A 57,671-nucleotide genomic window follows, 5' to 3' on the forward strand; every position below is an offset into this window, starting at 1 on the left:
TTTTATATTAAAAATTGAATGTGTTTTTTTAAATAGCTGATATCCGAAATAAATTAAACACGCTACAACAATATAATGAAAGTAAAAAGCATATTTAGAATGGGTGTTGCCGATGAAATTTTGAGCCATTTCGTTTGCTGGAAACTTATAAAAAGAAAGAATATAAAATAAGATAGAAAAACCACTTATTAATAATACGAACTTAGAAAATGCTTTGTTTTTTAATATTGCCGTTAAGTATAATAAAACAGCCACAAAAACAAAATGATAAACTAGTGGGAAAGATAACACTGAAAAAGTGTTTTCTAAAAACTGATCTGCTTGGTAACTGATTTCCAAAATTCCTGTGAAATAACTTACAAGAACCGCAAGAATTAAAACCAATTTTTTGTAAAAATTAATATTTAGCAGAAAAACTTTAGCAACAACTTCCTTTTCTTTTTGTAATAACCAATACGTTAAAAACATCGAAATACTTACCATAAAACCAGCAATAAATAACGGATTAAAAACTACTGATAATTCTTCGGATGAACCATAACGATCCCAATCTATTAATAAGCTAAAAAGCGTTAGAGTTTGTACAATTACGGCGCCTATTTTAAAAGAATTAATTTTCGATTTTTGTGACAACCAAAATAACAACACTGCTTCTGCAGCCCAAAATAAGGTAATATGATTTCCTTCAAATTGAATTGGTATTGTAAGTGTAACAAAAGTAAGTGCTAAGCCAATTAAGAGATATATTGCGTTTTTATCTAATCCGAATTTTTTATATAAAACAGTGGCGTAACCTAAATTATAAACCGCTAATAACAATGTGAATAATCCAGTAAGATTAGAGTCTAAATCATTTAGTATTAACATTCCCGTTCCGAAAAACACAAACGTATTCGCAACCAAAATAAGATACTCTATTGCAGAGAAAACACCTTTGTTTTTAAGGTTATTTAAAACAATAGTAATACTAAATATAAAATAAAAGATAGTAGCAAAAGTTAAGGCTCCTGTATGTGAAAATGAAGGTTCACCTATTTTTAAGGCGCACCAGCTAGTAAATAATATGGTAGTGAAAATGTACGCTAGAATAGTTGAAATCTTCCATTTTTTAAAATAAGAAATACCTAATATACCAATGTTTAAAATGGCAATATATGTGAATAATATAATGTAATTACCTTCACCAGTACTTACCATAAAAGGTGCAGCAAATCCGCCAATTAATGATAAAACAGCTAATTCTTGACGGTTGTAAGAAACAGAAACTAAACTACTAAAGGCAGTAATAACTGCCATTATACTAAAAGCAACGGTTTGGCTAAATAATTGATATTCGTTAAACGCAATATAAATAGTAAAATAAAAGATACTAATTGCTCCGGCTACTAAAACGGAGCTAAAAGAAGCATAGTTTTTCTTTAGTTTATGAGCAATAGCCATAACAAGCGAACCGCATAAAATACCAATACCTACTCTTGCAGGTTCGTTTATCCAATCTTTATCAATTGCATATTTAACGAAGAAACTAATTCCCAAAACTAAAATTAAGATTCCGAGTTTATTAATTAAGTTTTCACCGATAAATTTCTCTAAATCAGGGTTTTTCTCCTTGAATGAGTTTAACCAAGATTTTTTTGGAGTTGTTTTAACTTTTTGCTGTACAACTTGTTTTTGAGTTATAGCTGAAGTAGGTTTTTGTGGAGTGTCAACAATTGGAACTGGTTGTATTGTTTTTCCGATGCTTTTTTCGGGAACAATAGTAGTAGGTTTTACTACTTTAATCGGTTCATCCTTTACAGTTTTTTTAGCTACAACAACTGTTTCTTTTGTTTCGGAAGCTGTTCTTTTTGAAAGAATTTCATTTTGAAGAAAACGAAGTCGGTTTTTTAAATCTTCAATAGTTAAGTTTTGCTCTTTAAACTTGCTGTTTATATTTCTGTTAAGAAAATAGAAACATAAAATGAGTGTTATAAATAAAAAACCTTCCATAGAATCTTTTTTGAATTTTAATATCAAATGTAAACTTTTAAAATGATAACGATTGTTGTAATAATTAAAATGAAAAAGTAACTTTAATACATAGAGCATCTATTGGAAATCAATAGCTAAAAATAGTCACTCGATAGTTTATTTGTTAGATAATGATTTTTGTAACTCTTTATAATCGCCTAAATATAATTGACGTAAAGTTTCTACATAGGGTCTTTGATTATAATAGCCATCATTAAAATCTTTTATAGCAGCATCTAACAGCTTAGTCGCTTTTTCAATTTCACCTTGTTTTTTAAATATAAAAGCTTTGTAGTATTTTGCATCAGCGCTAAAACCGTACGAATTTTTAATAACACGATCAAAGCAAAGCTGAGCTTCTACATAGTTTTCTAATTCGAGATACGCGATACCTTTGTATAAAAAGGCAGTAACATCCACAGAACTTTCACTAAAATCTTCAATTTCTTTATCGATATATTTATCAAAATAAAAAATAGCTTTTTTATAATCGTTTAGGCCTAAATAAGCAATTCCTCGCCAACAATCTACACTTAAGCCTTGCGGAGCATCAATAAAATTAGGTGTTAAAATATCACTACTATCAAAATCGGCAATTGCTTTTTTGTAATCTCTATAAAACCATAAATATAAGTATCCACGCCAAGGAATTCGGTTTACAGAATCTAGTTTTAAAGCCTTATCATATTGCGGTTTCCATTTATTTGGCATTCCTCTTTTTAAATATGCCACGGATAATTCGTAAACTGCTTCTACATAAGTAGAATCTATTTCTATCGCTTCTGTAATTCCGTTTTGAAATGGCGTTGAACCTTGTGTGAAAAACACGGCTTTTTTATATCTTTTTTCGGCTAAAGTTCTTTTGCTTTCTTCATTTTTACAAGACAGAAAACTAATAATAAGTATAAGGCTAAGGGATAATTTGAGTAACTTTTCCATTTTCTATTCTATAAGATATGTACATGTAATAATTTTGCGGTTTGTCATCATAAGAAATAACATTCCAATTTTTTGGTTTTGAGGTAAAGGTTAATAACTCATTTACCATTTTAGAATCCAAAGATTTTTCTTTTAAATCTAAATCCATTTCAATAATTTCAAACCATCCTGCATTTCCTTCACAGTTCACTAAAAATCGATAATTTAAATAACCAGATTCTGTATAATTATTTGTGTTAAACTGCGTGTTTATTGCATCTCTAAATTGCTTTTTAGAGCCTTTGTAAGCCTTTAAACTTGCACTACTATAGGTGTGATAAATACTACCATCATTACATAGTTGGTGTTTATCGTTTAAAAGAGCTTTACTTTGATCAATGTAACCAACATAATGTTTAAAAGGTTTGTTTTCGGTATCATATGCTTGGTTAATATAAAAGTATCCGAAGAGAAGTAGTGAACCAATAAGAACTAAAATAGCAGCAAAAACTATTAAAACAATTTTTAGAATTTTCTTTTTTTCATGATTTAAAAGTAATAAAAAATCCCGTTCTAAATTTAGAACGGGATTTATATATTTTATAAAAAAGTAAGTTACTCTTTTAAGTCTAATTTTATACTTAATTCTGATAATTGCAGATCGTTTAAAGCAGCCGGAGCATCAATCATTACATCACGTCCAGAGTTGTTTTTAGGGAATGCAATAAAATCACGAATTGTTTCTTGTCCGCCTAAAATAGCAACCAACCTATCCAATCCGAAAGCTAAACCTCCGTGAGGTGGCGCACCGTATTCAAAAGCATCCATTAAGAAACCAAATTGTTCTTTAGCTTCAGCTTCCGTAAAGCCTAAATGCTTAAACATAATAGCTTGCGTTTCCTTATCATGAATACGAATAGAACCTCCACCGATTTCATTTCCGTTTAATACCAAATCATAAGCGTTTGCTTTTACATCGCCAGGATTTGTATCTAATAATGCTAACTGACCAGGTTTTGGTGACGTAAACGGGTGGTGCATTGCATGATAATTACCAGTTTCTTCGTCTAGCTCTAATAATGGGAAATCAATTACCCATAACGGAGCAAATACCTTCGGATCTCTTAAACCTAAACGCTCTGCCATTTCCATACGTAAAGCAGATAATTGCGCACGTACTTTAGTAGTGTTTCCTGATAAAATACAGATTAAATCACCAGCTTTTGCGCCAGTTTTTTCTGCCCATTTTGCTAAATCTTCTTGGTCGTAAAATTTATCTACAGATGATTTAAAAGTACCATCTTCGTTACATTTTACATACACCATTCCTAAAGCTCCCACTTGAGGACGACGTACCCAATCGATTAATTTATCTATTTCTTTTCTTGTATATTTTGCTCCTCCAGGAACAGCGATACCAACAACTAATTCAGCATCGTTAAATACTTTAAATTCTTTTTGCTGTGCAACGTCATTTAATTCGCCAAACTCCATTCCGAAACGGATGTCTGGTTTGTCATTTCCATACAAACGCATCGCGTCATCGAATAACATTCTTGGGAACTTATCTACTTCAACGTTGTTGATTTCTTTTAGTAAATGACGTGTTAACCCTTCAAAAATATTTAAAATATCTTCTTGATCTACAAAAGCCATTTCACAGTCAATTTGTGTGAATTCTGGCTGACGATCGGCACGTAAATCTTCATCTCTAAAACACTTTACAATCTGAAAGTATTTATCCATTCCACCAACCATTAATAGTTGTTTGAAGGTTTGAGGTGATTGTGGTAATGCGTAAAACTGACCTGCATTCATTCTTGAAGGCACTAAGAAATCACGTGCTCCTTCTGGAGTTGACTTGATTAAATAAGGTGTTTCAACTTCTATAAATTCTTGATCAGATAAATATTTACGTACTTCCATAGATACTTTCGATCTAAAGATCAAACTATCTTTTACAGGATTACGACGAATATCTAAGTAACGATATTTCATTCTGATATCTTCACCACCATCCGTTTTATCTTCAATAGTAAAAGGCGGAGTTTTAGCTTCGTTTAATATCTCTAAACTAGTTACTAATAATTCAACCTCACCAGTAGGAATATTTTTATTTTTTGATTCTCTTTCAATAACAGTACCGGTAACTTGAACAACAAATTCACGTCCTAAAGTTTTGGCTTTTTCCATTAAATCTTTAGAGGTACGAGCTTCGTCAAAAATTAACTGTGTAATTCCGTAACGATCACGTAAATCTACCCAAATCATAAAACCTTTATCACGAGATTTTTGTACCCAACCAGATAAGGTAACTTCAGTATTTATGTGTGAGGCTCTTAATTCGCCACAAGTTTGCGTTCTGTACATTTCTTGAATTTTAAAAGTGCAAAATTACGTAAATAAAAAGGAGGATTAAAAGTAGTTAGAATAAAAATGAATACTAAATGACTAGCTTTATAACTTTATAGTTAAATATGTTTCTCAACATAAAAAAATAGTACTTTTAAACTTCAAAAAAATATCATGTTTAAAAATATACTTTTAGTAATAGTACTTGTTGTAACTTTTGTTACTTGTAAGAAAGAAAAAGAGATTCAAGTTTTAAATTCTTCAAATTATTTTGATGTTCTTAATAAAGAATTTACAGGCGATTTAGCTTTCGAAACAACTTCTTTCGTCGAGAAATATTGGAGAGTTGTGGGTAATACAGGTTTTAATAAAAGCGTGTACAGAATTGCTGATGAGCTTGAAAAATCTGGATTTGTAAAAGAAGGTGTTGCTACGAATACTGATTTTTTAACTTACAGAATTGAAAAAAGACCACTTGAAAAACCAACATGGGAATCTGTTAATGCTGAGGTGAAAATAGTTGGTGAAGAAACTCCTTTGTTACAACATAGTACCAATAGAAACATGATTGCTTTAAATTCGCACAGCACACCCAAAGAAGGTGTTACTGCAGAAGTCGTTTATGTAAAAGATATACAGAAACTAAAAACATTAAATATAAAAGGTAAAATTGTTTTTGCAGAAACAAGCCCTAGTAGAATATTTAAGCAAGCTATTGTAGAAGGAGGAGCAGTAGGGGTGATTACTTATAGCAATCCGAAATATTTACAGCCTAAAAAAAATAAGACTTCTATTCAGTTTAGAACTATTCCTTTAAATGAAGATATAAAAGCATGGGCAATTGCAATGTCTTATGAAGCTAAAGAAAAATTGAAAGCGAAGTTATTAAAAGGTAAGGTTGTTTTAAACGTAAATGTAGAAACGAACATTTATCCATCAGAAGAATTAACAATTATTGCGGATGTAAAAGGGACGAAATCCCCTAAAGAGCGTTTAGTTTTTAGTGCGCACATACAAGAACCTGGTGCAAATGATAATGCAACAGGAGTAGGAGTGGCTTTAGAAATGGCAACTCTTACTGCAAAATTTATAAAAGAGAAGCGATTTACACCGAACAGAACATTAACTTTTTTATGGGGAGATGAAATTATTTCTACAAACCGATATGTTAAAGAAGATAGTATTAGGGCTAAAGATATAAAGTGGGGAATTTCACTTGATATGGTTGGAGAAGACACCGAAAAAACGGGAGGTACTTTTTTAATTGAAAAAATGCCAGACCCAAGTGCTATTTGGACACGCGGAAAAGACAAACATACAGAATGGGGAGGTAGAAAAATGAAATTAAGCGAAATGAAACCTCATTATTTAAATGATTTTTTAATTGATAAATTTAAAGAGCAAGGTAAACGCGCAAATTGGGTAGTTAGTACAAATCCTTTTGAAGGAGGAAGTGATCATGTTCCGTTTTTAAAGGCTGATATTCCGAGTGTTTTATTTTGGCATTTTACAGATCAGTTTTATCATACTGATAATGATAGAATAGATAAAGTATCTAAAACTACCTTAAAAAATGTAGGTGTTACTTCGTTAACATCCGCTTTTACATTATTAAATGCTGATAAAAATACTGCTAAATCAATTTTAATGAATATCGAAAAAGCGGCTATTTCTAGACTGAAAGAAGAGCAGTACCAAAGTGAAGTGGCTCTAACAAAAGGAGATTCTTTAAAAACCCAAATAGCAATAATTTCTGCATGGAATAATTGGTATGCTAAAACAGCAACAACTACAACAGATATTGTAAAAGATAGCACAGCATTTAAAAAGGAGATTAAAAAATCTCAAAAATTAATTGATTCAATGTCTTTAAAGGTTATCAAAGAGCTTGTTAAAAAGGATTCACTTATGACTTCAGAAAAATTATAATAATGACGGTAGAAAATTTTAAAAATAAATTAAGAAACACTCCGAAAGACATTAATTTTTCAGAAACGATGAGTGTTGTTGAAGAGAACTATGTTTTTACTCCATCTGCATTTAAAAATGGAGATTTACAAAATAGTAGCACCGAAAATTTAGGTTCGTGTAAAGTGTTTTCTTTTGCCTTGAAACAAGAATTAACCAAAGAAGAAACGTTGATTTGTTTTGCACAATATTATTTTAATGATGTTCTAGGGAGTCCGAATGGAAGTGATCATCAAAATATCAGAAATTTTATGAATACTGGTTTTGAGGGATTGATTTTTGAGAATGAAACGTTAATAGAGAAAGTGTAGTTTCACAACCTGATTTTCTAGAGATCTTAGTTTTTGCGATGCTAATTTCAAACAGTATAGAATCCGTCAACCTGAATTTATTTCAGGTTCTCATCCTTATATTTGTAAAAGTAATGCGATGCTGAAATAAATTCAGCATGACGTTTTTTATAGTTGATTTAGCCAGTAAAAAAATAGCATAGAAATAAATTCGTTAATAAGCCTAGCCCCGATTGTAGCATTTGTTTGAGCTCTTTTTTACTGTAAGTTTGAGTGAATTTTGAAGCATGAAAAATTTGTATCGAAAACGGCGGTGGAAAAAGCGAGTGCGAAAAGCGGGAAATAGCTTCAAAATAAAAACACCTATGGTAACTATAAATTACAATAGGTGTTTTGTTTTATATAGAAAAGAATGTTTAATCAAAAGCGCCTGACTTTAACTTTTGGAAATATAAACTTGCTGCTTTTTTAACTTTCGGAGCTAAAATAAGTGTAGAAAGTACCGTTGGAATTGCCATTAAGGCATAGGCGCTATCCATTAAATTGATAACAAAATCTAGCTTAATAATAGAAGCGATTACAATTACCAATATGTAAAAATAATTGTAATATTTTCCTGTTTTAGAGCTTGTTAAGAAGCTTAAACAACTAAAACCGTAAAATGAATAGGTAAACAGTGTTGAAAAAGCGAAAATTAACACACAAATGGTTAAAATGATACTTCCTGAATGATAAGGTAAAACCGAATCGAAAGCAGCTAAGGTCATTGAAATACCGTTACCATCAAAATTTTGCCAAACACCAGAAGCTAAAATTGCCAATGCGGTTAATGTACAAACCAATAAGGTATCTATTGCATAGCCTAACATAGCCACTAAACCTTCTCTAATTGGCTCTTTAGTTTTTGCGGTTCCGTGCATCATAGGTGCGGTTCCTAAACCTGCTTCGTTAGAAAAAGCAGCACGTTTAACTCCGGTAATTATTAAAGCTCCTAATGCACCACCTAAAACTGATTTCCCTGAAAAAGCATCGGTAAATATTAGTGAAAATATTCCAGGAACTTTATCAAACTTTAAAAGTAAAATAGTTATTACAGTTAATAAATAAACAACTACCATTATGGGAACTAATTTACCTGCTACTTTTCCTATTCGTTGGATTCCGCCAAAAATTACCATCGAAACAATTACTGCAATTGTTAATCCGATTAATAATTTAGCAGTAAATTCATTAGCTTGATTTACTTTAAAAACATCAATAATGGTTTGTGTTAGTTGATTGGCTTGAAAGGCAGGCAAAGTTCCTACTAAACCAGCAGTAGAAAAGAAAATAGCTAAAGGTTTCCATTTTTTACCCAAACCTTCGGTAATTACATACATTGGTCCTCCTTTTGCATTTCCTTCTTTATCTTCACCTCGATACATTATTGCCAAACTACAGGTGAAAAATTTGGTTGCCATACCTACAAAAGCACTTACCCACATCCAAAAAATAGCACCAGGACCACCAGTGGCTATCGCGATGGCAACACCACTAATGTTTCCCATTCCTACCGTTGCAGCAATGGCAGATGATAAGGCTTCGTAATGCGATAAATCTCCAGGAGAATCGTGTTTGTCGTATTTTCCTCTTAAAATAGCAATGGCATGCCCCATATATCTAAAAGGAACCAAGCCTGAATATACAAATAAACATAATCCGCCACCGATTAGTAATATTAATAAAGGGATTCCCCATATCCATGAAGAAAAATTGGCGACTGTATTTTGAATATCAACAAACATATGAGCGTTTTTATTTTAAGTGTAATTACTACTATTAATTTTTAAAAAAGGTATTCGATTAATTTAATAACAATGGTATAATAAAAAAGAAGTAACCTTAATTTGCACTAAGGTTACTTCTTTTTTAATTTTAGATTTACCAATCTTCTCCTTTAAATTTTCTTGATTTAGCGTAACTAATTGTGTTTTCTAAATAGTCTTCGGTATTATATTTGGGTATTGGTAGTATTGATTCTAATAAGCTTGTATCGTACTCATAAGGCTCAGAAGTTAGGTATTGGTTTAAATGCAAGCCAATAGTTTTGTAATAAATGCTTTCTAGCCTGTTTTTACCTTTTAAGAGGGCACCTCCTGTTGATGAATTTAAAATAGTGAAATTATTAAATTCCACCGCTTTTAAAATTCTTCCCATTCCTTTTACAATGTTTGTACTCTTAGAGTGCACAATGTTAAGTTGTACTATTTGTTTTTGATATACGTTGGCTATTATTTTGGCAACATAATCAACAGGAATAATATTTAAACCTGTTTTAAAGTTTGCTGCAAGTCTAATAGAAGTATTTGCCAACGGGTTTTTATAAAAAAACTTACCTAAAAGATAATAAACCATGTAGTTTGAAATAAAATAAGGAGCGCTTTTAAAAATATTACCTCCTAAAACACTAGGTCTTAATATTTGAATGGCAATATTATTTTCTTTTCCTTTTTTTAATAAATACTTTTCGGTAGTGTGTTTTGCTTCTTCGTAGAAATTACGGTATTTAGGTTTTTTTGTACTGTGATAATCATTATCAATTAACCCGCCAATATTACCAATACTAAACGCGGTACTTATATAGGTAAATTTTGTGATGTAGGAAGAAAAGGCATTAAAAACATCTTTTGTAAATTCATAAACGCCAGTAAAAATAATATCTCGTTGCGATTCATCAGTAGATAAATTTACACTTCCTGCCGAGTGAATAAAAAAATTAGTTTCTTCTTTTGATAAAAAAGTTGCAGGCTTAAAGAAAGCAACCATATCTAAAACTTTTATTTTCTGATAAATTAAATCTTTATTTTCTGAAATAAATGTTGGAGTAGCATCATTATTCAATATGTTTTGAATTCTTTGCAATGCTGATTTTCCATTTTTTTCTCTTACAGGAAGAAATATATGTTTAATATTATCTTGTTGTAATAATTCATAAAAAACCTGAGAACCTAAGGTTCCAGTTGTACCAGTAAGAATAACATTTATTTGATTTTGTTCCATTTCAATGTATAATTAATCTTTTTGATTTGTTGTGAAGAAATACAGTGTTACCTATTTACAAACAACTCCTTTTTTATTTAAAATATCAATGTCTCTAAAAAAGCCTTTTTGAATTGTACCTTCTTGAAAGATAAATGTTTTGTCATGTAAAACATTGTTTTCGAAGAAAGTAACTTGAAATTGATTGTCTAAAGCAAATAATTCTGGTTGCATTATTTCAAATTTAGAAAACGAATTAGCAGGCAATAAATCTATTTTTCTGCGGAACAATGACGTTTTTTTTGTTTCAGAAAATCCTTGAGAAACAATTACCACCATTTCTAAAGGCACTTCTTTTTTATTAATGATGTATACACACCATTCATCAGTATTATCTGTCTGGTTTTTTTCTAAAGTGATGGCAATTTCTACATTTTCAACTTTAGGTACGTGTATGTCTTTTTTCATTTTAATTAGTTTAAAAGGAAAGACGAAAGTTTTGAGCTTTCGTCTTTATATTGTTTTATTAAATTACCGATTTAAATTGCTCTAAGAAACGTTTGTCGTTTTCATAAAACATTCTAATATCAGGAATTTGATATAATAACATGGCAATACGTTCAATCCCCATTCCGAATGCATATCCAGAGTATTTGTTAGGATCGATGTTTGCGTTTTTTAATACATTAGGATCTACCATTCCGCAGCCCATAATTTCTAACCAACCGGTTCCTTTTGTAATTCTATAATCAGTTTCTGTTTCTAATCCCCAGTAAATATCTACTTCGGCACTTGGCTCTGTAAACGGAAAATAAGAAGGACGTAATCTGATTTTTGATTTACCGAACATCTCTTTTGTAAAATATAAAAGCGTTTGCTTTAAATCGGCAAAAGAAACATCAGTATCAATATATAAACCCTCTACTTGATGAAAAATACAGTGCGCACGCGCAGAAATATCTTCATTTCTAAAAACTCTTCCTGGAGAAATAGTTCTAATTGGCGGCTCGTTATTTTCCATATAACGAACTTGTACCGATGAGGTATGTGTTCTTAATAAAGTATCAGGATTTTTATCAATAAAAAAAGTATCCTGCATATCACGTGCTGGGTGATATTCTGGTAAGTTTAAGGCAGTGAAATTATGCCAGTCATCTTCAATTTCTGGTCCTTCAGAAACAGTGAATCCGATTCTATTAAAAACCTCAATAATTTGATTTTTCACTAAAGATATTGGATGACGAGAACCCAAATTTATTGGTTCTGAAGGACGTGTTAAATCTCCGTAAATACCTTTATCTTCAACAGCGTTATCTAGAGTGTCATTTAATTCGGTAACTTTACTTTCAGCAGATTTTTTTAAATTATTTAATGCCTGCCCAAAATCTTTACGCATTGCAGCATCAACATTTTTAAATTCGGCAAATAAATCTTTTAATAAACCTTTACTACCTAAATATTTTATTCTGAAAGCCTCAACTTCTTCTTTAGAAGTTGCTTGAAAAGCTTTTACATCACCAATCAGTTCTTTTACTTTATCTAACATCTTTTTTTTCGGAATAATTAAGCTGCAAATTTATGATTTTAAAATGAAAAAAGTGTAGGTTTTCCCAAGAGTTATCGTTTATTGAAATATATTAAATTAAAAGAGTGTTAAATTCTTAAAAATAAGCAAATAATTGATCTTTTTAAATTTAACAAATTGTAAATTAATTATATTTGCGGAACAAAATTGTTTAAATCATAATATAACATAATTAAAATTATGGAATCTAAAATAAATGCATTTATGGATTACGTTAAGGAACGTAATTCTAATGAACCAGAGTTTTTACAAGCTGTTCACGAAGTAGCAGAAACTGTAATTCCATTTATTGAAAACAATCCTAAGTATCAAGGAAAAAAATTGTTAGAAAGAATGGTGGAGCCAGAAAGAACTTTAATGTTTAGAGTTCCTTGGGTTGATGATAAAGGAGAAACTCAAGTAAACCGAGGATATAGAGTTGAATTTAATTCAGCTATTGGACCGTATAAAGGTGGATTGCGTTTTCATCCTTCTGTAAACTTATCAATCTTAAAGTTTTTAGGATTTGAACAAGTATTCAAAAACTCATTAACCACTTTACCTATGGGTGGAGGAAAAGGAGGTTCTGATTTTAATCCAAAAGGAAAATCTGACCGTGAGGTAATGGCTTTTTGTCAAGCTTTTATGTCTGAGTTATTCCGTCATATTGGTGCAAATACTGATGTTCCTGCGGGAGATATTGGTGTTGGAGGAAGAGAAATCGGATTTATGTTCGGTCAATATAAAAAATTACGTAACGAGTTTGTTGGTGTTTTAACAGGTAAAGGAGCATCTTGGGGTGGTTCTTTAATTAGACCAGAAGCTACAGGTTACGGGGATGTGTATTTTGCACAAAACATGTTAAAAACTAAAGGAGATTCTTTTAGTGGGAAAATAGTAGCGGTTTCAGGATCTGGAAACGTAGCGCAATATGCTACTGAAAAAGTTACTGAATTAGGTGGTAAAGTTGTTACTATGTCTGATTCATCGGGATATATTTATGATGCTGACGGAATTGATGCTGAGAAATTAGCACACGTTATGGAGATTAAAAATGTTCGTAGAGGAAGAATTAATGAGTATGTTGAGAAATATCCAAATGCAAAATTCTTTAAAGGAGAACGTCCTTGGGGAACAAAATGTGATGTAGCTTTACCTTGTGCGACTCAAAATGAGTTAAACGGTGAAGAAGCTAAAACATTATTAGCAAATGGATGTATGTGTGTTGCAGAAGGTGCAAACATGCCTTCTACACCAGAAGCAGTTGAAGCATTTTTAGAAGCTAAAATTTTATTCGCTCCAGGAAAAGCATCAAATGCTGGTGGAGTTGCAACATCTGGTTTAGAAATGAGTCAAAATTCATTACGTTATAACTGGACTAGAGAAGAGGTTGATGCAAAATTAAACCAAATTATGAATGATATTCACGCATCTTGTGTTGAATATGGAACTGATGAAAATGGTTTTGTAGATTACGTAAAAGGAGCAAATGTTGCTGGTTTCGTAAAAGTTGCTGATGCAATGTTAGATCAAGGAGTAGTGTAATTATTACTTTTTAAAATATTAAAAAACACGCTATTTATAGCGTGTTTTTTTATTTAGTACTTTCGTTAAAATTTATTGAATGTCAAGATCAAAAAGAAAAAATGTTTTTACCGTTGCTTTTTATAATGTAGAAAACTTGTTTGATACTACTAATAATCCTTTAACTGCGGATGATGATTTTACACCAGCAAGTAAACGCAAATGGAATCATGAAAAATACCGTCATAAAGTTAAAAAATTGACTTCTGTAATCAGTCAAATTGGTAAAAATAAATCTGCTTTTCCACCTGCTATTATCGGATTGGCAGAAGTTGAAAACGCTAAGGTTGTTAAAGATTTAGCAAAACATAAAAATTTATCAAAATATAACTATAATTATGTTCATTATGATTCTCCTGATGAAAGAGGAATTGATGTAGCGTTACTTTATAATAAAGACTTTTTTAAAGTGATAACTTCGGATGTGCATTCGCTACATTTAACTGATGATAAAGGTGCTGTTGATTACACAAGAGATTTGTTAGTGGTAAAAGGAAAGTTACATGGAGAGTTACTATATGTTTTAGTAAATCATTGGCCTCTAGAAGAGATGGAGATATGGAAACCAAAGATAAACGGATTAAAGCAGCAAAACACGTACATGAGGTTTTAGATACTATAAAAAAGGAAGATTCCGCGGCTAAATTTATCATTATGGGTGATTTTAATGATGATCCAATAAGTGAGAGTATTGAAGATTTTTTAGTTACTGATGATTTATACAATCCTATGAAATCGTTATTTAAAAAGGGGCAAGGAACTTTAACTTTTTACAAAGAATGGCACTTGTTTGATCAAATTATTTTTTCAAGAGATTTTTTTGATGCAGAAAAAAGTAATTTTAGCTTTTTAAAAGCGGATATTTTAAAAGAAGATTGGTTGCGTTTTTATAAAGGAAAGTTTAAAAATAGTCCTTTTAGAACCTATATTGGTCCTTGGTATCAAGGAGGATATTCAGATCATTTTCCGGTGTATCTTACTTTCGAAAAGGAATAAAAAAAACCAAAGAAATAGTTCTTCGGTTTTTTTTATATTATAAATTAATTACTGATTTAATTTGTTCTTTAAAATTTCAATATCTGTTTTAATTTTTTGAAGTTTCTTTGAGAAGTCTTTTTTTAGTAATTTACTCAATCACCTGTTTTACACTACCACATTTTAACATTGCATCGCCAAAATATGGATTTAGTACTTTTTCTTCTATACTTAACCAATATGCATCGTTATCATTATCAGCCATAGGACAAAATTGACTGTAAACCTTCTCATTTATTCCAAAGGTTTCAATAGCATTTATTAAATTAATTGACAAATACTTAAAGTGGCTTCTTTGCTCTATTATATCTGCTGTATCTGAAATTGAACTAACGGAAGATTTAATATTATTTTTTAAAGTCATCCAATTCGTATGTGCTTTTTTATCTTTTAGTAGTTTCATTTCGACTTTAGCTAAATTCTCTAAAGTATTATTTGCATCGTCTTTAATTAATGCATCTTTTAATTTTATATAGCTATTGAAAACCATTTTTAATTGTTCCTGAAACTTGACAGACACTTTAAGACGTTCATTTTCTGTGATGCTTGACATTTCCATACCAATGTGTCCTTCGTGTTCCGTCATCATTTTCCCACCACCTTTATTCATCATTGACTTTTTACCTTGTAACTGAGCAGAAGCATCTACTGTAAATGTGCCATTTGTTACAATTTGTTCTCCATTTTTAAGTCCATCAACAACTTCGTATTGTTCTCCTAATTGCCTACCAATTGTGACTTCTTTCATTTCAAAAATTGGTTCATCAGGATTTGTTTTTAAATAAACCACAGAGCGTTCTCCTGTCCACAATATTGCAGTTGCAGGAATCATTAAACTTTGTCCTTCGTTTGATAGTGTATTTTTTATACGACCTTCAACAAACATTCCTATTTTGAATTCACGCTTTTTATTATTTAATACTACTCGAAGTTTAAGGGTTCTTGTTGCTGAATTAAAGGTAGGGTCAATAAAATCTACCTTCTTTTTAAATTCTTTATTTGGATACGCAGTTGTAGTAACCGTAATATCCTGCCCTTTTTTAAATAGCTCAATTTGATTTTCATAGATATCAAACAGTGCCCAGACAGTATTTAAGTTTGTTATTTTTAATAAGGCTTGTCCTTGCTTAACATAATCGCCTTGTTCAACTAATTTTTCTGAAACAGTTCCTGAAACGGTTGCGTAAATAGGAAGGTTTTGTTTTACTTTTCCTGAGGCTTCAATTTGATTGATTTGGTTTTCTGAAATTTTCCAGAGTTTTAATTTATTGCGAACCGCTTTATATAGTGCAGGTTGCGTTTCTTTTAATGAAGAGGCTGTAATTAACTCTTGTTGTGCCGCAAATAATTCTGGTGAATAAATAGTTGCCAATAATTGGCCTTTTCTTACTTCTTCTCCTATTGAATTTACATTTAAGCGCTCTATTCTTCCTGAAAAGTAACTCGCCTGTACAACGTTTGCTTCTTCATTTTCAACAATCTTTCCTGAGAGCTTAATTGTTGCATCGTCACTTGTGTTATAACCAACAACAGACGTTTGTATATTAGCCAATGCCATTGCGTTCTTTGTTAGCTTAAACTCATTAGCATTTAATCCTTCTGCACTTGTTTCGGCAGGAATTAAATCCATACCACAAATAGGGCAATCGCCTGCTTCTGGCTGCATTATTTGCGGATGCATAGAACACGTCCACATTTGATTAGTTTTAGCTGTTTCAGAATGTTTGTGTTCAGTTTCTTCATTAGATGAATTTCCAAAAAACCACCATCCTAAAAGTAGACCAACAGCTAATATTCCAATATAAATTAATACCTTTTTCATCTTAATTAGTTTATTGATTTATTCTAAATGGAAAGCTAATTGTCACTTTTTCCCATGCAAGAGAAATAGTACCTTTGGTTTCACTAATCTTATTTACTTTATACTCTAAATGCTCTATAATTTTATCTGAAATAATTGGTGTTACTTTAAATCGTATCACATCATCCTTTTCATCATATTCATCTTTTCCGTGTTGCTCCCAATTTTTATTAATCATTATAGTCCAATCCTCCTTTGATGGAATTGTGAAAAAGCCATATTTCCCTTTTGGAAGAACTTTATCATTAATGATTAAATCCTTATTGGTTTCTATCCAAGTTGCATTATGCGCTCCTGCTTGCCATACATTATCATAACCAACCAAACCACCGAAAATAATTCGTCCTCTAACTCCTGGCGAAGAATAATCAATATGAATGTGAGTGTCACCAATCATTTTCATTGTAGATGTATGTGGGATTAACACTTTCTTCTTAGGTACTCCATTCTTATCTGATGTTGTAACATGATTATTATGTTCGTTTTTTTCTGTTTGCTTTGTTCCTCTTTTACAGCTCAAAACTGCAACTGTTAACACAAGTACTATTATTAAATTTTTCATAATTTATTTTTTAATTAATTCCAATTAGCATTAATACTGCCATTATAATCATAATAGCGTTTTCTATAAAGGTTGCTTCTGTCATTGGTAACTTCAAAGCTGTTCCTAAACAAGCGCATTGTATTGTTTTTTTGTCTAAAAGTGTTTTAATTACTCCAATAGTGGTTATTCCTAATACAACAAGCGTAACTATTAAAGCTATATTCACTTCAAACCGCATTAAAATAGTAGACCTAAAGCAATTTCTATAAAAGGGTAAATCCATCCGTATATGGGAATACGTTTTGCTAAAGGGTCATACATTTTAAAAGATTCGGGGAATCCTTTTAAATCTAACATTTTAAAGAAGCTAAATACAATATAGAATAAACCCATAAAATCAAGCATAAATTCGCTCCAGCTCCAATTTTGATAATGTAATAGTATACTTGCAACTGCTATATAAAAGATAATTAATAATAAAGGTTTTAGTTGTTGAAGCTTGCTTTTTTCTTCTTCTATACCAAAATTTGAATTTTGTTTAGAAGCGAAAACATTTTTATGCTCCTTCATTGAAATTGCATATTTAGAAGGCAATGTTTTTTGTAATGTTTTTACTTCAATATGACTACTCATTGTAATTATTGCTTCTTCCTTTTCAAGATTAATTTCAACATTAGTAACATCTTGTATGTCATTTAAACTTTTTTCGACCGATGCTTTACAACTGCCACAAGTCATTCCAGAAATTTTATAAGTATGTTTCATTTTGATAATTTTAAATTCAATAAGAATACTAACTGTAATATTAAATGTAGCAACATCCATTAAATGTTGCCACATTCTGTATTAATTAATGCTTATGCCCATTTGCATTATGTTCTTTGTTTTTTTTATAATCCATTCCGCATTTTGGACATTCACCTTCCGCATCGCTTCCGCTACCTTCACAATGCATTGGGCACACATAATCAGATGTATGTTCTTTTCCTTTCTTTTCCGACTGTTCCGTTTTAGTAGTTGAGTCCTCTTTTTTAGCATCTTTACACGATACTGTTGCTAGCATTAAAGCTAATACTAAAACTCCTAAAATTGTTTTTACTGTCTTCATTTTTAATTGATTTTATAGTTAATATTTAATTGAATTTTAATTTGTTAAATAGTTAATAATTGCTCCCTGTAAAAAGTAGGTCTTAATAGACTCGATTTGGTTAATTTGAAACTTTAATTGTAGTTCTTGAATATCGAGTACATCATTAAAACTAATCGTTCCTGTTTCGTAATTTTTTACTAAAATGGTTTCGGCATCTTTGGCTTGTTTTAAGTTTTTTGTTTGTGTATTGTAACTTATTCTCGCTGAATTACTTTTTTTAACCGCTTTATCAAGCACTGTTTCTAATTGGTTTAATTTGTCCTTCTTTTGAAAGTTTATCTCTTTTTGAAGTAACTTGTTTTGCTTTGTTTTAGACTTGTATTTATTGTTGAAAATTGGAATAGAAACGCTAACCATTGGCATTATAATGTCTTTTCCGTTATCATTAAAGTCTAGATTTGGTCTTTCTGAAACTGCGATATAATCCAATCCAATCCCAAACATAGGATTACTTTCTTTCTGATTTAATAATTCTGATTTTTCAATAGATTCGTAGAGTTTTTCATATTTTAATAGTTCAGGGTGTAGTGCTAAATTTTCTGAATTGATTAGCACACTTTCAGAAGGCATTGTTAATTCAGTATCAATAGATATTACAATATTTTTTTCTCTATTTAACAACTTATTTAATACAGTTTGTTCTCCTAAATAATCTTGCTCCAAAACTTGTTTGAGGTGCTCTAATTCATTTTGTCGCATCTGTAAGCGCAATACATCTACCGCTGATGCTTTTCCAACTTCAACAGAAGTTAATGCTAACTCTTCATAGGTTTTAAGTAAGACTATGTTTTCATTTAAAACAGTCTGTTTCTCTTTCAATGCATATAAATTATAGTAGGATTGCGATATGGATGCTACCAATTTTCGTTGTGCGATAACAACATCTTCATAAACAGCATCTGCCAAAGAATTTTTATAATTCTCTCTTGCAGTTATTGAACCAAAAGAAGGTAACATTTGTTTAGCAGAAATCTTAAAACGTTGCGCTCCTGTTCGTGTTTCAGGTTCACTTACAAAATAACCAACACCTATTTGAGTGTTAGGAAGTGTATTTGCTTCGCTTACTTTTTCTTTTGCAACTTGATGTTTTAATTCGAATATTTGAATTTTAGGATTATTTGCTAATCCTTCTTTAATTAATGTTTTTAACTCTTGTGCATTAGAAACATTGAAACTTAAAACACCAAATAGTATATAAAATAGTTTCTTCATCTTAATTCTTTTTAAGTTGTATTTCTTGCTTCCAACTATATAAAACAGGAACAACAAATAAGGTTATTAATGCGATTAACATTCCGCCAAAACTTGGTATAGCCATAGGAATCATTATATCACTTCCTCGACCAGTTGAAGTTAATACAGGTAGTAATGCTAAAATGGTTGTAGCTGTTGTCATTAAGCAAGGGCGAATACGTTTTTCTCCTGCTTCTACAATCGACGCTCTAATACCTTTTTTGGTTGTAGGCTTATTCCTGTCGAATGTTTGTGTTAAGTAGGTCGCCATCACAACGCCATCATCGGTAGCAATTCCAAATAGTGCAATAAAACCAACCCAAACTGCAACACTTAAGTTAATGGTGTGCATCTGAAATAATTCTCGCAGATTTTCACCAAAGAAATTGATGTTTAAAAACCAATCTTGACCATACAACCAAATCATTATAAAACCTCCTGCAAATGCTACTCCAATACCTGTGAATACCATTAAAGAAGTTGCTACTGAACGAAATTGAAAGTAGAGGGTTAAAAAAATGATTAATAATGCTAATGGTACTACAACTGCTAACGTTTTTTCGGCTCTTATCTGATTTTCATACGTTCCTGTAAATTGGTAGTTAATTCCTTTAGGAACAGTTAATTCTCCTGAATCTATTTTTGATTGAATTAATGCTTGTGCATTTTCTATAACGCTTACTTCTGCATAATCACTCAATTTATCAAACAGTACGTAGCCAATTAAAAAAGTATCTTCACTTTTAATGACTTGCGCTCCTTGTTCATATTTAATTGTAACTAGTTCTCCTAAAGGAATCGAACCACCTTTTGCAACAGGCACATAAATATTCTTTAAGTCTGTTGGATTAGCTCTTAATTCTCTTGGGTAGCGAACACGAACGCCATAACGTTCTCTACCTTCAACAGTCTGTGTTATTTCCATTCCACCAACAGCCACCATTAAAATATCTTGTACGTCTTGTATAGAGATACCATAACGCCCAATTTTTTCTCTATCAATATCAATTAGTAAATAAGGTTTTCCAACAATTCTATCAGCAAAAACGGCTTCGATTTTAACACCTTCAACTTGCTTTAAAATAGCTTCTAATTGCACACCAAAGGCTTCAATTTGTTTTAAATCTTGACCTTTAACTTTTATTCCCATTGGCGCACGCATACCTGTTTGTAACATTACTAAACGTGTTTCAATAGGTTGTAGTTTTGGTGCAGATGTAACTCCAGGCAATTTTGTTACACGTACAATTTCATTCCAAATATCATCTGCTGATTTTATTTGTGGTCGCCAATTCCTGTAAAACTCTCCGTCGCTATCCTCTATAAGTTCTTTTACTGTTATCTCAGGTATTGTAACAGTCTTTTTAGAGTTATTTGGATTCTCTATAAATCTTCCACTTTTTAATTCAAACAAGCCTTCACTATTCACTTTGTAACGTTGCCGTTCTCCATTTTCATTCAACATATATTCAGGTTTATACTGAATCAAGTTTTCGTACATAGACAAAGGAGCAGGGTCTAATGAAGATTCTACACGACCAGCTTTACCAACAACGGTTTTAATTTCAGGAAGAGTTGCGACAGCCATATCTAATTGCTGTAAAACACGTTTATTTTCTTCAACACCTGAATGTGGCATTGATGTTGGCATTAGTAGAAATGAACCCTCATTAAGTGAAGGCATAAACTCTTTACCTGTATTTTTTAGAATTAAAAACCCACAAATAACAATCGCTGTTGGAATAGATAGAAAGAGTATTTTATTTGCTAAAGCCCAATTTAAAATACGTGTATAATATCTTCTAAATAATGTGAAAATACCTAAAAGCCCAAAACAAATAATAGCCACAAAAAAGAGATTCCAAAATATATTTTTATCAACTCCTAAAGGTCGCCAATATTCGGCTAAAAGGAATATAATTGCTAAAGTAGAAATAATGATATCAATATAGTTTGCTTGCTTTTCTATAACCTTATCTTGCGATTTTAAAATAGATGAAATTCCGAAAGCAATCAAAATAAATCCAAGCCAATATCCATAAATTAGTGCTGTTATTCCCAATAGAATTAAAAGACTATTGATAATTAATCTTGATACCTTTTTAATGCTTCTTTTTTGAAATAAAAAGGATGCAAAAGGAGGAATTAAAAATAAGGCAACAATAATAGAAGCTGTTAAAGCAAAGGTCTTTGTGAATGCTAAAGGTCTAAATAATTTCCCTTCTGCACCAATCATAGTAAATACAGGAACAAAACTAATTATTGTTGTTAGTACAGCAGTTATAATTGCTCCTGAAACTTCTGTTGTTGCATTATAAACAACATCATTAATAGGTAGTTTTTCTTTGTTTTCTTCTAAATGTCTAATAATGTTTTCGGAGAGAATAACGCCAACATCAACCATAGTTCCAATGGCAATTGCAATTCCTGATAGTGCCACAATATTAGCATCTACTCCAAAGAGTTTCATTGCTATAAAAACCATTAAAACAGCAACAGGAAGTAAGCTTGAAATGAGAATGGAAGCACGAAGGTTAAACATCATAATAATGATAACTAATATGGTAATTAGTATTTCTAATGTTAATGCTTCTTTGAGTGTTCCTAATGTTTCTTTAATAAGTTCTGACCTGTCATAAAAAGGCACTATAGTAAGTTGCGATGTTCGACCATCTTTCAATACTTTTGAAGGTAACCCTGCGCTTAATTCATTTATTTTAGATTTTACATTATTAATTACCTCTAAAGGATTTGCTCCATATCTTGCTACAACAACTCCACCAACAACTTCTGCACCTTCTTTGTCTAAAATTCCTCTCCTTGCTTTTGGTGCAAGTGTAACTTTTGCAATGTCTTTTATCTTAATTGCTGTAAAGTCTTCAGCAGTAACAACCGCATTTTCGATGTCAGAAATGGACTTTATATAACCCAAACCTCTTACTAAGTATTCGGCTTGATTTATCTCAATAGTTTGCGCTCCAATATCTTTGTTACTTTCCTTAACTGCTTTTACAATTTGATTTAAACCAATATTGTATTGTCGCATTAACTCTGGATTAACATCAATCTGATATTCTTGCACAAAACCACCTATTGAAGCTACTTCTGAAACACCACTTGCAGATGAAAGCGCATATTTAACGTAATAATCTTGTACACTTCGTATTTCGTGTAAATCCCAACCGCCTGTTACATTTCCTTGCTCATCCCTACCTTCAATAGTATACCAATATATTTGCCCTAATCCTGTAGCATCTGAACCTAACGATGGATTAACCTCTTCAGGTAGTAAATTACTTGGTAGCGAATTTAACTTTTCGAGTATTCGACTTCTGCTCCAATAAAAATCTACATCTTCATCAAAAATGATATAGATACTTGAAAAGCCAAACATAGATGAGCTACGAATAGTTTTAACTCCTGAAATTCCAAGTAATGATGTTGTTAGTGGGTAGGTAATTTGGTCTTCAATATCTTGTGGCGAACGACCATCCCATTTAGTAAATACGATTTGTTGATTTTCACCTATATCAGGAATAGCATCTACTGCAACAGGATTACTTGGTAAAAAGCCTGTTTCCCAATTAAAAGGTGCGTGTACAATTCCCCATCCTACAAACAGCGTAAGTAGTAGAACTGCAACGAGTTTATTTTCTATTAAAAATTTGATGCTTTTATTTAGCATTGATTTATTTTTTAAACAGTTAGACATTGGTATCTGTGAGAATACCGAATACAAGAAATCACCCTTATAACATTTCAGTTATAGGACAATACAGTCTATTGTTTAAAAATTAAATTAAATATGTTTCGTCAAGTTTGTATAATTCCCTGACGACCAAAGGAGGAGCATAATCTCTGTAAGAGTTAATATCTTCATCCGCATCTTTAAAAAGGTTGATGTAGGTATAGATAAATGAAGCTACAAATTGTTGCTGTTCAAAAGAAAGTGTTTCAAAAGATAATTTTAATTCATTCTGACTATCAATAACGGTCTGTTTATCATTACAACAATTCTTCTTAGTGATTGAACAATCTTTAGTTTGTGATTCTTGCATTTCCATTCCGCAAGTTTTTGCTTTTTGAAATATTTCAGTATCTACTAAAGTTCCTCCACAGTAATGCATATCAATAGTAAATGACATCGTAGAGAGTAGCACTACTAAAGCCATTGATATTGAGATTGTTTTATGGAGTATTTGTTTAATCATTGTTACAAAGATATGAAATTTCACAGTAATGCATATCAATAGTAAATGACATAGTAGAAAGTAACACTACTAAAGTCATTGAGATTATTTTATGAAGTACTTGCTTAACCATTGTTACTAAGATATGAAATTAATAAAGTCTTAAATAATAAATTAAAACAGATTGGTACTGAAAAAAAATGGTTTGATAATTTCTCTGAGCATATCAAAAATCAAAATGATATTACCGACGAGATGAAAAAGGAGTTTCTGAAGGTTGTTGTAGACTCTATAACCGTGAACTATGACAAGGAGAATAAATTACACCTTTTGAATATAAACTTTAAAATCCCTCTTGTTCTTGAAAATAAAAAGGGCTCCAAAAGTGGAACCCTTATATCTATTTTACCTGTAAAAAGAGGTCGTAAAAAGGCAAATCAAAGTGCCCCCATTCGTGACTACTCTACCGTAACAGATTTTGCTAAGTTTCTAGGTTGATCTACATTTTTTTCTAATAATACCGCAATATGATACGATAATAACTGAAAAGGAATTGTAGTTAATAACGGCGTAAAAGCTTCTTCAGTATCCGGAATTTCAATAACGTGATCTGCAATTTCTTTTACAGTAGTATCACCTTCAGTAACGATAGCAATAATTTTACCACTTCTTGATTTAATTTCCTGAATATTACTTACTACTTTTTCGTAATGACCCTTACTTGTCGCAATTACAAAAATTGGCATGTTTTCATCAATTAAAGCAATTGGTCCGTGCTTCATTTCAGCAGCAGGATATCCCTCTGCATGAATATATGAAATTTCTTTTAACTTTAAAGCGCCTTCTAGAGCAACAGGAAAGTTAAATCCTCTACCTAAATACAAGCAATTTTTAGCATCTTTATAAACTTTTGCAATTTCTTTAATTTGTGCATCAGCTTGTAGTAATTTCTCTATTTGAGAAGGAATTTGCTGCATCGTTTGTAAATATGTATTTACTGCAGATGTAGATAAAGTTCCTTTTGCTTTCGCTAATTTTAATGCAATTAACGAAAGTACTGTTATTTGCGTAGTAAATGCTTTTGTTGATGCAACACCAATTTCAGAGTCTGCATGTGTATATGCACCTGCATGAGTTTCTCTAGCGATAGAAGAACCCACAACGTTACAAATACCAAAAACAAATGCGCCTTTAGATTTTGCTAATTTAATAGCTGCTAAAGTATCAGCAGTTTCTCCAGATTGAGAAATTGCAATTACGACATCGTTTTCGTTAATAATCGGATTTCTATATCTGAACTCAGAAGCATATTCAACTTCAACAGGAATGCGAGCCATATCTTCAAAAAGATATTCACCTACTAATCCAGCATGCCATGAAGTACCACAAGCAATAATAATAATTCTATTTGCATTTGTGAATTTTGATATATTGTCATCAACACCAGCCATACGAATTATGCCTTCATCAGGAAGCATTCTTCCTCTGTAAGTATCTATAATAGCTTTAGGTTGTTCGTAAATTTCTTTTAACATAAAGTGATCATATCCACCTTTTTCAATCTGCTCTAAGCTTAATTGAAGTTTTTGAATGTTAGCATCAATTTCTTTGTCACCTTGAATTTTATGAACTCTAATTTCTTTATTCTTTTTGATGATGGCTAATTCACCATCTTCTAAATAAATAGCATCTTTTGTATATTCGATAAAAGGAGAGGCATCAGAAGCTACGAAAAATTCTTCGTTATCTTTTCCAATACCAATGGCAATTGGACTTCCTAAACGGGCAACAATTAGCTCATCTGGTTTTGTTTTGTCAAAAACCGCAATTGCATAAGCTCCAATAACACTCGTAAGTGCTAATTGTACAGCTTTACCCAGTTTGCAACCTTCATTTTTTTTAACTTCCTCAATTAAGTTTATTAAAACCTCAGTATCGGTATCACTTTTAAAAGAGTACCCTCTTGATATTAATTCTTTTTTTAATGTATCATAGTTCTCAATGATTCCATTATGAACAATAACTAAATCACCAGATTCAGAAAGATGAGGGTGAGAATTTACATTATTAGGTATTCCATGAGTTGCCCAACGAGTATGTCCAATTCCGATAGTTCCTTTTTTTCTTTTTTCATCGTTATTAGTGATGACTTCTAAATCTGCAACTTTTCCTTTAGTTTTAGATAAATGTATGCTTTGTCCGTCATACATCATGATTCCAGAACTATCATATCCTCTATATTCTAAACGTTTCAGTCCGTTTATCACGATTGGATAAGCATCTCTATTACCTATATAGCCAGTTATTCCACACATAGTAAAATCTTATTTTTCTTTAGAATATGATATTTTTAAAACAGCCCTTCTAGTTCCGTTTGCAGCTTCATCACCATCTTGTAATGTTACCCCTCTAGGATTCCAATTGTATGAACTAACAGATGCCGAATTTGTCGGCGTATCAGTAGTGTTATATACTTTTAAAATTAATGGATCAATGGTTGCTTCTTCACTCTGTGTTAATAAATTTGAGAGATAATCAGTAATTCTAAAAGAATATTTTTCAGGCGTAGTATCAGATGACTCTAAAGAACCACCAAAACTTGCTGCTTCAGTATAAGCATCTGAAATATGTGTAGGGGATACTCCTCCACTTCCATTATCTTTATTCTGATAAAGAAATAACTTTTGGGGTATTGTATTATTATCGGTGTTAATTGTTTGATTAACATAAAAAGACAAAGTAGCATCATTAACCAACCAATCATTATCTCTTAATTCTTGAAGCTTTGTATTATCTAAAATTGTTACTTTAGCCATAGTTCCCGCAGTTCCTTGAATAGTAAAGTTATTAGCAGGAGCCGCAACAGTAGGCGCTGTCATTTTATACATACTATTTCTTATACCCGATAAAGGAAAAGAATAAGTTCTAGGTAAAGTGTCTTTTAAGGCTAAAACAGCTTGTCCAGCTTCTTTTTCGAAAGTAGTAATGGTATAGTGAAAATCAAGGCTAGCAGAAGTATTAACTCCTAATAAACTAAGAGGAACCATAGCTCCGTTACTACCTTCAGCTTTAACAATTAAACCTCTAAAATGAGCATTGAAAGATTCTAAATCAGAAAACTCTCCTCCCTCAAATTTATCCCAAAAAAGACTCTCCATTTCTGTTTTTTCTAAAGGGATAGTTAAAAAAGGGGCTTTATTTGCCAATTTAACTGTATCTTGATAAGTATTCCCGTTGCTAATATTTCTAGTTAATATTAACATGGTATCTATCGCACTAGGCTTAAATGTGAATCCAGCATTTTCGCTTAATAAACCATCTTCAATATAAGAATGATTAGATTGAAAGCTATTTGAATTTGCAGGATTATTAGGATCTAATGTGTTTAGATAAGTTCCGTTTTTAAAAACCTTTAATGAAGTAGCAATATTTGGATCTCCTAAAACAGAGTCTAATCTAAATTTAGGTTTTCCATCACTTTCTTTTCCAATACTCGTTGCTGTATATGGCAACTTAAGTACTACTTTGTCAAGTACAAAAATAGAATCTAAATCTCCATCTTCAGTAGCTGGTTTTACATCTTGAATTTTTAAATCAGTAGGTAAAGACAATTGACTAACAAAAGATGCTTCAATCGTTTTGTAATTGTCACCTTTAGATACACCTAGCCAATATTCTCCGAGTGTTCCGATACTAATATTATCTGCTCTAACTGAATTATATAAAGGGTTTGCATTCAAGTCGGATATGTCAATTTGTTCAATTTCTACATCAATTAATACTTCACCTGTTTCAAATTTTGTGTTATTTACAACTCCGTTTCCTACGTTGTTAAAATCTTTTTCACATGATATTATAGCTGCAAAACATAGCATACTAATACCTAAAACACCAATTTTTCTAATCATTTATATTGTTATTATTCGCTTAATTCTAAAACGTTTTCTTTATAAAATTGTAAATATGCCTCAGTTAGTACTTCTTCTGATTGAAATTCTAAAATTTTAGTACTTTTTTCATCAATAAAAGCATTAATTTCATCAGGCAATACTTCACTACCTTTTACAATAGCATCTGAGTTTTCAATAGCACTCTTTAAGATGTTAATTTGATTTGGTGTAGCTACAGTTGCTATTTTTGACTCATCAATTTTGTCAAAACGCACTTTTTTTGCTAATTCCCCATTCAATTCCCCTTCAAAATTATTATTATAAATCGAAGTTACAATCTTACTTTCGGTAAACAATGGTTCCTCCTTATAAAATTCTCTTAAATATAAAGGAAGTAAAGAAGCCATCCATCCATGAACGTGGATAATATCTGGTGCCCAGTTTAGTTTTTTAACAGTTTCTACAACGCCTTTCGCAAAGAAAATCATGCGTTCGTCGTTGTCGCTAAACATTTTGTCATCTTCATCAGAATAAACCGCTTTACGCTTAAAATACTCTTCGTTGTCAATGAAATACACTTGCATCCTTTCTTTAGGAATTGAAGCTACTTTAATAATTAAAGGCATATCCATGTCGTTAATTATTAAGTTCATACCAGATAAACGAATAACTTCATGTAATTGATGTCTTCGTTCGTTGATTACCCCATAACGAGGCATGAAAATACGGGTTTGAACTCCTTTAGAATGTGCGTTTTTAGCAACATTAAATGCAGTAGATGATAATTCTGTTTCTGGTAAATAAGGTGTTACCTCCGATGAAACATATAATATTCTCTTATCCTTCATTAAGTCTGTCTATTTTATTGAAGACGCAAAAATAAGAAAATTTATGCTAAAATGGTGTTAAATTGCTAATTTTGCATGTATTCCAACTATTATAGAATGAAAGTTTATAAATCTAAATCAGAATTAAAAGAATTCTTATCAGATATAAAAAATGCTAATAAGTCAATTGGATTCATTCCTACAATGGGGGCCTTGCATCAAGGTCATTTGTCGCTTGTTAAAGAGTCAAAGAAAAAAAATGATATTACAGTAGTAAGCATTTTTGTAAACCCAACGCAATTCGATAAGAAAGAAGACCTAGTAAAGTACCCTAAAACACTTGATAACGATGTTCAGCTTTTAGAAAGCGTTGTTTGCGATGTTTTATTTTTTCCTTCTGTAAAAGAAATATATAGTGAAAACATTGTGTCAGAACGTTTTAATTTTGATGGATTAGAACATCAAATGGAAGGTGAATTTAGAGATGGTCATTTCGACGGAGTGGGAACTATCGTAAAAACATTGTTCGAAATTGTGGAACCTGATGTTGCTTACTTCGGGAAAAAAGATTTTCAACAGTTACAAATCATCAAAAAGATGGTTGAAAAACATGCACTTTCGGTAAAGATAAAAGGATGTGATATTTACCGTGAAAAAGATGGTTTAGCAATGAGCTCACGCAATGCGAGATTAACAAAAGAACATCGAGAATTGGTTCCTTTTATTTATAAAACATTAAAAAAAGCAAAGAAAAAATTTATCACTAAAAACGGAAGTGAAGTTAGTGAGTGGGTAAAAAAACAGTTTAAAAAACAACCGTTGTTAGAACTTGAATATTTTACGATTGCCAATGAAAAAACTTTAAAAACCATCGATAAAAAAGAGTCTGAACATAAATATCGGGCATTTATTGCAGTTTTTGCAGGAGAAATTAGATTGATAGATAATATCCGTTTAAAATAAAATCATTCAAAAACAACCCATTAATCATTAAAAAACTATTTTTGCACTATGTTAGTACAAGTAGTAAAATCTAAAATCCACCGCGTAAAAGTTACGGGTGCCGATTTAAATTATATAGGAAGCATTACCATTGATGAAGATTTAATGGATGCCGCAGGAATTATTGAAGGAGAACGTGTTCAGATTGTGAATAACAATAATGGCGAACGTTTAGAAACATATGCAATTCCTGGCCAAGAAATAGTGGGGAAATAACCTTAAATGGTGCCGCTGCCAGAAAAGTAGCAAAAGGAGATGTGTTAATACTTATCGTATACGCTTTTATGGAATTAGAAGAAGCTAAAAACTTTAAACCTTCTTTAGTTTTTCCTAACGAAGAAGATAATACCCTTACATAATTTTGAATATTAAAAAAACATTAAAAATTATATTACCTCTCGTTTTGGGAGGTTTTTTGGTTTGGTACTCTTTGTCAAAAGTGTCTATAGCAACTTTACTAGATTATTTTAAAGAGGCAAATTATTGGTGGATAGCTTTAGGATTATTCTTCGGAATTTTAAGTCACTTGTCTAGAGCATATCGTTGGAAGTTTTTACTGGAGCCAATGGGTTATAAGCCAGATTTTGGTAATAGCACCATGGCGGTTTTAGTAGCGTATTTAGTTAATTATGCAGTGCCAAGAGCAGGAGAGGTTTCTCGTGCTGCAGTTATGACTAATTACGAGAATATTCCGTTTGAAAAAGGCTTCGGAACTATTGTAGCCGAAAGAATGGCAGATTTAATTATGATGTTAAGCATCATTGCCATTACGTTATTTGTACAGTTCGATTTTATATATGAATTATTAACAAAGAATTTTAATCCACTAAAAATAGTAGCAATATTAGCAGCTCTTATTGTAGCCGGATTTATCTTTTTGAGATATGTAAAAAAAGCGACATCAGGAATTGGTCTAAAAATAAAAAACTTTATCTCAGGTTTAGTTGAAGGTGTCATGAGCATATTTAAAATGAAAAATAAATGGGCGTTTATTTTTCATACCGTATTTATTTGGGCAATGTATGTGTTAATGTTCTGGGCAACAATACCCGCAATTAATGGTTTAAATGTTCCTTTAGGAGGTGTTTTAATTGGTTTTATTGCAGGCGGATTTAGTATTGCAGCAACCAACGGAGGTATCGGTTTATATCCGGTAGCTGTTGCAGGTGCCTTAGCTTTATTTGGTATTGCAGAAGAACCAGCAACCGCTTTTGGTTGGATTATGTGGACAGCCCAAACGGCGATGATTATTGTCTTTGGCGGATTAGCATTTTTATTCTTACCTATCTATAATAAAAATAAAAAGTAATAGGGCGTTCCCTTGCAGGTCGCGCTTTCGCTACTCGCTTTTTTTGAAAAAACAAAAAAGAGCTCAAACATGCCGCTCAATCGCTAACGCAGTTTCTTTATAAACTTTAGTTATAAGCTATTTTTGTTCGGCTGTGTTTAAGAAGCTGTTTTCGTAATTATAAAAATCATACTACCGTGTCATGCTGAATTTATTTCAGCATCGCATAACTCTGGTAAATTAAAAACTGAAATGAATTCAATTTTAGGAATTCACTTTTTTTTAGAATAAAATTTATACAGACGTTAAAAATAATCAATAGCATTAAATATTACTTTGTAACTTTGATACTTTATAAACGTTACAACTAAACTTAAATGGCTAAAACCAAAACTACTTTTTTCTGTCAAAACTGCGGAGCGCAACATGCGCAATGGGCAGGACAATGCAATACTTGTAAAGAATGGAATACCATTGTTGAAGAGGTAATTCAGAAAGAAGAAAAAAGAAGTTGGAAAAGCCCTGAGAGTACCAAAAAAAGAGTTGCTACACCTTTAAGAGTACAAGATATTCAGTTAAATCAAGAAGAACGTGTTGAAACAAAAAATAACGAATTAGACACTGTTTTAGGTGGCGGAATTGTAAAAGGTGCTGTTGTTTTATTAGGTGGTGAACCCGGAATTGGTAAATCGACCTTGTTGTTACAAATCGCTTTAAAAATCCCGCAAAAAGTATTGTATGTTTCGGGTGAAGAAAGTCAGTCGCAAATTAAAATGCGTGCCGAGCGTTTAGAAGCTACAAATTCTAATTGCTTAATACTTACCGAAACAAATACACAGCAAATTTTTAAAAATATAGAAGAAGTTAAGCCAGATGTTTTGGTAATTGACTCTATCCAAACCTTACATACTAATTCTATTGAAGCTTCACCGGGAAGTATTTCTCAAATCCGTGAAACATCCGCAGAACTGATAAAATTCGCCAAAGAAACTTCAACTCCGGTATTATTAATTGGTCACATTAATAAAGAAGGACACATTGCAGGACCTAAAATTTTAGAACACATGGTAGATGTAGTTTTACAATTTGAAGGCGACAGAAATCATACCTATAGAATATTACGTTCTCAGAAAAACCGATTTGGTTCTACTGCCGAACTCGGAATTTACGAAATGCTATCTACCGGATTACGAGAAGTATCTAATCCGTCTGAAATATTAATTTCAAAAAAAGATGCCGATTTAAGCGGAACCGCAATTGCATCAACTTTAGAGGGTATTCGTCCTTTAATGATCGAAATTCAGGCGTTGGTTTCTACCGCAGTTTACGGTACACCACAACGTTCTACAACTGGCTATAACTTAAAAAGATTGCACATGATTTTAGCTGTTCTAGAAAAAAGAGCAGGTTTTAAGTTAGGTGCAAAAGATGTGTTTTTAAATGTTACGGGCGGAATTCATGTAGACGATCCAGCGATAGATTTAGCCGTTGTTGCAGCCATTTTATCATCGAATCAAGATTTAGCGATTAATCCGAATGTTTGTTTTGCTGCCGAAGTTGGTTTGGCAGGAGAAATACGACCGGTTTCTAAAATTGATCAGCGTATTTTAGAAGCTGAAAAACTAGGATATAAAACATTAGTAGCATCGAAATACAATAAAATATCTTCTAAAAACCACGGTATAAAACTCGTTTTAGTTGGTAAAATAGAAGAGGCTTTTGCTACGTTGTTTGCTTAGGTTTATTTGTAAAGTGTTTGATTTAAATTTTTTTAGATGGAAGTATTGAAAGGGAATAAACGAGCGATTACTTTTAATAAATAGTTTTTAATTTGCTAAAGTATTAATCTCTCTTAAATATATCCAACACATAGTTTATATATGATAACATTGATATCATCTTTAAAGAATTAATTAATGTTCCATAGTCAACATCTTTACCGTGAATTATTTCGTGCCTATTCAACCTAATGGGATACTTATGTAGTTCCTTTTCCCATCCATTTATGACACCTTTTTTCTTAATTGGTGAGATCAAAAAGTCTAAGTATTCTTTATTTAAATTGTCTAGATTTAAATTTATTTCAGGTAAATTCTTTTTGTTTTTGAAAAATTTTGAATCATATTCATCATCACATATTCCATCAATTAATGTTATTGTCAAACAAATAGATGAATGGTATAAACCTCTTCTATGTGCATAAAAAGCTTCAGATATAATTGACTTCCTATTAGGGTATTTTAATATTAATTTTTGTTCTATTTTATCAATCTTACAACTATAATGTTTTGAGAAATAACTGTCTAGTTTCTCAGGGAAATTCCCGTATATATATTTTAAAGACAAATTAACATCAATACTTGATTCATAAGAGAAATCATCAGCATACCATCCATATGCAGCTATTTTATTAATTATTAATCCAACTTTTTTAGTATTAAGATGGCCAAGTTTATTAACAATAAGCTCTGTTTTTTCTCTATTGTAATAGTTAGTTCTTTTCTTAGATTCTTGTTCAATGAGCAATTCAGAAAAAGACTTAAGTAAAGAATTATAATTATCACTAAATTTATCTTTATCCATCATTCATTAAATATTTTGCAAACTTAATTATATAAAGATTCTTGATTTTTTTATCAGCTTTAGCTAAGTTATCAGAAAACAAGTTAAAAATAAAATTAAGTATTTCAAAGCTGTAAAGACTAGTCTTCCTTCTTTTTCTTTTTGCCAAAAAGTCTATTAAAAAAACCTTTAATTCCTTTTTGTCTGTAAGCAGGGCATTTTATTGATTCGTAAACATCTTCCGGAATATCAAAATTGGTTAGGTATTTTTTACTTAGTTCGGCGTCTTTCTCTATTTCTTTAATAATATTGGCAACAATAGGTAAGGCCAGTGACGAACCTGAACCTTTTCCGCTTTTGAAATGTATCGTATTTGTTGAGGTTCCTACCCAAGTACCAAAAACAATATTGGGGGTGTAGGCAAGAAACCAAGCATCGGTATAATTTTGCGCAGTACCTGTTTTAGCAGCAAGTTGACTTTTAATTTTATAAGTGTTTCTAATTTTAGCTCCCGTGCCTTGGTCAACAGCTTTTTGTAAAATGGCTGTTAGTGTCTCAGTAGTTTCTTTTTTAAAGACTTCTTCGGTTTTTTGCTCTTTACTTTCATAAATAATAGCACCTTCTTTATCGGTAATTTTAGTAATCATGTAAAAGTCGTTCATGGCACCATTATTAGCAAAGCTACCGTAGGCTTTTGCTATTTCAGACAATGATAAATCTAAGGTTCCTAAAGCAATAGACGGAGCGTTATTAGTAACCTTCGGAAATTGTAGTTTTTCACACGAATTGATTAGCAATTCTTTTTCGAGTTTAAAATAAAGAGCGATAGTTGGTAAATTCATAGAATGGATTAGAGAATTCCATAACGCAACTTTACTCTTGGGTGTTGAGCTATAATCGGCATTTTGAGGTTTCCAATTATTAAATTCGGGATATGTTTTTTCTTCGTTGTCAAAATAGTCGCAAGGCGAAATGCCATTTTCTATGGCTGTAGCATATAAAATTGGTTTAAAAGCAGAAGCTATTTGACGATGCGATAAAACCATATCAAAAGGAAGTATTTTAAAATTGTTTCCACCTACCCAACTGATAACTGCTCCGTTTTTAGGATTTGTAACCAATACAGCCGCATTAAGCATTTTTGCATAATGCCATAAACTATCAATTTTAGTACCTTTTATTGTTTTAGTACTGTCCCAATCAAACAACTTAAAGGTTTTGTTTTGTTTGTCTTTTTTAGAAGAAAAACGATTCTTTTTTAACCAGTTATTTTTTAAAATATTCGATTGCAGTTCTTTATCTAATTCCTTTTGTTTTGCTATTAGTTGTTCTTTTGCCGCTTTTTCGGCAATTTTTTGAATACTGTAATTTAACGTGGTATATATTTTTAAACCGTCGGCTTCTAAATTGTGTTTTATATTTCTTGTTTCATTAATGCTATCTATTATTTTAACAGCTTTTTTCTTTACTTGATAAGAAAAATACCCAGCAGTTGTTTTTAAATCAAGGTTTTTATAGCTTAGTGTAAGTGGTAATTTTTGTAAACTATCCGTAGTTTTGGTATTTAAATACTGTTCGTTTTTCATAAGCTGTAGCACAATATTTCTTCTGCTTAAAGCATTTTTAGGATGCAACCTTGGGTTGTAATAAGTGTTTGCTTTTAACATACCAACTAACACCGCAGATTCTTCGGCATTTAATTCATTTGCCTTTTTATTAAAAAATCGATTAGCGGCAGATTCTATTCCGAAAATATTTTCACCAAAAGGAACCGAATTAAAATACAATTGAAGTATCTCGTTTTTAGAATATAAATTTTCCATTCTGCTAGCAATAATAAGTTCTTTAATCTTATTTATGGGCATGCTTAAAAATCCGTGATACTTTCGTCCGTATAAGTTTTTAATTAATTGTTGTGTAATGGTGCTTCCACCACCACCAGAAGCATCTTGCATTAAAATACTTTTAAATAGCACTCTTGCATAGCTCTGACCATCGTAACCATTATGAGTATAAAAACGTTTGTCTTCCGTAGCAATTAAAGCTTCTTTTAAATGATTTGGTATTTGTGATATGTTGATGTTGGTTCGATTTTCTGTAAAAATTTTACCGATAATTACATCATCCGAAGAATATATTAAAGAGGCTTCTTCATTTATTATTGATGATAATTTTTCGTTGTTAGGTAAAGCGCCAAACACTTCAAAATACACCAAAGAGAATAGTAGTATTATTGATAGAAATATTATACTAACCAAACCCGTTACATATTTTAATAAACGGATTAAAGTTTTCTTTTCAGTAAGCTGATGGTGTGTTTTTTTAAGTGTTTTCATTGTGCTTTAAAACGGAATCTGTATGGTAAAATTGTAGCGTTTTTACTACGCTGTTATAGTTTTTTAAAAGTGTTTCTGTAGGCAAGTCACTAAAGTCAATGATTTATACTTTATTAGTGTCAATTTTACTTTTTTTCTACTCGTAAAATTTTCTCCATTTTACGACCTTTTGCTAATTCATCAATAAGTTTTTCCATGCGCCTGCACTGTTTATATAAATCAAACTCACTCTCTATTTCTTCAATTCGATAACCGCAAACTACTCCTTTAATCATATAAGCATTGGGATGGATTTTTGCGTTCTTAAAAAACGTTCTAAATGTTACCTTCTCTTCGATGAGTGATTGCAATTTAGTTTCGTTAAAGCCAGTAAACCATTCTATTACTTGATGAAACTCTTCTTTTGTTCTACCATTTTTTTCTAATCTATTCCAGTAAAGGGGATAAATAGATGCAAATATCATATTAGCAACTTTTTCATTTTTTTCAGTTGTAACTTTCATTTTTTGTGATTTTGGGTTGGTGCTAATTATATTGATTTTTAATTCTTAATGTTAAGAATTAAGCGAAGTTATCAGAAAAGTAACTTAAAAACAAACAAAAAACCCTCACAATATGTAAGGGTTTCATTCTTTATTATAGTATGTGATTAACAACATCCACCACCATCATAATGAAAGGTAGATTCTGAGAAGAAAATATCATCTCTGCCTAAAGCTTTTAAAGCTGCTGCTGTTTTATCGCAAATAGCTAATGGCTGATTTTTCAACAAGGTATGTCCTAATCCGTCATCAAAATAATCTTCGTCACCGTAGTAGATGGCTGCTTTTCCTGTAAAAACGCAAGGCCATCAGCTGGCATTGGGTCTTTAATTGCGGCAACTTCAATAGATTCTATATAAATTAATTCATCTGTTGGGTAATTCTTGGGATCTAAAATTCGGTAAGGTTTACGTGCTCTAATTTCAATGGTTCCAAAACCAGCATCGGTTAAGGCTTTTACATAATTAGCAATGGTTAAACTTCCACTTAAACACAAAGCTCGTAAACGTTCATCATTACGTAATTCGTCGTTCATTTCTTGCTCGCAAGTAGGGTCGCTCATCACCAATTTTCCGTTTGGTTTTAAAACACGATACATTTCTGCAATTGCTTTTTGTAAATCGTCTTCTTTAAAAATATTGAATAAACAATTCTGCGCGGCAACATCAATCGAGTTGTCTTCCACAGGTAAATTCATGGCATCACCTTTACGTAAATCAACAAAATCACTTTTAAACCAGTCATTTTGTTCTTCAGCAATTTTAAAATTTTTGCGAGATGCTTCTAGCATTTCATCAACTACATCTAAACCAATTACGCCGCCTTTATTTCTGTTAAAATAGGCAAATTGTAATAGTTCCATCCCGCCACCAACACCAACGTATAACATTTTAGGGTTGTTAGTTAAATCGCGCGCATGAACAGTAGAACCACATCCGTAATTCATTTCTTGCATAATTTTAGGAATCTTTAATCCTGGTAATTCCCAAATTGGGTTTGTAGTACAGCATAAGCCAACATCTGGTGTTAATGCTGCTTCTTTATAAACGTTATGTGTGGTTTCTAGGTAACTCATTTTTTTCTTTAGATGAAAGAATCAAGAGGCAAGAAACAGGATGTTTTTAATATTAATCTTGGTTCTTGTATGTAAAAATCTTGGCTCTATAATTTTAAAATTAATTCTTTAAATAATGTAATCATTTTCGGTTCTGCTTTTCCGGCAACTTCAATAATTTCTTCAATATTAACAGGTTGCAAATTTTTTGGATCACATTCATCTGTTAATACTGAAACGGCTGCACAGGGCAAGTTTAGTTGTTTGGCAACAATAACTTCTGGTACAGTACTCATACCAACAGCGTCAGCTTCTAGAATTTGTAACATTCTATATTCTGCTCTTGTTTCTAATTGTGCACCAACTACACTTGCATACATGCCTTCGTGCAATTGTATGTCGTTGTCTTTTGCAATTCCTTTCAGCTGACTGTTGATTTTTTTAGAATACGGTGCTAACATATCAGCAAAAATATTTCCGAACTCGTTTGCTCCTTTAAAAGCTAATGGCGATCCGCCTTGTAAATTTAAATGATCTTCCAATAGCATTAAATCGCCTTTTTTATAAGAAAGATTGATAGCTCCGGCAGCGTTAGAAATTAATAAAGTTGAAATTCCTAAACCGTGCATGGTTCTAATTCCGTAAGTAACTTCCCAAAGGCTATACCCTTCATAAACATGAAAACGACCAGACATTACAATAACCTTTTTACCTGATAATGTTCCGTAAATTAATTTTCCTGAATGAAATTCAACCGTTGCTTGTGGAAAATGTGGAATATCTGAATATTGAATTTCTTTTTCGATAGAAATTTCATCAACTAGTTTACCCAAACCGGTACCAAGTACAATTCCGATTTCAGGATTCGTAATTCCGTTTGATTTTAAAAAATCTATTGTTTCTTGTAATTGTTGTTTCTTCATCTTTATTGTCTGGTCGAGCGCAGTCGAGACCTAATATATTATCTCTCTAAAGCTGCGCTTCTATTTTTAAATTAAAAAATATTTTAATTCTCAATAATGCTTGAGATGACGTTTATTTTAAAAATTGTTGAAAAGCTTCATGATTTTCAATGTCTTCAATAACATCTACATCATTTAACTCATCTAACAAATGTACAGTTACTTTTTGTAAATCGTTAAGGGTATCTTTTCTAACAGTTGAAGTTCCCCATTCTTTATTTTGAAAAATGTTTGGTTGTAATTTTTTCATCCCAAGTAAGTAATACCCACCATCTTCTGCAGGCTCAATCACAACATCGTTAGTGTTTAATTTAGCGAATGCTTCATTAATGTGATTTGGTGTTAAATCGTATAAATCGCTACCAACTATCATTACTTTTTCATAACCAGCATCAAAAGAATCATTGAACGCGTTTTGCATTCTAAAACCTAAATTTTCTCCTTTTTGTTGATGTTTTTGATAAATATTAGTATCCCAAATATCATTATCACGAACTTTTACCGAATAATAAACTGCTTTATCGCAAGTAAGATTTTGTGTAACTTCTTTAGTTTTGTCGAGTAGAAATTTATAAATCGTTAAGGCAGTTTTATCGCCAACAGACCTTGCTAATCGCGTTTTTGCTTTTCCTAACTCAGGATTTCTTGTAAATATTAAAAGTAAATTTTTATTCATAAACTTTAATGCCTTTTTTTAGCCAAACACTCCAATCTTTATTAAAAGCATGTACTTTTTCTGTTACTTTTTCTTCGGATGTATATACCTTGTTGTTGCTGTTTTTCCACTCAAAAATTCCGCCAAACAAATTATAAACATTTTTAAAACCTGCTTTTTGAAGTTTTTCAGCAATGTCTTCAGATCGGATTCCGAGTGAACAGTACACAACAATTGTTGCATTTTTATCCTTTAATTTAGCAGTGGTTTTACTCAAATTAAAATTATCATAACCAACGTGAATGGCATTTTTAAGATGACTTACGTTGTATTCTTTTAATTCTCTAGCGTCTAATAAAATAGTTTTATTGTCGCCTTGAGCGGGGTCGAAAGTTTTTTTTATTTTTTCGTTTAAATCATCAACAAAAACATACGAAACACTTTCTGTATTGTGTTTCTTCAATAATTTTTTCAAACTTTTTTGAGAGAAAGAATTTATTGAAATCAGTAAGAAAAAAATATAAATTTATTCATCTCGTTAAAAATAATTAGTAGCTATTTCCCGCTTTCAGCACTCGCTCTCTGCGAGGAGCTCAAACAAATGCTTCAATCGGGGCTAAACTTATTTACTAAGGTTTAAGAACTATAACAAAAATAGTCTATCATTTTAAATAGCTTAACATCTCGATTGTGCTCGATATGACAACCTCTGTTATGCAACAACACCTTGGCAACTACTTCCTGCGCCAGCAGTACAACCGTAACAATGTTGATTGATAATTATATCTCTGTTTTGTAACAATTCTTCGTTATAGTCGGAAATGTGTTTTACTTTAGAGTTTACTTTTAAGTTTAACATTTGGTTGAAATCGCAATCATATAAAAATCCATCCCAACTTACCGATAAAGTGTTGGTACACATTACGTTTTCTACTGCTGTAGGATTGTAAGCTTCTACTAAAGCATACATATAATCTTCATAATTTTCAGAAGCAATTAAATAATCTAAAAATCGACTGATTGGTAAATTTGTAATTGCAAATAAATTGTGAAAATTGATGTTAAAATCATCTTTCAACGCCTTTTTAAAGTCGTTTTCTAATGCCATTTGATCTCCAGGTAAAAATGCTCCTGAAGGATTGTAAACCAAATCGAGTTTTAAATCAGAACCTTCCATTCCGTAGCCAACTTCATTCAGCATTTGTAGCGCTTTAATAGATTTATCAAAAACACCATTACCACGTTGTTTATCAGTTTTTCCACGTGTCCAGTGCGGCATCGAAGAAACTACATGTACATTGTGTTTTTTAAAAAAGGCTGGTAAATCGTGGTATTTTTTGTTTGCTAAAATGATTGTTAAATTAGAACGAACAATAAAATCTGTAATTCCTGCTTTTGACGCTTCTTCTACAAACCATCTAAAATTCGGATTCATTTCTGGTGCGCCACCTGTTAAATCTAAAGTGTGCGCTCCTGTTTTTTTTATCACCTCTAAACATTGCTGCATGGTTTCGGTCGTCATAATTTCTTTACGATCCGGATCTGCATCAACATGGCAATGCGCACAAACTTGATTACACATATAACCTAAGTTAATCTGTAAAATTTCTAGTTTTTTAGGGCGTAGTGGAAACTGATTAGTTTCCTTTATTTTTTTAGCAAAGGTTGGCAACTCTCCGTCAGCAAAAATTCCGTTTGATAAAATTTCCAATTGACGTTGCGTATTTGCTAAATCGTTATTTCTTGCTAAAAGCGATTTTTTCATCTTAATATTTTAGAATTCTTTCAGGTCGAGTGCAGTCGAAACCTAAATATTACCTTTCAACTGTGCTCGAGGAGTCATTTTTGAAAATAATTACATTTCAAGTTTATTCACTTTGTTCATCATTTGAACTCCATGAACTAAAGTTGCACCGCTTTTTATGGCAGCACCAACATGAAGCGCTTCCATCATTTCTTCTTTGGTGATTCCACGTTCTAAGCCATCTTTTGTATACGCATCTATGCAATATGGACATTGTTCTGTATGTGCAACAGCTAAGGCGATTAAGCTTTTTTCACGAGCAGTTAAAGCGCCTTCTTCAAATACTTTTCCGTAATAATCAAAGAATTTGTTTCCAAGTTCCTCGTTCCATTCTGTTATTTTTCCGAACTTACGTAAATCGGCAGGATCGTAATATGTTTTTGACATGTGTTTCTTTAGGTTGAGGAGTAAAAATACAAATTGTTTTCAGAATTTCTGTAGCTAAAAGTAGTAATACGAGCTATTTTCCGTTTAAACTCCAATCGTATTTTAAAAAGCTGGTTTTTGCCTTTGTAGCTACTTTGATATTAGAATATTTGTTAATAAAATCTATTAGTGAACCTTTTTTGGTAAAATCACCTTTAAACCATTCGAAAATTTTTGAGAGCTGTATTTTATTAGCAGTTATCTTATTTCTGTTAGCGTCATTAATGAACTTTTTCATTAATTCGTCCGTTTTACTTTCGTAATTAACTTCTGTAAAAGCGAAATTTCCTAATTGCGGGCAAGAACCAGAAGCACAATTTACGGCTACATGAATTTTAGGGTCGTTAAATTTTTTACGTAAAATTTGATGCTCAATATAATTTAAAGTATATGTCTTGCCTCCAACTTTTGCAAACGGAATATTCCAAGCATCTTTTCCTTTCTGTTTAATATTTAAAATACTTTTTAAAGGGTAGTTGTCTAAGATTATTTTTATAGTGTAAGCATTATAGGCATTTACCCAAAAGGCTTTGGTTTTTGCTGCCGACCAATTTCTTTGAGGTGTCGTTTTGTTTAAATAGCTTAAATAAGAATCAAGTTTAGCTTCTTCTTTTTGTAGGTTTTTATAATCTACAAATCCAGTACTGTTAACATGCTTTTTTAATAAAGTATTAAAAACACTTGTTTGTCCGAAGGAGTTTATAAAAAAAGTTAAGCTTATTACTAAAAGTAGTTTGCGCATGGTTTGTTATTTTAATCTGATGCTTTAGACGTTTCTTTTATTAATAGATTACAAAGAATATTCCATTTTTTAAAAAACGAGAGTTAATGATATGATTTAGTAAAAAAGGATTGTTGTTTATTCTTTTAGATAATTTATTAGTTGATAAAAATAAACAAAGAAAAACTGTATAAAAAAAGAGGTTGTAAACTGCTATGGAAGTGTTAAAAATAAAAAAACCTTAACAAATAAATGTTAAGGTTTAGTACTGAAGGCGGGACTTGAACCCGCACGACCCAAGGGTCATTGGATTTTAAGTCCAACGTGTCTACCAATTCCACCACTTCAGCTGGTATATGTATATGTTTTTGACTGCTTTCTTAAAATAAACCTCGCTAATTAAAGCGAGGCTTAGTACTGAAGGCGGGACTTGAACCCGCACGACCCAAGGGTCATTGGATTTTAAGTCCAACGTGTCTACCAATTCCACCACTTCAGCGTGATTTGATTGTACTACAATCAAATTTGGTATATTTTTAAGAAAGTCTCAGAGCGAAAGACGGGATTTGAACCCGCGACCCCCACCTTGGCAAGGTGATGCTCTACCCCTGAGCTACTTTCGCGTAGTCAAAAATTATTTTAAAGAACGTTGCATTACTCTGAATGCGGGTGCAAATATAACACCTTTTTTTAAACCACAAAGTAGTTTTTAATTTTTTTTATATTTCGATTACTATTTTTTTTTATGGTCATTAAAGAAGAAAGAAATATCTTTGCAAAAAATAAAACTAAAAGTGGATTCTATCTCACCTATACATACTAAACCTTCTTTAAAATCAGTATTTAACGATTTTAAGCAATTAACCAAAATAGGTTTATCCATTAGTGTTGTCTTTACATCTATTACTGGTTATTTATTAGGAGCTGAAACAATTGATTATACCGTAGTTTTATTATTAGCAATAGGTGGTTATCTAATGGTAGGTGCATCTAATGCTTTTAATCAAGTTATAGAAAAAGATATCGATTCGTTAATGCAGCGTACTAAAGATCGCCCTTTGCCAGCTGGTAGAATGAGTGTAACTTTTGCATTAATAATTGCAACAATTTTTACGATTGCAGGTATTGGAATATTATATGCAATAGATCCTAAATGCGCTTTATTTGGTGCAATCTCAATATTTTTATATACAAGTGCTTATACGCCTTTAAAAGCTGTAACGCCTTTAGCTGTTTTTGTAGGTGCTATTCCTGGTGCAATTCCTTTTATGTTAGGTTGGGTTGCAGCAACAGGCGAGTTTGGTGTTGAAGCAGGTTTTTTATTTATGATTCAGTTTTTTTGGCAATTTCCACATTTTTGGGCAATAGGTTGGTTACAGTTCGAAGAGTATAATAAAGCTGGCCTTCATATGCTTCCTATGGATAAAAAAGACAAAGGAGCTATTGTACAGATAATTTTTTATACCTGTATTATGATTTTAATGTCGGTTGCTCCGGTGTTAAAAGTAACAGGTAACTTATATATTTATCCATTAACTGCTGTCATAGTTTTATTATTAGGTTTGTTAATGTTGTATTATGCTTTTCAATTATATAAATCAGAAAAAAATACTGATGCCCGAAAGTTAATGTTGGCAAGTGTTTTTTATATTACAATCGTACCCATAATTTATGTGGTAGATAAATTTTTACACTAATGAGTGAACAAACGTTACAAGAAGAATTAAAACAAGGTAAAAGAAAATCTGCAAAACCAATGTTGTGGATTTCGATGATAAGTATGGTAATGTTTTTCGCAGGATTAACAAGTGCTTATGTTATTAGTATGAACCGAGAAGATTGGGTTACTTTCGATTTACCACAGGCATTTTACATCAGTACAGTTTTAATTGTATTGAGTAGTGTTACATTAATTTTTTCTCAAAAATTATTAAAAAAAGATAATTTAAAGGCGTCATTTGGGCTTTTAGTAACCACTTTAGTGTTGGGTTTAGGCTTTGTATGGTATCAATATGTAGGTTTTAATGAATTAAAATCTGTTGGATTGTATTTTACAGGCCAGAAAGTACCGTGTCTACATCTTTTATTTTAGGAATAACATTTATGCATATTTTACACTTATTAGCGGGTGTAATTGTATTGCTAGTAGTAATTTATAATCATTTTAAAAAGAAATATTCAGCAGCGGATATGCTTGGGTTTGAGTTAGGTGGCATCTTTTGGCATTTCGTAGATGTTTTATGGATTTATCTATTTTTCTTTTTCTATTTCATAAGATGATGAAAAATGCGTAATTTTGGCGCACTGTTTTAACAAAAATTAACAAAAAGAGATTTATGGAAGCAAATAATGCTGTAAATTCTGATAAAAAAGAAACCTGGGGCGGAGGTGGTGAAAAACCATTTGGCGCTAGTTATGGTAAAATGATGATGTGGTTTTTCATCGTATCTGATGCATTAACCTTTTCGGGGTTTTTAGCAGCGTATGGTTTAACACGTTTTAAGTTTATTGATTCATGGCCAATTGCCGATGAAGTGTTTACACACTTTCCGGGATTGCATGGTGTACACGCACCGATGTATTATGTAGCGTTAATGACATTTATTTTAATTGTATCATCAGTAACAATGGTGCTGGCAGTTGATGCAGGTCATCAAATGAAACAAAAGAAAGTAGCTTGGTATATGTTTGCTACGATTATCTTCGGAATTATTTTCGTTGGATCTCAAGCATGGGAGTGGAAAAACTTTATCAACGGTTCTTATGGAGCAGTTAAAACTTCAAACAATCATATCTTACAATTCGTAAAAGATGGTCATCAAATCGCTTTAGCAGATTTTGTGCATGCAGAGAGAAAAGATGATAGAGTGCAACATACTCGTGAAAACGGAGTGTGGTTTGAAAAGGAAGAAACAATTTCTCAATATTCAGTAGCACAAATTCAAGAAGCTTTTAAAGCAGATCCTTCTTTGTTAATTAGAACAGAAAGATTAAATCCTGAAACGAAACAAAAGATAATCCTATCAAGAACAGAAAGTTTAGAGAAATTAGCTTTAGCAAAACAAGTTGTTGAAGGAGCTAATTTAGAAGTAAATGAATACGGTAATCCGATATTTGCAGATTTCTTTTTCTTTATTACAGGTTTTCATGGTTTTCACGTATTATCAGGAATCATCATTAATATCATTATATTCTTTAACGTAGTTTTAGGAACTTACGAGCGTAGAGGACATTATGAAATGGTTGAAAAAGTAGGTTTATATTGGCACTTTGTAGATTTAGTTTGGGTATTTGTATTTACCTTCTTCTACTTAGTATAATTTAAAAGCGATATTAAAAATGGGTCACGCACAGGAATCAAATAAAAAAAGAATTTGGATTGTTTTAGCAATCTTAACAATTATAACCACTGTAGAAGTAGCTTTTGGTATTGTTAAACCAGATGCAATGCATTTACATGGATGGGGAACAAGTTGGTTAAACTGGTTTTTTATTATCTTAACATTAGTAAAAGCATATTATATTGCTTGGGCATTTATGCATTTAGAGGGTGAAAAAAAATGGTTTAGAAGATCAATCGTTTGGATACTCGTCTTTTTAGTTTCTTATTTATTATTTATAGTATTGATAGAAGGAGATTATTTAAATGAAACATTAGCGCCATTAGTAAAATGGTAATCAAATAATATTTTTAAAAAAAAGGTGGTTTTAACCACCTTTTTTTGACTTTAATTTGGAATTGAAATGGGTAAAACTAAAAAGTTTATTGTCTTATTTGCACTATTTATAGTGCCTTTGTTGTTTTATGTTTTATTACAATTAGGTACACATAATTTTGGAAAACTACCAGTAGTATCTAAAAACGTTATTGATGTTTCTTTAATTGATAAGAATTTTACCTTTGATAAAAGAGTTACCGTAGTTACTTTTTTAGGAAATGATATCGACTTAGTAAAAGGAGAAGTGTATAATTTAAAAGAAAAAATTTATAAGAATTTCTCTAATTATGTAAGTTTTCAAATGATTTCTTTAGTTGATGAGAGTCAAAAAGAAGCTGTAGAAGACTTAAAAGAAATGTTAAGTGTTAATGTAGATTTAAGTAGATGGGATTTCGTTTTTGCGTCAGCTGAAGAAATGGAAGCTTTACACGAAAGTTTTAAAACGCCAAGCCCTTTAGATGCAAATTTCCGTTCACAAAAAGCATATATTATCGATAAAGAACTTAATTTAAGAAGGGGTAAATCGACAATTAATAGTTTAGAAGATAAAAATTTATTCGGATACACGATGAAATCTGTAGCAGAACTTAAAAACGATATGATTGACGACATAAGTGTTGTTTTAGTTGAGTATAAACTAGCATTGAAGAAGAATAACAGCAGTGACGACCGAAGAAAAAATAGCATTTCAAATGAAAAAAAATAAGTATTCATACGTAGGCATTTCTTTTATTATTTTATTGTTCGGTATTTATGCCGTACCAAAAATTATAAAACATTTTCAAACTGCCGATTTACATAAATTTAATAAAGTACCTGCTTTTGAGTTTGTAAATCAAGATGGAAAAACAATTAATAATGATGATTTTAAAGGTAGAGTATATGTGGTAGAGTTTTTCTTTGCTACTTGTCCCACAATTTGCCCTTTAATGAATGCAGAAATGGTTACCATTCAAAATGAATTTATGGGAAACCCTAATTTCGGAATAGCCTCTTTTTCTATCACTCCAGATATTGATACGCCAAATCAATTAAAACAATACGCACTTAAAAACGGAATTAACCATAAAAATTGGCATTTGCTAACAGGTAAATCAGAGGATGTTGTTTATGATTTATCTAATGAAGGCTTTAAACTATTTGCGGGTAAGGGTGAGGTTTCTCATGGCGGATTTGAGCATTCGGGTTTATTTGCTTTGGTTGATAAAAACGGATATATCCGTTCGCGTTACGATGAACATGGAAATCCGATCATGTACTATCGAGCATTAGATGAACATGGTTTTGGAAATCAAATTACAGAATTAAAACAAGATATTAAGTTACTTTTAAAAGAATAGTATGAACACTGAAGAAAAAAAATATAAAAAACTGATTACCATAGTTTCAGTTGTAATTCCATTAGCTGTAGCTGCTTTATTCGGAATTAAAATACCAAATGTTGAACCATTATCTTTTTTACCGCCAATTTATGCGAGTGTAAACGGATTAACAGCATTGTTATTAATAGCCGCTGTAGTAGCGATTAAAAAAGGAAACAAGAAATTACACGAACAATTAACCACTGCCGCAATTATTTGTTCAGTATTATTTTTAGTAATGTATGTGGCATATCATATGACTTCAGATTCTACAAGTTTTGGAGGGGAAGGCGTTGTAAAGTATATTTACTTATTTATTTTATTTACTCATATCGTATTATCAATAGTAGTAATACCTTTTGTATTAATAACATTTATGAGAGCACGTTTAGGTAATTTTCCTCAACATAAAAAAATAGCAAAAATTACATTTCCATTATGGTTGTATGTTGCAGTAACAGGTGTAGTTGTGTATTTAATGATATCTCCATATTATGTATAAAAAAAATATCTTATTTGTTTTATTTATTGTTTCTGTAAATGCATCTGCGCAGTGTGCTATGTGTAAAGCAGTAGTAGAAGGAGGAAACGAAACGATGGCTGAAGGTGTTAATAACGGAATTACCTATTTAATGGTGTTCCCTTATATTTTAGTAGGTGTTTTATCTTACTTTATTTATCGCCATAAAAAAATGGCTAAAAAGTAATATTTTAATTAGTGCGTTTTTTTTGTAACATATGCTGCTTTTAGTCGTCATATAAAAAAAACTAAAACAATTGTTCAGTTTCAGAACTGTAAATGTTCGAAATCAAACAGTTGAAAAATAATTAATTACGGTAATTAGCTTTAAAACAACTTGTTACTGTTTGTTTCTTTTTTGGAACATCAATTGACTAATTATAATGAACAAAAAAATATTCGTTTTGAAAACAAAATTTGTAATAGCCGCAGCTTTATTTACTACGCTAGCTGGTTTTTCTCAAAAACAATGGACACTTAAAGAATGTGTTAATCACGCATTAGAAAACAACATTACAATAAAGCAGAATATGCTTAATATTGATATTGCTGAAGCTGATGTAAAAAGTGCTAGAGGAAATAAATTACCATCTTTAAGTGGTTCTACTGGAGGTAATTTAAGATTTGGTTCTGGTTTCGATCCAGTTTCTCAAGATAGAGTTTCTACAAGTAATTTTGGTGGTTCTTTTGGTTTATCTACAGGTATTACAGTTTTTAACGGTTATAGAGTGTTAAATACTTATAAGCAGGCAAAATTAGGTGTAGAAGGAAGTAAGTTAGATTTAGAAGTGATTGAGAATGATATTGCTTTACGTGTTGTTAACTCGTATTTAAACGCTTTGTTTGCTAAAGAAAATTTACTTGTTGCAACTACGCAAGCAGCTATTAGTAAAAAGCAAATTGAACGTGCAAAAGCACAGTTTGAAGCAGGAGCAGTTCCTAAAAGTGATTTGTTAAATGTGCAATCTACAGCATCAAACGATGTACAGAATTTAGTTACTCAAGAGAACGCTTTAAATTTAGCATTACTTAATATTTCACAGTTATTACAAGTGCCTTTTAATGGTTTTGATGTAGCAAAAATTGAAATAGATTCACCATCTGCTGCAATGCTTTACAGTACTTCAGAGGAAGTATATAAAAAGGCATTAACTAACAGGCCAGAAATAACTAGAGCAAAATTAAATATTGAGAATGCAGATCTTTCTATTGCGATTGCAAGATCGGCGTATATGCCATCTGTTACAGCATCAGGAAATGTTGGAACGAATTATGGATATAATTTAGATTTGCCAACAGGTTTTTCTAACACAGATTTTTTAACTCAATTAGATAACAATTTAGGGTACGGTATTGGCTTTAATGTTAGTATTCCAATTTTTAATGGATTTAAGACCGATGCGAGTGTAGAGCGTTCAAAAATTAGTAAATTAATTACTGAAACAAGGTTAGAAAGTCAGAAATTGCAATTGCAGCAAACAATAGAAAAATCTTTTCAAGATGCAAAAGCAGCATCGAAATCATTTGAAGCAGCAGAAATTTCTTTAGAAGCACAAAAAGAAGCTTTTAAAAATGCACAAGTAAGTTATGATTATGGTTCGATGACGCAATTTGATTATGATCAGGTTCGTAATCGTTTAGTAAATGCTGAAAGCGCACTAATTAGAGCAAAATACAACTACGTATTTACAACCAAAGTATTAAAGTTTTACTACGGAGAAGATATCTTATTAGATTAAAAAAATAATTTATATACAATAAAACTCATCACTTTTTAGCTGATGAGTTTTTTGTTTTTTAAGAGTATCTTTGCCTAAATTTTTAGAATTTGGCATTGATACTTAACATAGAAACTGCAACAAAAAACTGCTCTGTTAGTTTAGCAAAAGACGGAATGGTTTTAGCAATTAGAGAACTAAATGATGGTAATTATTCGCATGCAGAAAAATTACACCCTTTTATTCAAGAACTTTTAAAGGAAGTAAATATTACTTCAGAAAGGATAGACGCAGTAGCTGTAAGTAAAGAGCCAGGTTCGTATACGGGACTTCGTATTGGTGTTTCAGCAGCAAAAGGAATGTGTTTTGCGATAAATAAACCATTAATTTCTATAGAAACTTTAAAATCGCTAGCCTACAGTATTTCTATCCAAGAAGGATTGATTGTATCAATGTTAGATGCACGACGAATGGAAGTGTATGCTGCAGTGTACAACCCAAATTACGAACAAGTAAGAGAAATCAAAGCAGAAATAATTGATGAAGATTCTTTTAGAGAAGAGTTATCAAAAGGGAAAGTTTATTTCTTAGGTGATGGAGCTGCAAAATGTAAGGACGTAATTACTCATAATAATGCATTTTTTATTGACGATAAATTTCCGTCAGCAAAAGAAATGGCAAAATTAAGTTATGATAAGTACCAAAAAAACGACATCGAAGATGTCGCTTATTTTGAGCCTTTTTATCTAAAAGATTTTATTGCTATTCCTGAAAAAAAGAAAGTTTAACCTTCTTTTTGAATTTCAACAGCATGAGGATATGGAATTTCAATGCCAGCTTTATCTAGTGCTAATTTTACATTTTCGGTAGTTTCAAAATAAACATCCCAGTAATCTGCTACATTAACCCATGGTCTAACAGCAAAGTTTACTGAGCTATCTGCTAGTTCAGATACATTTACAGAAGGAGCAGGGTCTTTTAATACTTTAGGATTTGCTGTTAAAACTTGCATTAAAACTTCTTTTGATTGTTTAATGTCAGCATCGTAAGAAACGCCAAAAGTTAAATCTACACGCAATTTTCCTTCTGCAGTGTAATTAATAATATTTCCATTTGATAGTGTACCGTTTGGAATAATCGCTAATTTGTTACCAGCCGTATTTAATTGAGTGGTAAAAATCTGTATTTCTTTTACCACACCTTTAATTCCTTGAGCTTCTATTAAGTCGCCTATTTTAAAAGGTTTAAATATCATTATTAAAGCACCACCAGCAAAGTTAGAAAGTGAACCCTGTAAAGCTAAACCAACGGCTAAACCTGCAGCACCAATAATAGCAGCAAAAGAAGTAGTTGCAACTCCTAATTGCGAAACTACAGTAACAAAAAGCAAGGCTTTTAACGACCAGCTAAGTAAGTCGCCTAAAAACTTTTGAAGTGTTAAATCAACATGTTGCTTATTCATCACTTTTTTAGAGACCTTAACAATCATTTTAATAGCAAATAATCCGACAATTAAAAGAACCAAAGCCGTTAAAGCCTTTGGAGAGTACTCTACGAGTAGGTTTTGAATTTGGTCTAAATACTTTTTCATGTGTAAAATTTAAAAATTAATAAAATGTATAATTAGTAGTATTTATTTTTATAATGAGCGCAATTTACAGTATCAACCATAAAATACCAATTAAAGCAGGTATTGATTGAATGATAAAAATTCTTGGTTTTTTTGTTGAATAAGCTCCGTATATGCCAGCAATAAAAACACAGAGTAAAAAGAAAATGGCAACATCTAATTTTTGAGTAATCATAGCCCAAATTAAACCTGCGGCTAAAAAACCATTGTATAAGCCTTGGTTAGCAGCCAGTACTTTTGTCTCTTCTGCAAATTCTTTGTTTTTTAAACCGAATGTTTTTATCCCTTTAGGTTTTGTCCATAAAACCATTTCTAAAAACATAATGTATATGTGAATTAAAGCTACGAGACCGACGAATATGTATTGTGTAATGTTCATAATGTAAAGGTGGAATTAAATTAGATAAATTTATGGCTTTTTAAAATAAAAAAGAAGTTACAAAAATTCAATGTTAAATTAATGTCATGTAAATGTTTCTTATTTGTAAAATAATTCATATATTTGGATTATAAGTGTTAATTATAAAAAATTTAGATATGAAAAAATTAGTAATCGCTGTTTGTATTTTATCAGTCTCATTATTGCAAGCTCAGGATAAAGCGCCAAAATTTGAAAAGTCAGGAGATTTAGTAAAAGCAACTTATTTTTATAAAGACGGCAAGGTAAAAGAACAGGGTTTTTTCAAAAATAAAAAATTAACAGGAACCTGGATTTCTTTTGATACTGAAGGAAGCAAGAAAACAATTGCACATTATGAAGCGGGCAAAAAAGTAGGTAAATGGTTTATGTGGAAAGAAGACGGTTTAAAAGAGATAGATTATACAGATAATGTTATTGCTAGCGTTCAGACTTGGAGAGAAGAAACAAAAATGGCTGTTAAATAGCTTTAAAGAGTTCGTATTTATATAAAAAATAGAAATAACCGGGTGTTTTACTCGGTTATTTTATTTTCTACCAAAATCAGCAGGAATTTCCCCCCAAGCTTTAGTTTCCCATTTTAATATAGGGTTTTTAAAAGTATTTTCTTTTAACCACTTTTCGGCACGTTTTATTAAATCTAAGATGTCTTTATTACTTGCGTCAAAAGTTATGTTGGTTCTACATTGTTTCTTTTTAATCCAACTCATTGCTATTCTAGAATCAGAATATATAGGATAAGTATCCATTTTTTTATTCTTTAAGAGTGCTATTCCATGTACCAAAGCTAAAAATTCACCAATGTTATTAGTCCCTTTTTTATAAGGCCCATTCTAAAAATTTCTTTTTTGCTTTTTGTTAAAACACCACGATACTCCATCACACCAGGATTTCCAGCGCAAGCAGCATCAACAGCAATAGTTTCTAAATTCGGTATTCCGTAACTAGCTTTTTCTTCAGTGGATAAAACAACCTTTTTAGTCTCTTTACCTATATAATCACTGTAGTTTTTAGTAAAAGCAATTTCGGCTGCTTTTTTATCTATAAAAGCTTTGTATTGGGCACCTTCAAATCCGGTAATTTGTTTTTTACAAACATTCCACGAAGTGAAAACACCTGTTTTTTTACCCTTCCAAACAACGTAATATTTTTTTAGACATTTTCTAAAATTACATTTTCTATAATTTTAGGAAAGTGTTCTTGCTCTAACATATGAATTTTATTTGCGATATCATCTGCTGAATCTGAAGAAAGCACATTAGTTTTCGTTTGATAAATTATAGCACCTTCGTCGTAATTTTCGTTTACATAATGAATTGTAATACCAGTTTCGGTTTCATTATTTTCTTTTACAGCCTTATGAACATTCATACCATACATGCCTTTACCACCATATTTTGGTAGCAATGCAGGGTGAATATTTATTATATTATTAGGAAAAGCAGTAACTATTTTAGCCGGAATACGCCATAAAAATCCTGCAAGTATAATTATATCGGCTTCAACTTGTAAAAAATTTAAAATAGTATCTTCTTTTACAAAGTTCTCTTTGTCAAATAACGAAGCATCTATATTTAAACGTTCACATCTATCAAAAACCTTGGCATGTTCATTGTTAGACAATACGTGAGTAACGGTAGCAATATTGGAATTTTGAAAGTATTTAATAATATTTTCAGCATTAGAACCAGAACCAGAAGCAAAAATTACGATACGTTTCATGTTAATTATGGTATTTTGTTGCTACAAAAAAAAGAATAATTATTAACAACGGTGGTGTTTGTAGCAAAATATTCAATATTTTTTTTATATTAGACCACACATTTTTGAGCAAAAGTTAGAATTAATAGTTAAGATTCGTACTTTTGCCTCGATTTTAAACTTTAAAACAAACAAATTATGTCAGACATAGCATCAAGAGTAAAAGCGATTATCGTAGACAAGTTAGGAGTAGACGATAACGAAGTAACAAACGAAGCAAGCTTCACAAACGATTTAGGAGCAGATTCTTTAGATACTGTTGAATTAATCATGGAATTCGAAAAAGAATTTGATATCCAAATTCCAGACGATCAAGCAGAAAACATTGGTACAGTAGGTCAAGCAGTAAGCTATATCGAAGAAGCTAAAAAATAATTTATATGCAATTAAAACGAGTTGTAGTAACTGGACTTGGCGCATTAACGCCAATAGGAAACAATAAAGAAGAGTATTGGAATAGCTTAGTTAACGGAGTTAGCGGAGCTGCGCCTATAACGTATTTCGATGCTGCCAAGTTCAAAACTCGTTTTGCATGTGAGTTAAAAAACTTTAACGCGACTGATTTTATCAACAGGAAAGATGCGCGTAAAATGGATAGATTTACGCAATATGCTATGGTAGCTTCAGATGAAGCAATAGTAGATTCGAAGTTAAATCTAGACGAAATTAACAAATTTAGAGTAGGTGTAATTTGGGGAGCTGGTATTGGAGGTTTAGAAACTTTTCAAAACGAAGCTATGAATTTTGGAGCCGGAGATGGTACACCAAGATTTAATCCATTTTTTATACCTAAAATGATTGCTGATATCGCACCAGGTCATATATCTATTAAAAATGGATTTATGGGACCTAACTATACAACGGTATCTGCATGTGCATCATCAGCAAACGCGATGATAGACGCATTAAATTATATTAGACTTGGACATTGTGATGTTATTGTAACAGGAGGTAGTGAAGCTGCTATTACATATGCTGGTGTTGGAGGTTTTAATGCAATGCACGCACTTTCTACTAATAATGAAAACCATAAATCTGCCTCGAAGCCTTTTGATGCAGAACGTGATGGTTTTGTTTTAGGAGAGGGAGCAGGGGCACTTGTGTTAGAAGAATATGAACATGCAAAAGCACGTGGAGCAAAAATTTATGCAGAAGTTATTGGTGGAGGAATGTCATCTGACGCTTACCACATGACAGCACCACATCCTGATGGAATTGGTGTTATTGCTGTAATGAAAAATTGCCTTGAAAATGCAGGTTTAAAACCAGAAGATGTAGACCATATTAATACACATGGTACTTCTACACCTTTAGGAGATGTTGCTGAGTTAAAAGCTATTTCTGAAGTTTTCGGAGCGCATGCTAAAAACATCAACATTAATTCAACAAAATCTATGACAGGTCACTTATTAGGTGCTGCCGGAGCTGTTGAATCTATTGCATCTATATTAGCAATGGAACACGGTGTTGTACCACCAACGATTAACCACGTTAACGTTGATGAGAATATTAATTCAGAGTTAAACTTAACGCTAAACAAACCTCAAAAAAGAGAGATTAAAGTTGCAATGAGTAATACATTTGGATTCGGAGGTCATAACGCTTGTGTAGTCTTTAGAAAACTAGATTAATTTCTCATGAATTTTCTTCGTAGAATCGTTAAGCCCCAAAACAAAGAGGATGAAGTTTTTTACTACGAATTAAAAGAGCTGCTTAATTTTAAACCAATAACACTTTCGCATTATAAGAAAGCGTTTACACACAGGTCTTTAAAATTAGTTGATGAAAAAGGACACCCTATTAATTACGAACGGTTAGAGTTTTTGGGTGATGCAATTTTAGGTTCAGTAATGGCCTCTTATTTGTATAAAAAAGTACCGGAAGGAGACGAAGGATACTTAACTCAAATGCGATCGAAAGTAGTAAGTAGAGCACACTTAAATACTTTAGGAAAAGATTTAGATTTAATTCGATTCATAAAAAGTAATATCTCTCAAGCTAATATTAGCAATAATATTTACGGTAATATTTTTGAAGCTTTAATTGGTGCTATTTATTTAGATAGAGGTTACAATTATTGCAATCAATTTATTTACGATCAAGTAGTATTACCTTATGTAGATATTGAAAGATTAGAAGGTAAAATATCTAGCTATAAAGGATATGTTATTGAGTGGTGTCAAAAGAACAAGAAAAAGTATAAGTTCGAATCTTACGAAGATTCTGGAAATCAAAATAAGAAACATTTTAGTGTTCGAGTTAGTATTGACGGAAATATTATAGGTAAGGGTAGAGCCACTTCAAAGAAAAAAGCAGAAGAAATAGCTGCGAAAAGAGTGTATTTTGCAATGCAAAGTCAAATGGAAAACTCTTAACATTAGCGCGAAAACCTTTTCGTAAATTTTACATTATATTTTAGATACATTCAGTAATTTAGCTAAAAGCAAATACTTGTTTTTATGACTAGTTATACATTGAATATTAATGAATTCGCTACTAATGATTATGCATTAATAGGCATTCACACAGTATTAGATGAATGTAAGTTAGCATATTTATTAAATAAATATTTGCATGTAAAGTTTCGTAAAGCGAATTACGATTTAGACTTCACCCAAAAAAATCATCAATCTTTTTATTCAGTATATGAGTATGTAGATATAACATTAGATTGTGATTGGTTTTTAATAACCAATGTATATAAGTCAACCCGTAAAACTGTGTCAACAAGCCTTTTTAATGAGAGCGATTCAATTACACGTCTTGTTCCAGAGAAAAAAAAAGTTGATTTTTTTTTAAAAATAACAGGAGATTTTAATTTTGAATATATTGTGAAAACAATAGAAAAAATAAATAAAATTCCGCAAATTATTACCTCATACGAAGTAGAGGTAGAATCTTTAAAGTCGAAAGACTTTTTAATATTTTAAATTATGCCACACAACAAAAAAACAAAAATTGTAGCCACCTTAGGATCTGCAACAAATACGAAAGAAATTTTAGCTGAAATGGCAGCTACTGGAGTAAATGTTTTTAGAGTTAATTTTTCTCATGCTGATTATGATGATGTAAAAGAACGTATTCGTCAAATACGAGAAATTAATGAAGAGAGAGGATATAATGTAGCAATTTTAGCCGATTTACAAGGCTCTAAACTTAGGGTTGGTGTAATGAATGATGGCGTTGAGTTAAAAGCAGGCGATACTTTTACTTTCACGACAGAAGAATGTACCGGAACAAAAGAAAAGGCCTTTATGACTTATCAGCGTTTTCCGAAAGACGTAAAAGCAGGTGAGCAAATATTGGTTGATGACGGTAAGTTATTATTTGAAGTAGTTTCTACGGATAAAAAAACAGCAGTAATCACCAAGGTAATTGTAGGAGGTACTTTAAAATCTAAAAAAGGCGTTAATTTACCAAACACCAATATATCGTTACCAGCATTAACCGAAAAAGATAAAAAAGATGCCATTTTTGCGTTAGAACAAGAAGTAGATTGGATTGCATTATCATTTGTTAGAAACCCAGAGGATTTAAGAATGTTACGCGACTTAATTAAGCAAAAATCGAGATACAGAGTTCCGGTAATTGCAAAAATTGAAAAACCAGAAGCTGTTGAAAATATTGATGCTTTAATTCCGTATTGTGATGGATTAATGGTTGCTCGTGGAGATTTAGGTGTAGAAGTACCTATGCAAGATGTTCCGTTGATTCAAAAAATGTTGGTAAGAAGAGCTAAGCAAGCAAGAATTCCTGTGATTATTGCTACGCAAATGATGGAAACGATGATAGAAAATGCGGTGCCAACAAGAGCTGAGGTAAACGACGTTGCAAATTCAATTATGGATGGAGCAGATGCAGTAATGCTTTCTGGAGAAACATCCGTAGGAAAACACCCAATACGTGTTATTAAAAAAATGACAGAAATTATTGGAAGTGTTGAGTATTCTGATTTGATAAAAGTGCCTCAAGAAGCGCCACATATTCGTACCAATAGATTTATTACAAAATCGGTATGTCATCACGCAGCTTTAATGGCAGATGATATTAATGCAGCAGCAATTACTACCTTAACAAATAGTGGATACACCGCATTTCAGGTTTCCGCATGGAGACCAAAATCGCACGTATTAGCCTTTTCTTCAGAAAAAAGAATACTAGGTAAGTTAAATCTTTTATGGGGTGTTAGAGCGTATTATTACGATCGTGATTTAAGTACCGACGATACGCTTGAAGATATTAATGAAATATGTAAAGAAAAAGGTTTTGTGAAGACAGGAGATTTTATGATAAACTTATCATCTATGCCTGTAAAAGCAAAAGGAATGGTAAACACATTGCGTGTTTCTCACATAGATTAGTACATTATTAAAACGATAAAAAAAGCGTCCAACTAAACTTAGTTGGACGCTTTTTTTTATAACTTAATTTTTTTAGAACAGATAATAGCATCGTTTACCACAAATGGCATTGGCATCATAATTTCACTTCGCGGTTTTAAATCGAATTTTCTGTTTGATAATAAATCGTAAGATATTTCATTTAAAGTAAGGTTAGGTTTTACATTTTTATCGATCGTAAAAGATACCGTAAGATCTTTATCTGAATTTGCCATTTGATAAATTAATAAAGTACCTATATCGGCAACAAATTTATTACCATCATCATATAAAGCGCCATTTACTTTTAAGTTTTTTAAGGTAATATTCTCATTATTTATAAATTCGTATCGGTTAATTTTACGTGTTGGGGTAATGG

At 31.5% G+C, this 57,671-nt stretch carries 52 protein-coding genes, 3 tRNA genes and 6 pseudogenes (2 of these 61 running past the window's edge); 25 read left to right on the forward strand and 36 right to left on the reverse strand.

Features of this window, described 5'->3' with window-relative positions; genetic code table 11:
• The 4 genes from PG912_RS00810 to aspS all read right to left on the reverse strand — a co-directional run.
• On the reverse strand, nucleotides 1-2,016 hold the 5' portion of the coding sequence (locus PG912_RS00810) for a DUF2339 domain-containing protein (protein WP_275688102.1). 492 nt of this gene lie to the left of the window's left edge; 2,016 of the gene's 2,508 nt are visible here — the first part of the coding sequence; its start codon is at nucleotides 2,014-2,016; its stop codon lies beyond the left edge, outside the window.
• Between the two features lie 111 nt (nucleotides 2,017-2,127).
• Nucleotides 2,128-2,949, reverse strand: a complete 822-nt coding sequence (locus PG912_RS00815) for a tetratricopeptide repeat protein (RefSeq protein WP_275688103.1) — start codon at nucleotides 2,947-2,949, stop codon at nucleotides 2,128-2,130.
• A complete protein-coding gene (locus PG912_RS00820) occupies nucleotides 2,921-3,139 on the reverse strand; it encodes a hypothetical protein (RefSeq protein WP_275688104.1) in 219 nt (72 codons plus the stop codon). Before PG912_RS00820 ends, PG912_RS00815 begins: the two co-directional genes overlap by 29 nt.
• 404 nt (nucleotides 3,140-3,543) lie before the next feature.
• The gene (gene aspS, locus PG912_RS00825; protein ID WP_275688105.1) at nucleotides 3,544-5,298 is read right to left on the reverse strand and encodes an aspartate--tRNA ligase; all 1,755 of its coding nucleotides are present in this window, start codon (nucleotides 5,296-5,298) and stop codon (nucleotides 3,544-3,546) included.
• A 156-nt stretch (nucleotides 5,299-5,454) separates the two neighbouring features.
• On the opposite strand from aspS, the gene PG912_RS00830 reads away from it, so the two are divergent.
• Nucleotides 5,455-7,209, forward strand: a complete 1,755-nt coding sequence (locus tag PG912_RS00830) for a M28 family peptidase (RefSeq protein ID WP_275688106.1) — start codon at nucleotides 5,455-5,457, stop codon at nucleotides 7,207-7,209.
• 2 nt (nucleotides 7,210-7,211) lie between these two features.
• Complete coding sequence (locus PG912_RS00835; RefSeq protein WP_275688107.1) at nucleotides 7,212-7,559, forward strand: HopJ type III effector protein; 348 nt, start codon at nucleotides 7,212-7,214, stop codon at nucleotides 7,557-7,559.
• 395 nt (nucleotides 7,560-7,954) lie between these two features.
• Here the strand turns inward: PG912_RS00835 and PG912_RS00840 are convergent, their stop codons facing one another.
• The 4 genes from PG912_RS00840 to pheS form a co-directional block, all read right to left on the reverse strand.
• On the reverse strand, nucleotides 7,955-9,322 hold the full coding sequence (locus PG912_RS00840) for an alanine/glycine:cation symporter family protein (protein WP_275688108.1): 1,368 nt from the start codon (nucleotides 9,320-9,322) through the stop codon (nucleotides 7,955-7,957).
• Between the two features lie 136 nt (nucleotides 9,323-9,458).
• On the reverse strand, nucleotides 9,459-10,577 hold the full coding sequence (locus PG912_RS00845) for an SDR family oxidoreductase (protein ID WP_275688109.1): 1,119 nt from the start codon (nucleotides 10,575-10,577) through the stop codon (nucleotides 9,459-9,461).
• Between the two features lie 51 nt (nucleotides 10,578-10,628).
• Nucleotides 10,629-11,024, reverse strand: coding sequence for a hypothetical protein (locus PG912_RS00850; protein ID WP_275688110.1), 396 nt, complete (start codon nucleotides 11,022-11,024; stop codon nucleotides 10,629-10,631).
• A gap of 58 nt (nucleotides 11,025-11,082) precedes the next feature.
• Nucleotides 11,083-12,102: a phenylalanine--tRNA ligase subunit alpha gene (pheS, locus tag PG912_RS00855; RefSeq protein WP_260584786.1), complete on the reverse strand. Its 1,020-nt coding sequence runs from the start codon at nucleotides 12,100-12,102 to the stop codon at nucleotides 11,083-11,085.
• Between the two features lie 219 nt (nucleotides 12,103-12,321).
• Here pheS and gdhA point away from each other — a divergent pair, with 219 nt between their 5' ends.
• Complete coding sequence (gene gdhA, locus PG912_RS00860) at nucleotides 12,322-13,665, forward strand: NADP-specific glutamate dehydrogenase (RefSeq protein WP_260584787.1); 1,344 nt, start codon at nucleotides 12,322-12,324, stop codon at nucleotides 13,663-13,665.
• A gap of 79 nt (nucleotides 13,666-13,744) precedes the next feature.
• Nucleotides 13,745-14,700: pseudogene (locus PG912_RS00865) on the forward strand (endonuclease/exonuclease/phosphatase family protein).
• A gap of 130 nt (nucleotides 14,701-14,830) precedes the next feature.
• Here the strand turns inward: PG912_RS00865 and PG912_RS00870 are convergent.
• From PG912_RS00870 to PG912_RS00900, 7 genes and pseudogenes are all read right to left on the reverse strand, one after another.
• Nucleotides 14,831-16,561 (reverse strand): efflux RND transporter periplasmic adaptor subunit, encoded by a 1,731-nt coding sequence (locus tag PG912_RS00870; protein ID WP_275688111.1) that lies wholly within the window; start codon nucleotides 16,559-16,561, stop codon nucleotides 14,831-14,833.
• 10 nt (nucleotides 16,562-16,571) lie between these two features.
• Nucleotides 16,572-17,120 carry a DUF2911 domain-containing protein gene (locus tag PG912_RS00875; protein ID WP_275688112.1) on the reverse strand — a complete coding sequence of 183 codons (549 nt, stop codon included), beginning with the start codon at nucleotides 17,118-17,120 and terminating at the stop codon, nucleotides 16,572-16,574.
• 52 nt (nucleotides 17,121-17,172) lie between these two features.
• Nucleotides 17,173-17,909: pseudogene (locus tag PG912_RS00880) on the reverse strand (heavy-metal-associated domain-containing protein).
• Between the two features lie 85 nt (nucleotides 17,910-17,994).
• Nucleotides 17,995-18,252, reverse strand: coding sequence for a heavy metal-binding domain-containing protein (locus PG912_RS00885; RefSeq protein WP_275688113.1), 258 nt, complete (start codon nucleotides 18,250-18,252; stop codon nucleotides 17,995-17,997).
• A 36-nt stretch (nucleotides 18,253-18,288) separates the two neighbouring features.
• Nucleotides 18,289-19,506, reverse strand: a complete 1,218-nt coding sequence (locus PG912_RS00890; RefSeq protein ID WP_275688114.1) for a TolC family protein — start codon at nucleotides 19,504-19,506, stop codon at nucleotides 18,289-18,291.
• A gap of 1 nt (nucleotide 19,507) precedes the next feature.
• Nucleotides 19,508-23,212, reverse strand: coding sequence for an efflux RND transporter permease subunit (locus PG912_RS00895; RefSeq protein ID WP_275688115.1), 3,705 nt, complete (start codon nucleotides 23,210-23,212; stop codon nucleotides 19,508-19,510).
• A 109-nt stretch (nucleotides 23,213-23,321) separates the two neighbouring features.
• Nucleotides 23,322-23,735 (reverse strand): HYC_CC_PP family protein, encoded by a 414-nt coding sequence (locus PG912_RS00900; protein WP_408648421.1) that lies wholly within the window; start codon nucleotides 23,733-23,735, stop codon nucleotides 23,322-23,324.
• A 114-nt stretch (nucleotides 23,736-23,849) separates the two neighbouring features.
• Here PG912_RS00900 and PG912_RS00905 point away from each other — a divergent pair, with 114 nt between their 5' ends.
• A complete protein-coding gene (locus tag PG912_RS00905) occupies nucleotides 23,850-24,215 on the forward strand; it encodes a hypothetical protein (protein ID WP_275688117.1) in 366 nt (121 codons plus the stop codon).
• Here PG912_RS00905 and glmS read toward each other — a convergent pair.
• From glmS to PG912_RS00920, 3 genes are read right to left on the reverse strand one after another with little or no spacing between them, the layout of a single operon-like run.
• Nucleotides 24,176-26,032, reverse strand: a complete 1,857-nt coding sequence (glmS, locus tag PG912_RS00910) for a glutamine--fructose-6-phosphate transaminase (isomerizing) (protein WP_275688118.1) — start codon at nucleotides 26,030-26,032, stop codon at nucleotides 24,176-24,178. The two genes, PG912_RS00905 and glmS, sit on opposite strands and share 40 nt — an antisense overlap.
• A gap of 9 nt (nucleotides 26,033-26,041) precedes the next feature.
• Nucleotides 26,042-27,625 carry a DUF4270 family protein gene (locus PG912_RS00915; protein WP_275688119.1) on the reverse strand — a complete coding sequence of 528 codons (1,584 nt, stop codon included), beginning with the start codon at nucleotides 27,623-27,625 and terminating at the stop codon, nucleotides 26,042-26,044.
• Between the two features lie 11 nt (nucleotides 27,626-27,636).
• Nucleotides 27,637-28,455 carry a glycogen/starch synthase gene (locus PG912_RS00920; protein WP_275688120.1) on the reverse strand — a complete coding sequence of 273 codons (819 nt, stop codon included), beginning with the start codon at nucleotides 28,453-28,455 and terminating at the stop codon, nucleotides 27,637-27,639.
• A 96-nt stretch (nucleotides 28,456-28,551) separates the two neighbouring features.
• Here PG912_RS00920 and panC point away from each other — a divergent pair, with 96 nt between their 5' ends.
• From panC to radA, 4 genes and pseudogenes are all read left to right on the forward strand, one after another.
• Nucleotides 28,552-29,397 carry a pantoate--beta-alanine ligase gene (panC, locus tag PG912_RS00925; RefSeq protein ID WP_275688121.1) on the forward strand — a complete coding sequence of 282 codons (846 nt, stop codon included), beginning with the start codon at nucleotides 28,552-28,554 and terminating at the stop codon, nucleotides 29,395-29,397.
• 48 nt (nucleotides 29,398-29,445) lie between these two features.
• Nucleotides 29,446-29,795: pseudogene (gene panD / locus PG912_RS00930) on the forward strand (aspartate 1-decarboxylase).
• Nucleotides 29,796-29,797: 2 nt separating this feature from the next.
• Nucleotides 29,798-30,745 (forward strand): lysylphosphatidylglycerol synthase transmembrane domain-containing protein, encoded by a 948-nt coding sequence (locus PG912_RS00935; protein WP_275688122.1) that lies wholly within the window; start codon nucleotides 29,798-29,800, stop codon nucleotides 30,743-30,745.
• A gap of 356 nt (nucleotides 30,746-31,101) precedes the next feature.
• A complete protein-coding gene (gene radA / locus PG912_RS00940) occupies nucleotides 31,102-32,463 on the forward strand; it encodes a DNA repair protein RadA (protein WP_275688123.1) in 1,362 nt (453 codons plus the stop codon).
• A gap of 103 nt (nucleotides 32,464-32,566) precedes the next feature.
• Here radA and PG912_RS00945 read toward each other — a convergent pair whose 3' ends face one another.
• The 13 genes and pseudogenes from PG912_RS00945 to PG912_RS01005 all read right to left on the reverse strand — a co-directional run bounded on the left by PG912_RS00945 (nucleotide 32,567) and on the right by PG912_RS01005 (nucleotide 42,409).
• A complete protein-coding gene (locus PG912_RS00945) occupies nucleotides 32,567-33,310 on the reverse strand; it encodes a hypothetical protein (RefSeq protein WP_275688124.1) in 744 nt (247 codons plus the stop codon).
• 116 nt (nucleotides 33,311-33,426) lie between these two features.
• Complete coding sequence (locus PG912_RS00950; protein WP_275688125.1) at nucleotides 33,427-35,622, reverse strand: transglycosylase domain-containing protein; 2,196 nt, start codon at nucleotides 35,620-35,622, stop codon at nucleotides 33,427-33,429.
• Nucleotides 35,623-35,747: 125 nt separating this feature from the next.
• Nucleotides 35,748-36,125, reverse strand: a complete 378-nt coding sequence (locus PG912_RS00955) for a DUF2200 domain-containing protein (protein WP_275688126.1) — start codon at nucleotides 36,123-36,125, stop codon at nucleotides 35,748-35,750.
• A 146-nt stretch (nucleotides 36,126-36,271) separates the two neighbouring features.
• Nucleotides 36,272-37,239 (reverse strand): annotated as a pseudogene (gene arsM / locus PG912_RS00960) (arsenosugar biosynthesis arsenite methyltransferase ArsM).
• Between the two features lie 86 nt (nucleotides 37,240-37,325).
• Complete coding sequence (locus PG912_RS00965; protein ID WP_275688127.1) at nucleotides 37,326-38,141, reverse strand: purine-nucleoside phosphorylase; 816 nt, start codon at nucleotides 38,139-38,141, stop codon at nucleotides 37,326-37,328.
• A 112-nt stretch (nucleotides 38,142-38,253) separates the two neighbouring features.
• Complete coding sequence (locus PG912_RS00970; protein ID WP_275688128.1) at nucleotides 38,254-38,856, reverse strand: TIGR04282 family arsenosugar biosynthesis glycosyltransferase; 603 nt, start codon at nucleotides 38,854-38,856, stop codon at nucleotides 38,254-38,256.
• The gene (locus PG912_RS00975) at nucleotides 38,849-39,298 is read right to left on the reverse strand and encodes a rhodanese-like domain-containing protein (RefSeq protein ID WP_275688129.1); all 450 of its coding nucleotides are present in this window, start codon (nucleotides 39,296-39,298) and stop codon (nucleotides 38,849-38,851) included. Before PG912_RS00975 ends, PG912_RS00970 begins: the two co-directional genes overlap by 8 nt.
• Nucleotides 39,299-39,547: 249 nt before the next feature.
• Nucleotides 39,548-40,600, reverse strand: a complete 1,053-nt coding sequence (arsS, locus tag PG912_RS00980) for an arsenosugar biosynthesis radical SAM (seleno)protein ArsS (RefSeq protein ID WP_275688130.1) — start codon at nucleotides 40,598-40,600, stop codon at nucleotides 39,548-39,550.
• A gap of 90 nt (nucleotides 40,601-40,690) precedes the next feature.
• Nucleotides 40,691-41,026, reverse strand: coding sequence for an arsenosugar biosynthesis-associated peroxidase-like protein (locus tag PG912_RS00985; RefSeq protein ID WP_028888674.1), 336 nt, complete (start codon nucleotides 41,024-41,026; stop codon nucleotides 40,691-40,693).
• Between the two features lie 73 nt (nucleotides 41,027-41,099).
• A complete protein-coding gene (locus PG912_RS00990; RefSeq protein WP_275688131.1) occupies nucleotides 41,100-41,807 on the reverse strand; it encodes a DUF547 domain-containing protein in 708 nt (235 codons plus the stop codon).
• Nucleotides 41,808-42,052: 245 nt separating this feature from the next.
• A tRNA-Leu gene (locus tag PG912_RS00995) sits at nucleotides 42,053-42,136 on the reverse strand.
• A gap of 65 nt (nucleotides 42,137-42,201) precedes the next feature.
• A tRNA-Leu gene (locus tag PG912_RS01000) sits at nucleotides 42,202-42,285 on the reverse strand.
• 52 nt (nucleotides 42,286-42,337) lie between these two features.
• Nucleotides 42,338-42,409, reverse strand: a tRNA-Gly gene (locus tag PG912_RS01005).
• A 180-nt stretch (nucleotides 42,410-42,589) separates the two neighbouring features.
• Between PG912_RS01005 and cyoE the strand changes: the two genes are divergently transcribed.
• The 10 genes and pseudogenes from cyoE to tsaB all read left to right on the forward strand — a co-directional run bounded on the left by cyoE (nucleotide 42,590) and on the right by tsaB (nucleotide 49,892).
• The gene (gene cyoE, locus PG912_RS01010; RefSeq protein ID WP_408648422.1) at nucleotides 42,590-43,483 is read left to right on the forward strand and encodes a heme o synthase; all 894 of its coding nucleotides are present in this window, start codon (nucleotides 42,590-42,592) and stop codon (nucleotides 43,481-43,483) included.
• A pseudogene (locus PG912_RS01015) lies at nucleotides 43,483-44,066 on the forward strand (cytochrome c oxidase subunit 3). Before cyoE ends, PG912_RS01015 begins: the two are co-directional and overlap by 1 nt.
• A 56-nt stretch (nucleotides 44,067-44,122) precedes the next feature.
• Entirely contained in the window at nucleotides 44,123-45,106 is a 984-nt protein-coding gene (locus PG912_RS01020; RefSeq protein ID WP_260585266.1) for a cytochrome c oxidase subunit 3, read from the forward strand.
• A 19-nt stretch (nucleotides 45,107-45,125) separates the two neighbouring features.
• Nucleotides 45,126-45,464, forward strand: a complete 339-nt coding sequence (locus tag PG912_RS01025) for a cytochrome C oxidase subunit IV family protein (RefSeq protein WP_260585265.1) — start codon at nucleotides 45,126-45,128, stop codon at nucleotides 45,462-45,464.
• A 66-nt stretch (nucleotides 45,465-45,530) separates the two neighbouring features.
• Nucleotides 45,531-46,211 (forward strand): hypothetical protein, encoded by a 681-nt coding sequence (locus PG912_RS01030; RefSeq protein ID WP_275688133.1) that lies wholly within the window; start codon nucleotides 45,531-45,533, stop codon nucleotides 46,209-46,211.
• Nucleotides 46,198-46,845, forward strand: coding sequence for an SCO family protein (locus PG912_RS01035; protein ID WP_275688134.1), 648 nt, complete (start codon nucleotides 46,198-46,200; stop codon nucleotides 46,843-46,845). Before PG912_RS01030 ends, PG912_RS01035 begins: the two co-directional genes overlap by 14 nt.
• A gap of 1 nt (nucleotide 46,846) precedes the next feature.
• Nucleotides 46,847-47,368 carry a DUF420 domain-containing protein gene (locus PG912_RS01040; protein ID WP_275688135.1) on the forward strand — a complete coding sequence of 174 codons (522 nt, stop codon included), beginning with the start codon at nucleotides 46,847-46,849 and terminating at the stop codon, nucleotides 47,366-47,368.
• On the forward strand, nucleotides 47,361-47,573 hold the full coding sequence (locus PG912_RS01045) for a hypothetical protein (protein WP_275688136.1): 213 nt from the start codon (nucleotides 47,361-47,363) through the stop codon (nucleotides 47,571-47,573). Before PG912_RS01040 ends, PG912_RS01045 begins: the two co-directional genes overlap by 8 nt.
• 217 nt (nucleotides 47,574-47,790) lie before the next feature.
• A complete protein-coding gene (locus PG912_RS01050; RefSeq protein WP_275688137.1) occupies nucleotides 47,791-49,125 on the forward strand; it encodes a TolC family protein in 1,335 nt (444 codons plus the stop codon).
• A gap of 89 nt (nucleotides 49,126-49,214) precedes the next feature.
• Nucleotides 49,215-49,892: a tRNA (adenosine(37)-N6)-threonylcarbamoyltransferase complex dimerization subunit type 1 TsaB gene (gene tsaB / locus PG912_RS01055; RefSeq protein WP_275688138.1), complete on the forward strand. Its 678-nt coding sequence runs from the start codon at nucleotides 49,215-49,217 to the stop codon at nucleotides 49,890-49,892.
• Here tsaB and PG912_RS01060 read toward each other — a convergent pair.
• The gene (locus PG912_RS01060; RefSeq protein ID WP_275688139.1) at nucleotides 49,889-50,695 is read right to left on the reverse strand and encodes a mechanosensitive ion channel family protein; all 807 of its coding nucleotides are present in this window, start codon (nucleotides 50,693-50,695) and stop codon (nucleotides 49,889-49,891) included. The two genes, tsaB and PG912_RS01060, sit on opposite strands and share 4 nt — an antisense overlap.
• Nucleotides 50,696-50,759: 64 nt before the next feature.
• Complete coding sequence (locus PG912_RS01065; protein ID WP_275688140.1) at nucleotides 50,760-51,113, reverse strand: DUF1304 domain-containing protein; 354 nt, start codon at nucleotides 51,111-51,113, stop codon at nucleotides 50,760-50,762.
• A 158-nt stretch (nucleotides 51,114-51,271) separates the two neighbouring features.
• On the opposite strand from PG912_RS01065, the gene PG912_RS01070 reads away from it, so the two are divergent.
• Nucleotides 51,272-51,619 carry a toxin-antitoxin system YwqK family antitoxin gene (locus tag PG912_RS01070; protein WP_275688141.1) on the forward strand — a complete coding sequence of 116 codons (348 nt, stop codon included), beginning with the start codon at nucleotides 51,272-51,274 and terminating at the stop codon, nucleotides 51,617-51,619.
• Between the two features lie 60 nt (nucleotides 51,620-51,679).
• On the opposite strand, the pseudogene PG912_RS01075 reads toward PG912_RS01070, so the two are convergent.
• Together PG912_RS01075 and purN are read right to left on the reverse strand one after the other, a co-directional pair.
• Nucleotides 51,680-52,305, reverse strand: a pseudogene (locus PG912_RS01075) (ribonuclease H1 domain-containing protein); the annotation flags it as partial.
• Complete coding sequence (purN, locus tag PG912_RS01080) at nucleotides 52,305-52,874, reverse strand: phosphoribosylglycinamide formyltransferase (protein WP_275688142.1); 570 nt, start codon at nucleotides 52,872-52,874, stop codon at nucleotides 52,305-52,307. The pseudogene PG912_RS01075 and the gene purN, both read right to left, overlap by 1 nt.
• Before the next feature lie 177 nt (nucleotides 52,875-53,051).
• Here purN and PG912_RS01085 point away from each other — a divergent pair, with 177 nt between their 5' ends.
• The 5 genes from PG912_RS01085 (at nucleotide 53,052) to pyk (ending at nucleotide 57,274) form a co-directional block, all read left to right on the forward strand.
• Nucleotides 53,052-53,288 (forward strand): acyl carrier protein, encoded by a 237-nt coding sequence (locus PG912_RS01085; protein WP_068702406.1) that lies wholly within the window; start codon nucleotides 53,052-53,054, stop codon nucleotides 53,286-53,288.
• Nucleotides 53,289-53,293: 5 nt separating this feature from the next.
• Nucleotides 53,294-54,544, forward strand: a complete 1,251-nt coding sequence (gene fabF / locus PG912_RS01090; RefSeq protein ID WP_275688143.1) for a beta-ketoacyl-ACP synthase II — start codon at nucleotides 53,294-53,296, stop codon at nucleotides 54,542-54,544.
• Nucleotides 54,545-54,550: 6 nt separating this feature from the next.
• Nucleotides 54,551-55,288: a ribonuclease III gene (gene rnc, locus PG912_RS01095; RefSeq protein WP_260585251.1), complete on the forward strand. Its 738-nt coding sequence runs from the start codon at nucleotides 54,551-54,553 to the stop codon at nucleotides 55,286-55,288.
• Between the two features lie 84 nt (nucleotides 55,289-55,372).
• The gene (locus PG912_RS01100; RefSeq protein ID WP_275688144.1) at nucleotides 55,373-55,843 is read left to right on the forward strand and encodes an IPExxxVDY family protein; all 471 of its coding nucleotides are present in this window, start codon (nucleotides 55,373-55,375) and stop codon (nucleotides 55,841-55,843) included.
• 3 nt (nucleotides 55,844-55,846) lie between these two features.
• Complete coding sequence (pyk, locus tag PG912_RS01105) at nucleotides 55,847-57,274, forward strand: pyruvate kinase (RefSeq protein ID WP_275688145.1); 1,428 nt, start codon at nucleotides 55,847-55,849, stop codon at nucleotides 57,272-57,274.
• 56 nt (nucleotides 57,275-57,330) lie between these two features.
• On the opposite strand, the gene PG912_RS01110 is transcribed toward pyk, so the two are convergent.
• On the reverse strand, nucleotides 57,331-57,671 hold the 3' end of the coding sequence (locus PG912_RS01110; protein ID WP_275688146.1) for a M20/M25/M40 family metallo-hydrolase. It continues 1,960 nt past the right edge of the window; the window shows 341 of its 2,301 coding nt (coding positions 1,961-2,301); its start codon lies beyond the right edge, outside the window; it ends in the stop codon at nucleotides 57,331-57,333.

This window comes from Tenacibaculum retecalamus, assembly GCF_027941755.1.
GTDB classification, from domain to species: domain Bacteria; phylum Bacteroidota; class Bacteroidia; order Flavobacteriales; family Flavobacteriaceae; genus Polaribacter; species Polaribacter haliotis_B.

Coding starts and splice junctions, on each gene's coding strand:
- PG912_RS01070 (WP_275688141.1), top strand. CDS start 51,272: ATGAAAAAATTAGTAATCGCTGTTTGTATTTTATCAGTCTCATTATTG.
- PG912_RS01065 (WP_275688140.1), bottom strand. CDS start 51,113: ATGAACATTACACAATACATATTCGTCGGTCTCGTAGCTTTAATTCAC.
- PG912_RS00915 (WP_275688119.1), bottom strand. CDS start 27,625: ATGATTAGAAAAATTGGTGTTTTAGGTATTAGTATGCTATGTTTTGCA.
- PG912_RS01025 (WP_260585265.1), top strand. CDS start 45,126: ATGGGTCACGCACAGGAATCAAATAAAAAAAGAATTTGGATTGTTTTA.
- PG912_RS01100 (WP_275688144.1), top strand. CDS start 55,373: ATGACTAGTTATACATTGAATATTAATGAATTCGCTACTAATGATTAT.
- PG912_RS00830 (WP_275688106.1), top strand. CDS start 5,455: ATGTTTAAAAATATACTTTTAGTAATAGTACTTGTTGTAACTTTTGTT.
- PG912_RS00970 (WP_275688128.1), bottom strand. CDS start 38,856: ATGAATAAAAATTTACTTTTAATATTTACAAGAAATCCTGAGTTAGGA.
- PG912_RS00895 (WP_275688115.1), bottom strand. CDS start 23,212: ATGCTAAATAAAAGCATCAAATTTTTAATAGAAAATAAACTCGTTGCA.
- panC (WP_275688121.1), top strand. CDS start 28,552: ATGAAAGTTTATAAATCTAAATCAGAATTAAAAGAATTCTTATCAGAT.
- PG912_RS01040 (WP_275688135.1), top strand. CDS start 46,847: ATGAACACTGAAGAAAAAAAATATAAAAAACTGATTACCATAGTTTCA.
- PG912_RS01085 (WP_068702406.1), top strand. CDS start 53,052: ATGTCAGACATAGCATCAAGAGTAAAAGCGATTATCGTAGACAAGTTA.
- PG912_RS00815 (WP_275688103.1), bottom strand. CDS start 2,949: ATGGAAAAGTTACTCAAATTATCCCTTAGCCTTATACTTATTATTAGT.
- PG912_RS00990 (WP_275688131.1), bottom strand. CDS start 41,807: ATGCGCAAACTACTTTTAGTAATAAGCTTAACTTTTTTTATAAACTCC.
- PG912_RS00835 (WP_275688107.1), top strand. CDS start 7,212: ATGACGGTAGAAAATTTTAAAAATAAATTAAGAAACACTCCGAAAGAC.
- gdhA (WP_260584787.1), top strand. CDS start 12,322: ATGGAATCTAAAATAAATGCATTTATGGATTACGTTAAGGAACGTAAT.
- PG912_RS00920 (WP_275688120.1), bottom strand. CDS start 28,455: ATGAAGGATAAGAGAATATTATATGTTTCATCGGAGGTAACACCTTAT.
- PG912_RS01045 (WP_275688136.1), top strand. CDS start 47,361: ATGTATAAAAAAAATATCTTATTTGTTTTATTTATTGTTTCTGTAAAT.
- arsS (WP_275688130.1), bottom strand. CDS start 40,600: ATGAAAAAATCGCTTTTAGCAAGAAATAACGATTTAGCAAATACGCAA.
- rnc (WP_260585251.1), top strand. CDS start 54,551: ATGAATTTTCTTCGTAGAATCGTTAAGCCCCAAAACAAAGAGGATGAA.
- pyk (WP_275688145.1), top strand. CDS start 55,847: ATGCCACACAACAAAAAAACAAAAATTGTAGCCACCTTAGGATCTGCA.
- PG912_RS00955 (WP_275688126.1), bottom strand. CDS start 36,125: ATGAAAGTTACAACTGAAAAAAATGAAAAAGTTGCTAATATGATATTT.
- PG912_RS01020 (WP_260585266.1), top strand. CDS start 44,123: ATGGAAGCAAATAATGCTGTAAATTCTGATAAAAAAGAAACCTGGGGC.
- purN (WP_275688142.1), bottom strand. CDS start 52,874: ATGAAACGTATCGTAATTTTTGCTTCTGGTTCTGGTTCTAATGCTGAA.
- PG912_RS00850 (WP_275688110.1), bottom strand. CDS start 11,024: ATGAAAAAAGACATACACGTACCTAAAGTTGAAAATGTAGAAATTGCC.
- PG912_RS01060 (WP_275688139.1), bottom strand. CDS start 50,695: ATGAAAAAGTATTTAGACCAAATTCAAAACCTACTCGTAGAGTACTCT.
- PG912_RS00890 (WP_275688114.1), bottom strand. CDS start 19,506: ATGAAGAAACTATTTTATATACTATTTGGTGTTTTAAGTTTCAATGTT.
- aspS (WP_275688105.1), bottom strand. CDS start 5,298: ATGTACAGAACGCAAACTTGTGGCGAATTAAGAGCCTCACACATAAAT.
- PG912_RS01035 (WP_275688134.1), top strand. CDS start 46,198: ATGAAAAAAAATAAGTATTCATACGTAGGCATTTCTTTTATTATTTTA.
- fabF (WP_275688143.1), top strand. CDS start 53,294: ATGCAATTAAAACGAGTTGTAGTAACTGGACTTGGCGCATTAACGCCA.
- radA (WP_275688123.1), top strand. CDS start 31,102: ATGGCTAAAACCAAAACTACTTTTTTCTGTCAAAACTGCGGAGCGCAA.
- PG912_RS00950 (WP_275688125.1), bottom strand. CDS start 35,622: ATGAAAACACTTAAAAAAACACACCATCAGCTTACTGAAAAGAAAACT.
- PG912_RS00845 (WP_275688109.1), bottom strand. CDS start 10,577: ATGGAACAAAATCAAATAAATGTTATTCTTACTGGTACAACTGGAACC.
- PG912_RS00965 (WP_275688127.1), bottom strand. CDS start 38,141: ATGAAGAAACAACAATTACAAGAAACAATAGATTTTTTAAAATCAAAC.
- PG912_RS01030 (WP_275688133.1), top strand. CDS start 45,531: ATGGGTAAAACTAAAAAGTTTATTGTCTTATTTGCACTATTTATAGTG.
- PG912_RS00985 (WP_028888674.1), bottom strand. CDS start 41,026: ATGTCAAAAACATATTACGATCCTGCCGATTTACGTAAGTTCGGAAAA.
- PG912_RS00945 (WP_275688124.1), bottom strand. CDS start 33,310: ATGATGGATAAAGATAAATTTAGTGATAATTATAATTCTTTACTTAAG.
- PG912_RS00840 (WP_275688108.1), bottom strand. CDS start 9,322: ATGTTTGTTGATATTCAAAATACAGTCGCCAATTTTTCTTCATGGATA.
- PG912_RS00885 (WP_275688113.1), bottom strand. CDS start 18,252: ATGAAGACAGTAAAAACAATTTTAGGAGTTTTAGTATTAGCTTTAATG.
- PG912_RS00870 (WP_275688111.1), bottom strand. CDS start 16,561: ATGAAAAAGGTATTAATTTATATTGGAATATTAGCTGTTGGTCTACTT.
- glmS (WP_275688118.1), bottom strand. CDS start 26,032: ATGTGTGGAATAACTGGCTATATAGGTAATAGAGATGCTTATCCAATC.
- pheS (WP_260584786.1), bottom strand. CDS start 12,102: ATGTTAGATAAAGTAAAAGAACTGATTGGTGATGTAAAAGCTTTTCAA.